The 56,514-nt window shown below is 60.9% G+C and carries 55 protein-coding genes and 1 pseudogene (1 of these 56 only partly in view); 18 read left to right on the forward strand and 38 right to left on the reverse strand.

All coding sequences use genetic code 11. From position 1 onward, the window contains the following. Positions 1-238: 238 nt before the first annotated feature. Genes ACVDHI_RS15640 through ACVDHI_RS15665 form a run of 6 tightly spaced genes read right to left on the reverse strand, consistent with a single transcriptional unit; the run spans position 239 to position 5,069 of the window. Positions 239-1,417: a hypothetical protein gene (locus ACVDHI_RS15640; RefSeq protein ID WP_201927644.1), complete on the reverse strand. Its 1,179-nt coding sequence runs from the start codon at positions 1,415-1,417 to the stop codon at positions 239-241. Between the two features lie 2 nt (positions 1,418-1,419). Next, positions 1,420-2,082, reverse strand: a complete 663-nt coding sequence (locus tag ACVDHI_RS15645) for an energy transducer TonB (RefSeq protein WP_042016113.1) — start codon at positions 2,080-2,082, stop codon at positions 1,420-1,422. After that, complete coding sequence (locus ACVDHI_RS15650) at positions 2,079-2,480, reverse strand: ExbD/TolR family protein (protein ID WP_010672232.1); 402 nt, start codon at positions 2,478-2,480, stop codon at positions 2,079-2,081. The genes ACVDHI_RS15645 and ACVDHI_RS15650 overlap by 4 nt, the downstream gene beginning before the upstream one ends. Continuing rightward, complete coding sequence (locus ACVDHI_RS15655) at positions 2,477-3,007, reverse strand: MotA/TolQ/ExbB proton channel family protein (protein ID WP_010672233.1); 531 nt, start codon at positions 3,005-3,007, stop codon at positions 2,477-2,479. Before ACVDHI_RS15655 ends, ACVDHI_RS15650 begins: the two co-directional genes overlap by 4 nt. Beyond that, positions 3,004-4,311, reverse strand: a complete 1,308-nt coding sequence (locus tag ACVDHI_RS15660) for a MotA/TolQ/ExbB proton channel family protein (protein WP_447212255.1) — start codon at positions 4,309-4,311, stop codon at positions 3,004-3,006. The genes ACVDHI_RS15655 and ACVDHI_RS15660 overlap by 4 nt, the downstream gene beginning before the upstream one ends. Further along, positions 4,308-5,069 (reverse strand): DUF3450 domain-containing protein, encoded by a 762-nt coding sequence (locus ACVDHI_RS15665; protein WP_319909549.1) that lies wholly within the window; start codon positions 5,067-5,069, stop codon positions 4,308-4,310. The genes ACVDHI_RS15660 and ACVDHI_RS15665 overlap by 4 nt, the downstream gene beginning before the upstream one ends. A 211-nt stretch (positions 5,070-5,280) precedes the next feature. Here ACVDHI_RS15665 and ACVDHI_RS15670 point away from each other — a divergent pair, with 211 nt between their 5' ends. After that, the gene (locus ACVDHI_RS15670; protein ID WP_010672236.1) at positions 5,281-6,057 is read left to right on the forward strand and encodes a LuxR family transcriptional regulator; all 777 of its coding nucleotides are present in this window, start codon (positions 5,281-5,283) and stop codon (positions 6,055-6,057) included. 60 nt (positions 6,058-6,117) lie between these two features. Here the strand turns inward: ACVDHI_RS15670 and glmS are convergent, their stop codons facing one another. Together glmS and ACVDHI_RS15680 are read right to left on the reverse strand one after the other, a co-directional pair. Then, positions 6,118-7,950, reverse strand: coding sequence for a glutamine--fructose-6-phosphate transaminase (isomerizing) (gene glmS, locus ACVDHI_RS15675; protein WP_447212256.1), 1,833 nt, complete (start codon positions 7,948-7,950; stop codon positions 6,118-6,120). Positions 7,951-8,005: 55 nt separating this feature from the next. After that, positions 8,006-8,779 (reverse strand): DeoR/GlpR family DNA-binding transcription regulator, encoded by a 774-nt coding sequence (locus ACVDHI_RS15680; RefSeq protein ID WP_010672253.1) that lies wholly within the window; start codon positions 8,777-8,779, stop codon positions 8,006-8,008. Positions 8,780-8,901: 122 nt separating this feature from the next. Between ACVDHI_RS15680 and blrA the strand changes: the two genes are divergently transcribed. The 4 genes from blrA to creD all read left to right on the forward strand — a co-directional run bounded on the left by blrA (position 8,902) and on the right by creD (position 13,439). Beyond that, a complete protein-coding gene (gene blrA, locus ACVDHI_RS15685; RefSeq protein WP_041214171.1) occupies positions 8,902-9,576 on the forward strand; it encodes a beta-lactam response regulator transcription factor BlrA in 675 nt (224 codons plus the stop codon). 34 nt (positions 9,577-9,610) lie between these two features. After that, on the forward strand, positions 9,611-11,032 hold the full coding sequence (blrB, locus tag ACVDHI_RS15690) for a beta-lactam sensor histidine kinase BlrB (RefSeq protein WP_447212257.1): 1,422 nt from the start codon (positions 9,611-9,613) through the stop codon (positions 11,030-11,032). Between the two features lie 99 nt (positions 11,033-11,131). Further along, positions 11,132-11,926, forward strand: coding sequence for a class D beta-lactamase (blaOXA, locus tag ACVDHI_RS15695; protein WP_323920948.1), 795 nt, complete (start codon positions 11,132-11,134; stop codon positions 11,924-11,926). A 121-nt stretch (positions 11,927-12,047) separates the two neighbouring features. Then, entirely contained in the window at positions 12,048-13,439 is a 1,392-nt protein-coding gene (gene creD, locus ACVDHI_RS15700; RefSeq protein WP_447212258.1) for a cell envelope integrity protein CreD, read from the forward strand. A 51-nt stretch (positions 13,440-13,490) separates the two neighbouring features. Here the strand turns inward: creD and glmU are convergent, their stop codons facing one another. The 15 genes from glmU to mioC form a co-directional block, all read right to left on the reverse strand. After that, positions 13,491-14,852, reverse strand: coding sequence for a bifunctional UDP-N-acetylglucosamine diphosphorylase/glucosamine-1-phosphate N-acetyltransferase GlmU (gene glmU / locus ACVDHI_RS15705; protein ID WP_447212259.1), 1,362 nt, complete (start codon positions 14,850-14,852; stop codon positions 13,491-13,493). A gap of 93 nt (positions 14,853-14,945) precedes the next feature. After that, a complete protein-coding gene (locus ACVDHI_RS15710; protein WP_010672259.1) occupies positions 14,946-15,374 on the reverse strand; it encodes a F0F1 ATP synthase subunit epsilon in 429 nt (142 codons plus the stop codon). Between the two features lie 18 nt (positions 15,375-15,392). Then, a complete protein-coding gene (gene atpD, locus ACVDHI_RS15715) occupies positions 15,393-16,781 on the reverse strand; it encodes a F0F1 ATP synthase subunit beta (protein WP_010672260.1) in 1,389 nt (462 codons plus the stop codon). A gap of 33 nt (positions 16,782-16,814) precedes the next feature. Continuing rightward, positions 16,815-17,681, reverse strand: a complete 867-nt coding sequence (gene atpG / locus ACVDHI_RS15720; RefSeq protein ID WP_010672261.1) for a F0F1 ATP synthase subunit gamma — start codon at positions 17,679-17,681, stop codon at positions 16,815-16,817. Between the two features lie 42 nt (positions 17,682-17,723). Beyond that, complete coding sequence (gene atpA / locus ACVDHI_RS15725) at positions 17,724-19,265, reverse strand: F0F1 ATP synthase subunit alpha (RefSeq protein ID WP_010672262.1); 1,542 nt, start codon at positions 19,263-19,265, stop codon at positions 17,724-17,726. Between the two features lie 15 nt (positions 19,266-19,280). Further along, on the reverse strand, positions 19,281-19,814 hold the full coding sequence (gene atpH, locus ACVDHI_RS15730; RefSeq protein ID WP_010672263.1) for a F0F1 ATP synthase subunit delta: 534 nt from the start codon (positions 19,812-19,814) through the stop codon (positions 19,281-19,283). Positions 19,815-19,827: 13 nt separating this feature from the next. Then, positions 19,828-20,298 carry a F0F1 ATP synthase subunit B gene (gene atpF, locus ACVDHI_RS15735; RefSeq protein ID WP_010672264.1) on the reverse strand — a complete coding sequence of 157 codons (471 nt, stop codon included), beginning with the start codon at positions 20,296-20,298 and terminating at the stop codon, positions 19,828-19,830. Positions 20,299-20,349: 51 nt separating this feature from the next. Continuing rightward, a complete protein-coding gene (gene atpE, locus ACVDHI_RS15740) occupies positions 20,350-20,589 on the reverse strand; it encodes a F0F1 ATP synthase subunit C (RefSeq protein ID WP_010672265.1) in 240 nt (79 codons plus the stop codon). Between the two features lie 58 nt (positions 20,590-20,647). Continuing rightward, positions 20,648-21,430 (reverse strand): F0F1 ATP synthase subunit A, encoded by a 783-nt coding sequence (atpB, locus tag ACVDHI_RS15745; RefSeq protein ID WP_010672266.1) that lies wholly within the window; start codon positions 21,428-21,430, stop codon positions 20,648-20,650. Between the two features lie 8 nt (positions 21,431-21,438). Next, positions 21,439-21,849 carry an ATP synthase subunit I gene (locus ACVDHI_RS15750; protein ID WP_010672267.1) on the reverse strand — a complete coding sequence of 137 codons (411 nt, stop codon included), beginning with the start codon at positions 21,847-21,849 and terminating at the stop codon, positions 21,439-21,441. A 190-nt stretch (positions 21,850-22,039) separates the two neighbouring features. Continuing rightward, positions 22,040-22,948 carry a ParB/RepB/Spo0J family partition protein gene (locus tag ACVDHI_RS15755; RefSeq protein WP_010672268.1) on the reverse strand — a complete coding sequence of 303 codons (909 nt, stop codon included), beginning with the start codon at positions 22,946-22,948 and terminating at the stop codon, positions 22,040-22,042. Further along, a complete protein-coding gene (locus ACVDHI_RS15760; RefSeq protein WP_029313362.1) occupies positions 22,945-23,748 on the reverse strand; it encodes a ParA family protein in 804 nt (267 codons plus the stop codon). The genes ACVDHI_RS15755 and ACVDHI_RS15760 overlap by 4 nt, the downstream gene beginning before the upstream one ends. Positions 23,749-23,775: 27 nt before the next feature. Then, entirely contained in the window at positions 23,776-24,402 is a 627-nt protein-coding gene (rsmG, locus tag ACVDHI_RS15765; RefSeq protein ID WP_010672270.1) for a 16S rRNA (guanine(527)-N(7))-methyltransferase RsmG, read from the reverse strand. A gap of 20 nt (positions 24,403-24,422) precedes the next feature. After that, positions 24,423-26,312, reverse strand: a complete 1,890-nt coding sequence (mnmG, locus tag ACVDHI_RS15770) for a tRNA uridine-5-carboxymethylaminomethyl(34) synthesis enzyme MnmG (RefSeq protein WP_010672271.1) — start codon at positions 26,310-26,312, stop codon at positions 24,423-24,425. Between the two features lie 508 nt (positions 26,313-26,820). Further along, positions 26,821-27,270 carry an FMN-binding protein MioC gene (mioC, locus tag ACVDHI_RS15775; RefSeq protein ID WP_447212260.1) on the reverse strand — a complete coding sequence of 150 codons (450 nt, stop codon included), beginning with the start codon at positions 27,268-27,270 and terminating at the stop codon, positions 26,821-26,823. A gap of 371 nt (positions 27,271-27,641) precedes the next feature. On the opposite strand from mioC, the gene ACVDHI_RS15780 reads away from it, so the two are divergent. From ACVDHI_RS15780 to fhuB, 5 genes are read left to right on the forward strand one after another with little or no spacing between them, the layout of a single operon-like run. Beyond that, a complete protein-coding gene (locus ACVDHI_RS15780) occupies positions 27,642-29,750 on the forward strand; it encodes a TonB-dependent siderophore receptor (RefSeq protein ID WP_151027525.1) in 2,109 nt (702 codons plus the stop codon). Positions 29,751-29,810: 60 nt separating this feature from the next. Continuing rightward, positions 29,811-31,457 carry a multidrug ABC transporter permease/ATP-binding protein gene (locus ACVDHI_RS15785; RefSeq protein ID WP_103261030.1) on the forward strand — a complete coding sequence of 549 codons (1,647 nt, stop codon included), beginning with the start codon at positions 29,811-29,813 and terminating at the stop codon, positions 31,455-31,457. 46 nt (positions 31,458-31,503) lie between these two features. Next, positions 31,504-32,268 carry an ATP-binding cassette domain-containing protein gene (locus ACVDHI_RS15790; RefSeq protein WP_447212261.1) on the forward strand — a complete coding sequence of 255 codons (765 nt, stop codon included), beginning with the start codon at positions 31,504-31,506 and terminating at the stop codon, positions 32,266-32,268. A gap of 31 nt (positions 32,269-32,299) precedes the next feature. Then, positions 32,300-33,193, forward strand: coding sequence for an ABC transporter substrate-binding protein (locus ACVDHI_RS15795; protein WP_447212277.1), 894 nt, complete (start codon positions 32,300-32,302; stop codon positions 33,191-33,193). Continuing rightward, positions 33,190-35,172: a Fe(3+)-hydroxamate ABC transporter permease FhuB gene (gene fhuB / locus ACVDHI_RS15800; protein ID WP_447212262.1), complete on the forward strand. Its 1,983-nt coding sequence runs from the start codon at positions 33,190-33,192 to the stop codon at positions 35,170-35,172. Before ACVDHI_RS15795 ends, fhuB begins: the two co-directional genes overlap by 4 nt. A gap of 70 nt (positions 35,173-35,242) precedes the next feature. On the opposite strand, the gene mnmE is transcribed toward fhuB, so the two are convergent. The 8 genes from mnmE to ACVDHI_RS15840 form a co-directional block, all read right to left on the reverse strand. Continuing rightward, a complete protein-coding gene (mnmE, locus tag ACVDHI_RS15805; RefSeq protein ID WP_010672278.1) occupies positions 35,243-36,604 on the reverse strand; it encodes a tRNA uridine-5-carboxymethylaminomethyl(34) synthesis GTPase MnmE in 1,362 nt (453 codons plus the stop codon). 109 nt (positions 36,605-36,713) lie between these two features. Then, on the reverse strand, positions 36,714-38,360 hold the full coding sequence (gene yidC, locus ACVDHI_RS15810) for a membrane protein insertase YidC (RefSeq protein WP_010672279.1): 1,647 nt from the start codon (positions 38,358-38,360) through the stop codon (positions 36,714-36,716). A gap of 5 nt (positions 38,361-38,365) precedes the next feature. After that, positions 38,366-38,614, reverse strand: a complete 249-nt coding sequence (gene yidD, locus ACVDHI_RS15815) for a membrane protein insertion efficiency factor YidD (protein WP_010672280.1) — start codon at positions 38,612-38,614, stop codon at positions 38,366-38,368. Continuing rightward, positions 38,581-38,940, reverse strand: coding sequence for a ribonuclease P protein component (rnpA, locus tag ACVDHI_RS15820; protein ID WP_010672281.1), 360 nt, complete (start codon positions 38,938-38,940; stop codon positions 38,581-38,583). Before rnpA ends, yidD begins: the two co-directional genes overlap by 34 nt. Further along, a complete protein-coding gene (gene rpmH, locus ACVDHI_RS15825) occupies positions 38,940-39,074 on the reverse strand; it encodes a 50S ribosomal protein L34 (RefSeq protein WP_005307156.1) in 135 nt (44 codons plus the stop codon). The genes rnpA and rpmH overlap by 1 nt, the downstream gene beginning before the upstream one ends. A gap of 269 nt (positions 39,075-39,343) precedes the next feature. Continuing rightward, entirely contained in the window at positions 39,344-40,078 is a 735-nt protein-coding gene (locus ACVDHI_RS15830; RefSeq protein ID WP_010672282.1) for an amino acid ABC transporter ATP-binding protein, read from the reverse strand. Between the two features lie 12 nt (positions 40,079-40,090). Next, a complete protein-coding gene (locus tag ACVDHI_RS15835; protein ID WP_010672283.1) occupies positions 40,091-40,759 on the reverse strand; it encodes an amino acid ABC transporter permease in 669 nt (222 codons plus the stop codon). Next, the gene (locus tag ACVDHI_RS15840) at positions 40,760-41,518 is read right to left on the reverse strand and encodes an amino acid ABC transporter substrate-binding protein (RefSeq protein ID WP_039040644.1); all 759 of its coding nucleotides are present in this window, start codon (positions 41,516-41,518) and stop codon (positions 40,760-40,762) included. It abuts the gene before it with no gap. Positions 41,519-41,828: 310 nt separating this feature from the next. On the opposite strand from ACVDHI_RS15840, the gene dnaA reads away from it, so the two are divergent. From dnaA to gyrB, 4 genes are all read left to right on the forward strand, one after another. Then, positions 41,829-43,199, forward strand: coding sequence for a chromosomal replication initiator protein DnaA (gene dnaA / locus ACVDHI_RS15845; RefSeq protein WP_039040645.1), 1,371 nt, complete (start codon positions 41,829-41,831; stop codon positions 43,197-43,199). 83 nt (positions 43,200-43,282) lie between these two features. Beyond that, positions 43,283-44,386 carry a DNA polymerase III subunit beta gene (gene dnaN / locus ACVDHI_RS15850; RefSeq protein WP_039040646.1) on the forward strand — a complete coding sequence of 368 codons (1,104 nt, stop codon included), beginning with the start codon at positions 43,283-43,285 and terminating at the stop codon, positions 44,384-44,386. 2 nt (positions 44,387-44,388) lie between these two features. Beyond that, complete coding sequence (gene recF / locus ACVDHI_RS15855) at positions 44,389-45,492, forward strand: DNA replication/repair protein RecF (RefSeq protein ID WP_010672287.1); 1,104 nt, start codon at positions 44,389-44,391, stop codon at positions 45,490-45,492. Further along, positions 45,489-47,900, forward strand: a complete 2,412-nt coding sequence (gyrB, locus tag ACVDHI_RS15860; protein WP_042879717.1) for a DNA topoisomerase (ATP-hydrolyzing) subunit B — start codon at positions 45,489-45,491, stop codon at positions 47,898-47,900. Before recF ends, gyrB begins: the two co-directional genes overlap by 4 nt. Positions 47,901-47,998: 98 nt before the next feature. On the opposite strand, the gene ACVDHI_RS15865 is transcribed toward gyrB, so the two are convergent. Together ACVDHI_RS15865 and ACVDHI_RS15870 are read right to left on the reverse strand one after the other, a co-directional pair. Next, positions 47,999-48,964, reverse strand: coding sequence for a GlxA family transcriptional regulator (locus ACVDHI_RS15865; protein WP_041214184.1), 966 nt, complete (start codon positions 48,962-48,964; stop codon positions 47,999-48,001). Between the two features lie 85 nt (positions 48,965-49,049). Next, on the reverse strand, positions 49,050-49,820 hold the full coding sequence (locus tag ACVDHI_RS15870; RefSeq protein WP_339581551.1) for an MBL fold metallo-hydrolase: 771 nt from the start codon (positions 49,818-49,820) through the stop codon (positions 49,050-49,052). A gap of 256 nt (positions 49,821-50,076) precedes the next feature. Here ACVDHI_RS15870 and ACVDHI_RS15875 point away from each other — a divergent pair, with 256 nt between their 5' ends. Next, a complete protein-coding gene (locus tag ACVDHI_RS15875; RefSeq protein ID WP_010672291.1) occupies positions 50,077-50,490 on the forward strand; it encodes an Hsp20 family protein in 414 nt (137 codons plus the stop codon). A 92-nt stretch (positions 50,491-50,582) separates the two neighbouring features. Next, positions 50,583-51,023: an Hsp20 family protein gene (locus ACVDHI_RS15880; RefSeq protein WP_010672292.1), complete on the forward strand. Its 441-nt coding sequence runs from the start codon at positions 50,583-50,585 to the stop codon at positions 51,021-51,023. A gap of 72 nt (positions 51,024-51,095) precedes the next feature. Here ACVDHI_RS15880 and ACVDHI_RS15885 read toward each other — a convergent pair whose 3' ends face one another. After that, positions 51,096-52,346: a valine--pyruvate transaminase gene (locus ACVDHI_RS15885; protein ID WP_039040650.1), complete on the reverse strand. Its 1,251-nt coding sequence runs from the start codon at positions 52,344-52,346 to the stop codon at positions 51,096-51,098. 283 nt (positions 52,347-52,629) lie between these two features. Between ACVDHI_RS15885 and ACVDHI_RS15890 the strand changes: the two genes are divergently transcribed. Next, positions 52,630-52,863 carry a hypothetical protein gene (locus ACVDHI_RS15890; protein ID WP_041214189.1) on the forward strand — a complete coding sequence of 78 codons (234 nt, stop codon included), beginning with the start codon at positions 52,630-52,632 and terminating at the stop codon, positions 52,861-52,863. Here ACVDHI_RS15890 and ACVDHI_RS15895 read toward each other — a convergent pair. Next, on the reverse strand, positions 52,793-53,617 hold the full coding sequence (locus ACVDHI_RS15895; RefSeq protein ID WP_039040651.1) for an AraC family transcriptional regulator: 825 nt from the start codon (positions 53,615-53,617) through the stop codon (positions 52,793-52,795). The genes ACVDHI_RS15890 and ACVDHI_RS15895 overlap by 71 nt on opposite strands. Before the next feature lie 92 nt (positions 53,618-53,709). Here ACVDHI_RS15895 and ACVDHI_RS15900 point away from each other — a divergent pair, with 92 nt between their 5' ends. Continuing rightward, positions 53,710-54,837 (forward strand): multidrug effflux MFS transporter, encoded by a 1,128-nt coding sequence (locus ACVDHI_RS15900; protein ID WP_324063054.1) that lies wholly within the window; start codon positions 53,710-53,712, stop codon positions 54,835-54,837. A gap of 4 nt (positions 54,838-54,841) precedes the next feature. Here ACVDHI_RS15900 and ACVDHI_RS15905 read toward each other — a convergent pair. The 3 genes and pseudogenes from ACVDHI_RS15905 to ACVDHI_RS15915 all read right to left on the reverse strand — a co-directional run. Next, positions 54,842-54,924, reverse strand: a pseudogene (locus ACVDHI_RS15905) (DNA-binding response regulator); the annotation flags it as partial. A gap of 9 nt (positions 54,925-54,933) precedes the next feature. Then, positions 54,934-55,617, reverse strand: a complete 684-nt coding sequence (locus tag ACVDHI_RS15910; protein ID WP_010672297.1) for a response regulator — start codon at positions 55,615-55,617, stop codon at positions 54,934-54,936. A gap of 38 nt (positions 55,618-55,655) precedes the next feature. Further along, positions 55,656-56,514: the 3' end of a sensor histidine kinase gene (locus ACVDHI_RS15915; RefSeq protein ID WP_010672298.1), read on the reverse strand. The gene runs 1,730 nt beyond the window's last position; only the last 859 of its 2,589 coding nucleotides appear in the window; its start codon lies off the right edge, out of view; the stop codon is at positions 55,656-55,658.

Consider the following 56,514-nt stretch of genomic DNA (forward strand, 5'->3'; position numbering starts at 1 on the left):
TTATCGCGTTGAGGAGGCGCATCTTACGCTCCTCACTTCGAAAGTCAAGCGGTTGTTTTCGCTTTTCTTTCGGCGCCCACTTCGCAAGAAAGCTGGCTCATCAGGTTGGCGTAGTCCGCCGTGCTGGTAGGGGCGCATTATAGGGAGCCGCGCCGCGATGACAAGAGCTTTTTGTAAAAATGCGCTCGTTTGCTGAAAAAGCAGGCTAAACCCCATGAAATGAGAGTTTACCCCAGTTTCATGCCGCTTTTTTGTTCATACCGTCAGTCTGGGCCTGAATGTAGTTGACCCAGCTGGTCGCCCTGTCTTGCCAGTTGTTCTGCTGTTGCAGCTCGCGAGCCAACACCAGCGCCTGAGCATATTGTTCTTTATTGAGGTGTGCCTGCACCAGCAGGGCCTTGGCTCTGTTGCCCTGCTCTCCCTTCACCGACTTGATGGCCACGAGCTGGGTCATGGCCGCATCCGTCTTGCCCTGTTGCAGCAGCAGTTCGGCGGCACGCATGGCGGCCTTGGGATGAGCATGTTCCCGGGCAAGCAGCTGCCAGCTGTCCACAGCCTTCGGCCACTCACGTGCCCCTTCCCACAACTGGGCCAGCAATTGGCGATTCTCGGCGTTCTGCTTCATCACCCCCTTGGCCATGGCAGACTCCAGCATACGCGCACCACGATAGGGCAGTCCCTGCCAGGCATACAGGCGGATCAGCTGGTTGCGGGCGGTGGCATCATCCATCAGTTGACGGTCGATGGCGGTTTGCAGCAGTGCAAGCGCTCGATCACCACGCTTGGCGGAGAGATTGAGCGACACAGCCTGCTGCCACCACTTGCTCTCTTTCGGCTCGCGGCGGATCAACTCTTCGGCCTGATCCGCAGCCACGCCGTAACGCTGCAATGCAGTGAGGGCGGAGAGGCGGATGATGGCCGCCTGCTTCTGCCAGCTTTTCTTCAACAGTTGTTCACTCTGGCTGGCTGCCTCGCCGTACTGCTTGTTGTGGTAATAGAGGCCAGCCAAGCGCAGACGCAAGGCATCGTCAGCCTTGATGGCCAATGCGGCCTTGTAGCTGGCGATGGCGCCGGACCAGTTGGATTGCTGGGCCTGGATATCCCCTCGCAGACGCAACAACTGAAGTCGTTGCTGCTCTGGCCACTCTTTATAGGCCAGAGCCTGCTCCACGTAGCGACTCGCCTGCGCGGTCTGCTGCAGGTTGGCGGCCAGAGAGGCCTGTAACTGCGCCAGCCAGGCGTGCTCAGCCTCGGAACCGGGTTTGAGCACAGCCGCCTTGCTCTGGGCCTGTTGCCACTGGCCGGATTGATAGAGCTTCATCACGGGCTCCAGCTGGCGGGAGAAATGAGGGCTCACCTCCATCGCCAGACAGGCTTGGCTGACCAGGGCCAGCAGACAGATCCAGATCCGCAACATGGTTATGACTCCAATTTGAATTTGAGCGTGATGACTTGCACCAGCTTGTCGGTGGCGCCCGGCCTCGGCTGATAGCGCCACTTGTTGATCGCCTGAATGGCCGCTCGCTCGAACTGGCGCTTCGGCTTGGCCTCGACCACCTCCACATCCTGTACCCGCCCATCGGCATCGACGCTGAAACGCAAGGTCACGGACCCCTCGATGCCGGCCTGCTGGGCCCGGTAGGGATAAACAGGCTCAACCCGTTGCAGTGGCATCAAGAGGTCACCGGCACCGATTCCAGCGCCCTGCTGCTGACCATGGAAATTGCCGCTCGCGACCGGAGTGGGACTGGTCGCCACGCCAGGGGCAGAGACCTGTACCGCACTCAGAGTCGAGACCAGATCCAGGCTCGGTTGTACCGAAGGCAACGGGGCCGCCGCCGGCATGGGCATCGGTGTCGAGGCCAGCGCGGCAGGCGGCTCCGGCAGGGGTTCCGGCTCCTGGGGTACCGGCCGCTCACGCACCTGTACCTCGGTCACCTCGTTCTGCATGTTGATGACGATGGATTTCTGCTCTGTGGTCGCCTTCTCCCCTCCGGGCGGCTCCACCAGGGTGGCCATGAACAGCAGGATGCCCAGACTGAGGGCGATCCCCAGTCCCAGGCTCATCAACTTGTGTTTCATTTCGGTGCCACCGCCACGGCGATGTTGGCGATGCCTGCCGCCTTGGCTTCATCCATCACCCGCACCACCTTGCCGTGGGGTACCCGTTCATCCGCCTGGATCACCAGGCTTGCCTCGGGCTGCTCCGCCAACAGTCTGGCGAGGGTGGCCTGCACCCGCTCCACATCCACCTGTTTGCGGTCGAGGAAGATCTGCCCCTGAGCGCCGATCGCCAGCATGATGCTGGACGATTTCTGCGCCTTGGCCTGGCTGGCCTGGGGTCTGTGTACCTCAAGCCCGGCTTCGCGCACGAAGGAGGTGGTCACGATGAAGAAGATCAGCATGATGAAGACGATATCCAGCATGGGGGTCATGTCGATCTGCACTTCATCGCGCTGGCGTTTGGATTGCCGTCTCATTGCATTACCTTCTCTTCTCGCAGGCCGTCCCGGGTCTTGGCCAGCGCACGCTTGGCCTGACTCTCGAGCCGGCTGAGTAACAACACGCCGGAGAGGGCCACCACCATGCCTGCCATGGTGGGGATGGTGGCGCGGGAGATCCCGCCCGCCATGCTCTCCGGGTTAAAGCGGTTGGCCGCAGCCAGCGCATCGAATACGCCTATCATGCCGGTCACTGTACCCAGCAACCCCAGCATGGGGCAGAGCACCACCAGGGTGCGGATGAAGATCAGATGACGGTTGAGCGCCAGCTCCACTTCTGCCAGCCAGCGCCCGCGAATCGCGCGAGCGTGCCAACTGTGACGCTCGCGACGCGCCTGCCAGCGGCCCAGCAGCTCACGCTGCAACGGTGCAAACCCCAGGTTGAGGTAGAGCAGCCGCTCGATCATCAGAATCCACATCAGCACCAGCAAGGCCAGAATGACCCAGAGCACCGGGCCGCCACGGCCCATGAAGCTCTGCAACTGCTGCCAGATGTCGAGCATCATGCTACCCGCTCCACCCTGTCACCATTGCTTTCGGCCCGCTCGGCCAGGATCCCGGCCACCTGCTGTTCCAGCACGTTGGAAAGCTCGGTGAAACGGGACTGCAACAGGCTGTGGGCCAGGATCAGCGGAATGGCCGCCACCAGACCCTGCACCGTGGTGACCAGGGCCATGGAGATGCCGCCCGCCATGATCTTGGGATCGCCGGTACCGAACTGGGTGATGGCCTGGAAGGTGCCGATCATACCGGTCACTGTCCCGAGCAGACCCAGCATGGGGGCGATGGCCGCGATCACCTTGACCATGCCGATGCCGCGCTCCAGGCGAGGGGTCTCCTGCAGGATCGCCTCATCCAGACGCAGTTCGAGGGTCTCCATGCTCAGTTCTGGATGCTTGTCAGCCACCGTCAGCACCCGGCCGAGGGCGTTGCCGGCATGATATTCACCGCTCTTGAGCTGGCGACGAACCCGACCCAGTTCGCGAGAGAGGCTCCACAGCCGTACTCCAGCGATCCCCAGGCCGATGGCTGCCAGCAGCACTATGATGGCGCCGACCTGGCCGCCCTGCTGGACTTGCTGCCAGAAGGTGGGCGCCTGGGCCAGCATATCGAGCAGAACACCGTGGGAGGGATCCAGCGGCAACGCTTCTCCCTCCTGACCCTGATAAGCGGCCACAGCGGAAAGCACGCTGCCTGGCAGGCCCAGCACCGGACTCAGGCCTTCGGCCTCCGGTTGCAAGAAACCCGCATCGCCCAGCAGGGCGAAGCTGCCGATCCGGGTCAACGTCTGCTCGCTGGCAACGCCCTGGGCATCGAGCACCTTGCCGTTGAACTGGGCAACCCGGCCCGATTCGCGGATCTCCTGCAGCAAGGTGGCTGGCAGCAGGGCAAGGGCGGCGCGATCAGGCACCTGTTTATCCTGTGCCATGGTTTTCAGCGGGGCGAGACGATCAGGATACTGGCCCTCGACGGCGGATTCGCTCAGCAACTTGACCGCATCGCTGGCGCCCTGACGGGTGACCGCAAAGATGTCGTTCATGTCGCCGGAGGCTTGCTCCCACTGGGTATTGAGCTCCACCAGCTGCTTTTCATTGGCCGCGAACTGACTGGCCAGCTCCTTGCTCAGGCGCTGGGCCTCGGCCAGCTTGGCACGGGCACTGCTCAGCTCCCTGGAGACAGATGCCAGATCCTGCTGAGCCTTCTGCTCACGGGCCTGTTCCTGCTGCTGCCAGGCTTCCTCGGCCACGGCGGCTGTGGTGCCCAGAGAGAGCGCGAGGGCAAGGGGTAACCACTTCATGGTGACGCTCATGACTGGGCCTCCTGACCACGGCTGACGGAAAGGGGGACATTCAACAACTGGGGAACCTTCTTGTCGGCAGCCATTTCCAGCGCCTCGGCGATGGGGGAGAGCCACTGGCCGTCGAGGGCTTGCCACTGCTTGTGCTCGGCAGACCAGCGCCACGCCTGGGAGCGATCGGCGGTCATCGCCAGCAGGGAGACCCGGCCCAGTGCCAGCACGTCGACCCGGCGCGGTGCGCCATCCAGCACCAGCTCGGCGGAATAATGGTCCAGCCTGCTGCCGTATTCGGCTTCAATCTGATAGGCCTGCAATAGCTGGTGGAACTTCTCCGCCTCGCTCACATCGGCTCTGGCCAGCGTCGCTTTCAAGGCAGCAACCCGCGCCAGACGATCCTCCCTGCGCAGCGGGATGTCATCCTGTACCAGCTGTTCCAGATCGGCTTGCATCTGCAGCATCAGGGGGACAAGCCCCTGTCTGGTCTCCTGTACCGCCTCCAACTGCTGGTTCAGCTTGCCCAGCTCGTTTTGCTGATCGGCCACCAGAGACTGCATGTAGCGGTTGTAGGCTTCCAGATCCCGCAGTTGTAGTTGGGCATTTTGCAGCTCAATCCTGGCGGCGACGGCGCCATCGGCGGCTTTCTCCACACGCAGCTGGGAGGCTTTCCCGGCGGCGATGCTGTTTTTCAGTGCCGGTGCAACCAGCTCGTCGGCGCCAGCAGCAAAGTGGACTAACAGTGGTAACAAGGCCAAACCCCAAAACTTGTTCATGATATAAATCTTAACAATGATAACTATTCTCATTGTCTCAAAGAGTAGGGTCACTGGCAATCAGATGATTTTCTTGGCCTCTGGCCGAAAAAACAGGATACTTTTTAGACAAGTACGGGAATAACTGGCGTTGGTAGTCGCAACACCATTTTAAATAACTAAAAAATGTCTTTTCGATCAGCAAGATAAGTGATCGAAAAAGGAGACTTACATGTTTAACGATGCGATCTGGGAACACATAGATCGGTTCACCAAGGCGAAAAAGACCAGCGAGATCCAGCAACAACTGGAGCGCTTCAGTCATCAGATGGGGTTTGATTACTTCCGTTTGCTGATTATTTTCCCCATCAGCATGCAGAAATCCCATGTGGCCTTGTTCAACAACTGCCCCACCAGCTGGTTTGATGCCTATTCGGAACGGCACTACCTGACCCAGGATCCGGTCGTCTTCCTGGGACTGAAGCAGACCCAGCCCATCTTCTGGAACAAGCTCGATTGCGATGCCCCCTGGTTGCCCAGCGCCAGCAGGGAGGTGATGAACCTGGCCGCCGACTTCGGGGTGAGGAACGGCGTCTCCTTCCCGCTGCACACGCCGCAGGGGGAACACGGCATCCTCTCTTTCATCAGCAAGGAGAAGTCCAATTCCGATCTGATGTTTGAAAACGTTCCCCTGCTGTCATTCTGCGCCAGCTACATCTTCAACTCGGCCCTGACCCTCATCAAGGCCAGACCAGACCTGATGAAATACCTGGCCGAGCTGTCGGATCGGGAGAAGGAGTGCCTTTTCTGGGCCAGCGAGGGCAAGACCTCCTGGGAGATCGCCACCATCCTCGGCATCAGCGAGCGAACCGTGAACTTCCACCTCAATCAGGTCACCAACAAGACGGACTCGCGCAACCGCAACCAGGCGATCGCCAAGAGCATCTCCAGCGGCATCATTGTGCCTTCCCTGGACGACGTCACCATCACCAACCTGCGGCTGTCGTAGTCTGTTTTGCCAAAATAAAAAGAGCCGCAATGCGGCTCTTTTTTCATTTCCGGCGACGGCTTATTCCACAGTCACGGATTTGGCCAGGTTGCGCGGCTGATCCACGTCGGTGCCCTTGATGAGGGCCACGTGGTAGGAGAGCAACTGCAACGGCACGGTATAGACGATGGGCGCGATCATCTCTTCCACGTGGTTCAGGCTCATCACCCGCATGGTCTCGTCGCTCTTGAAACCGGCGTCCGCATCGGCGAACACATAGAGGATACCGCCACGGGCACGCACCTCTTCCACGTTGGACTTGAGCTTCTCCAGCAGATCGTTGTTCGGCGCCACGACGATGATGGGCATCTCGGCATCGATCAGCGCCAGCGGGCCATGCTTCAACTCACCGGCGGCATAGGCCTCGGCGTGGATGTAGGAGATCTCCTTGAGTTTGAGCGCCCCTTCCATGGCGATGGGGTACTGGCTGCCACGACCGAGGAACAGGCTGTGGTGCTTGTCGGCAAACTCTTCGGCCAGAGTCTCGATCTGCTTGGCCAGGGCCAGGCTCTCCTTGATACGCACAGGCAGGGCTTGCAGCGCCTTGACCAGTTCGGCCTCGGCGGCGGCGCTCAGGTTGCCACGGCAGTGACCGACGGAGGCCACCAGCATCAGCAGACCGGCCAGCTGGGTGGTGAACGCCTTGGTGGACGCCACCCCGATCTCTGCCCCAGCCCGGGTCATGAAGGCCAGGTCGGATTCACGCACCAGGGAGGAGCCCGGTACGTTGCAGATGGCCAGGGAGCTCATGTAACCGGACTCCTTGGCCAACCGCAGGGCGGCCAGGGTATCGGCGGTTTCTCCGCTCTGGGAAAGAGTCACCAGCAGGCTGTTGGGGCGTACCACCGACTTGCGGTAGCGGAACTCGGAGGCGATCTCCACGTCGCAGGAGACACCGGCGATCTCTTCAAACCAGTAGCGGGCCACCATGCCGGAGTTGTAGGAGGTGCCGCAGGCGACGATCTGGACGTGCTCGACCTTGTCGAAGATGGCGCGGGCGCCGTTGCCGAAGGACTCGACCACCACGTGATCGCTGCCCAGGCGGCCTTCCAGGGTGTTGGTGATGGCCTTGGGCTGCTCGTAGATCTCCTTGAGCATGTAGTGTCGGTATTCGCCCTTGTCACCGGCATCGTGGGACAGCTCGGACTCCAGCTCCTCGCGTACCACGGCATGGCCGTTGGTATCGAAGATGTGCACGTCGCGGCGGGTCACTTCGGCCACATCGCCCTCTTCCAGGAAGATGAAGCGGCGGGTCACCGGCAGCAGGGCCATCTGGTCGGAGGCGATGAAGTTCTCGCCGATGCCGCGGCCGATCACCAGGGGGGAGCCGGAGCGGGCCACCACCACGCGGCTGTCGTCACGGCTGTCCATCACCACGGTGCCGTAGGCGCCGCGCAGCTGCTTGACCGCGACCTGCATGGCCGCCAGCAGGCTGGGGGCGGATTTCAGCTCGTGGTGCATCAGGTGGGCAATCACTTCGGTGTCGGTGTCGGAGCTGAACACATAGCCCAGCGCCTTCAACTCTTCCCGCAGCTCTTCGTGGTTCTCGATGATGCCGTTGTGCACCACCACGATATGCTCGGAGACATGGGGGTGAGCATTGCGCTCGGACGGCTCGCCATGGGTAGCCCAGCGGGTGTGGGCAATGCCGGTACCACCGTGGACGGACTGCTCTTCCAGTGCCTTGGCCAGTTCGGCCACCTTGCCGAGGCGACGCACCCGCTGCAGCGGCTGGTTGGCGCTGAACACGGCGACACCGGCCGAATCGTAGCCACGGTATTCCAGACGGCGCAGGCCCTCTACCAGGATTTCAGCCACATCACGTTGGGCGACGGCCCCGACGATGCCACACATAGACTTCTCCTTGAAACGTAAGACGTTAATTCGGTTGGATAATGGTTTGTTCAAATCACACGGCCACGGGGGCGCAAATCAGCGTGATCCCCCTGGCCTGAATCTGTTCTCTGGCCGCATTGCTCAGCCCCTCGTCGGTCACCAGGGTATGGATGCCGGACCAGGGCAGCTCGAGATTGGGGATTTTTCGGCCGATCTTTTCCGACTCAACCATGACGATGACCTCCCGCGACACCTCGGCCATGACCCGGGAGAGGCCCACCAGCTCGTTGAAGGTGGTGGTGCCCCGCTCCGGGTCGATGCCGTCGGCTCCGATGAAGAGCTGGTCGAAGTCATAGGAGCGCAGCACCTGCTCCGCCACCTGCCCCTGGAAGGATTCGGAATGGGGATCCCAGGTCCCGCCTGTCATCAGCAGGGTGGGTTCGTTTTCCAGCTCACGCAGGGCACCGGCCACATTGAGGGAGTTGGTCATGACGATGAGGCCGCGCTTGTTGCCCAGCATGGGGATCATGGCGCTGGTGGTGCTGCCGCTGTCGATGATGACGCGGTTGTGATCGCGGATCCGCTCGGCGGCGGCGCGGGCAATGGCCAGCTTTCGATTCGAAACTTGTTCCGGGTTGCTGTCCACCACCATCTCGCTGGGGAGGGGAACGGCACCGCCGTAGCGACGCAGCAACAGGCCACCGGTCTCCAGCACCGCCAGATCTTTGCGGATGGTCACCTCGGAAGTGGCGAAGTGTTTGGCCAGGGCATCGACGCTGACTTCCCCCTGCTCCTGCACCAGACTCACTATGGTGTGACGGCGCTGCTGTGTGTTGCGTTTGGTCATTTGTAAGTTTCGATTCGAAAGAATGGCGAAATATTAATGCCTTTTCGGGAAAAATCAAACGGCAAATAGGATCCGATTTGGTTCGATGCCAGAATGAGGAACCGATTTGCGACGAGGACGCCATGCAAAAACGACTCATCTGGCTGGTGGAAGATGAAGCCAGCATTGCCGATACCCTGATCTATGCCCTGCAGACCGATGGTTTCGAGGTGGAGTGGTTCCCCCTCGGTCAGCCGTTGCTGGCGCGACTGGAACAGACGCGACCGGATTTTTTGATCCTGGATGTGGGGCTGCCGGACATCAGCGGTTTCGAACTGTGCAAGCGGGTGCGGGCACTGACCGATATTCCCCTGATGTTTCTCACCGCTCGCAGCGAGGAGATAGACAGGCTGATCGGGCTGGAGATAGGGGCAGACGACTACGTGGCCAAACCCTTCTCGCCCCGTGAGGTGTGCGCCCGGGTGCGGGTCATCCTGCGCCGCAGTCAGCCCGCCCCCTACCAGCCGATACAGCCACTCGCCCTGGACGAGGAGCGGGCACGAATCTGCTTCCTGGGCCAGCCCCTGACGCTCACCCGCTATGAGTACCTGCTGCTCAAGACCCTGATGCAGGCGCCGGGTCGGGTCTACTCCCGCCAGCAGCTGATGGATCTGGTGTGGCAGGATGCGGAAGAGAGTCTGGATCGCACCGTCGACACCCACATCAAGACCCTGAGAGCCAAGCTGCGAGAGCGGGACCCTGACGCCAACCTGATCCTGACACACCGCGGGCTGGGCTACAGTCTGGAGCTGGCATGAACTCAGGGTGGCCGGGCATCGGCAGGGGGATGAGATGAGAATCGGATTGCAACTGCTGTGCGGCCTGGTGCTGATCTTCGCCCTGGCCGCCTGGTTCGTGCTGGAGATCTTCGTCGAGGAGATCAAGCCCGGGGTACGCAGCGCCACCGAAGATACCCTGGTGGACATGGCCCAGATGCTGGCCCCCCTGGCCCTGGACGACATGCAGGAAGGAAAGATGGCGAATGGTCGGCTGGCCAGCGCCTTCGCCCGCCTGAACCAGAGTCCCATCAATGCCCTCATCGATGGCCACCTCAAGCAGCAGGCGGAGTACCGCATCTATGTGACCGACGCAAAAGGCAGGGTGGTCTACGACTCGGACGGGGTGGATCTGGGCAAGGACTATTCCCGCTGGAACGACGTCTACCTGACCCTGCGTGGCGAATATGGCGCCCGCAGCACCCGCAGCGACCCCGACGATCCCGCCAGCTCGGTGATGCACGTGGCCGCCCCGCTGCGGGAAGGGGATGGCATCCTCGGCTCCCTCACCGTCGCCAAGCCCAACAGCACCCTGCAGCCCATGATAGAGCGCAGCGAACACCAGTTGCTGAAAGGGGCGGCCCTGCTGCTGTTCATCTCGCTGCTCATCGGCGCCTTGCTGGTGTGGTGGCTCAACCGCGCCATCGGCAAGCTGGTGCACTATGCGGATGCAATCAGCCAGGGTCAGCCCGCCAGCCTGCCGCGCCTCTACAGCCCCGAACTGGACAGGCTAGGCCACTCCCTGGAGACCATGCGCCGCCAACTGTACGGCAAGGCCTATATCGAGGCCTATGTCCACAGCCTGACCCACGAGCTCAAAAGCCCGCTGGCGGCAATTCGCGGGGCGGGGGAGATCCTGGCCGAGGCGCCGCCGCCGGACATCGCAAAGCGCTTTATCGGCAACATCAATCTGGAGACGGCTCGCATGCAGCAGCTGATCGAACGCATGCTGCAACTCGCCCGCCTCGAATCAGGGCAGGGGCTGGACAGACAATCCGTTGAGCCGGCCCGGCTGGGCAGACGGGTGCTCGACGCCCGCCAGATCCAGGCCCAGCGCCGCCAGATCGCCCTGCACGCCGAGCTGGGGGAAAGTCAGAAGCAGAAGTGGGATCCCCTGCTGGTGGAGCAGGCCCTTGGCAACCTGCTGGACAACGCCCTCGATTTCGCCCCCGCCGGCAGCACCCTGGTGCTGAGCGGCGCCATGGAGGAGGGGGGTTACTGCTACCGGGTGCGGGATCAGGGTCCAGGCATTCCCGACTTTGCGCTGCCCAGGATTTTCGAGCGTTTCTACTCCCTGCCAAGGCCGGACAAGGGAAAAAGCAGCGGCCTCGGGCTCAGTTTTGCCATGGAGGTGGCACGCCAGCATGGCGGCCATCTTGCTCTTGCCAATCAGCCGGGCGGGGGGGTGCTGGCCACACTGTGGCTGCCCGGCAACTGAGGACACTTCACACCAAGCACACAGAGCCGGGCTAAGCTGCACCTCCTCGATGACGACCGTCCCCGTCGATGCGCATTCATATTAATCAAGGAGATAGATATGCCCCGTATGCTGTTGTCCGGTCTGCTTGCCGCCGGCCTCTTCTGTGCACTGCCTGCCAGCGCCGCTTCTGGCTGCATGCTGTTTGCCGACAGCACCGGCAAACCCGTCAGCACCCAGGGGGACTGTGCCGCCCAGTTGACCCCGGCCTCCACCTTCAAGATCCCGCTGGCACTGATGGGCTATGACAGCGGCTTTCTGGTGGATGAACAGCTGCCGGCCCTGCCGTTCAAGGCCGGTGATCCTGATTTCCTGCCGGAGTGGAAACAGACAACCACCCCGAGCAGCTGGATGCAATTCTCGGTCATCTGGTACTCGCAGCGCCTCACCGAGTGGCTGGGAGAGGCTCGCTTCCAGCACTACGTGGACAGCTTCGACTACGGCAACCGGGATCTCGAAGGCAACCCGGGCAAGCACGACGGTCTGACCCAGGCCTGGCTCAGCGCCAGCCTCGCCATCAGCCCCCAGGAGCAAGCCCGCTTCCTTGGCAAGATGGTGAGCGGCAAGCTGCCGGTCTCCGCCCAGACCCTGCGCCATACCGCCAACCTGATGCGTCAGCCCGACATCGACGGTTGGCAGATCCACGGCAAGACCGGCATGGGTTACCCCAAGCTGCTGGATGGCAGCCTGGACAGGGAGCAGCAGATCGGCTGGTTCGTCGGCTGGGCCAGCAAACAGGACAAGACGCTCATCTTCGTCCACACCGTTATCCAGAAGCCGGGCAAGCAGTTCGCTTCCCTCAGGGCCAGGGAGGAGGTGTTCGCCGCCCTGCCGGCCCGGTTGAAGACACTCTGATGCCAGCAACACCGGCGCCTGGCGCCGGTTTTTTTATCCCCCTTCACCACCGCTTCACACTGCCCCATCCTCCCTTCACGCGACCCCGGCACACTCCCGTTCAACAACAAGGAGACGTGTCATGGTCAAACAGATTTTCACCCACAAGATCGCCCTGCTGCTGTTGCTCTGCCTGCTGATGATGATCCCGGTTCACGCCATCATGGAGCTGAATCGGGAGCGCCAGGCCTATCGCAATCAGGCCATTCACAGCATCATGGCCAGCCACAGCGGGCCACAGCGCCTGATGGGGCCCGTACTGGTGCAGCCCTATACCCGAGCCGTCACCGTCGAGCAGGATGGCAAACATTTCGTGCGCAAGGAGCAGGTCTATCGCTACCTGCTGCCCAAGAGGCTGGATGTGCGGGCCAGCATGGAGGTGACCCCGCGCAAGCTCGGTATCTATCAGGCCCAGATTTATCACAGTCGCCTCTCCCTCTCCGGCCTGATGCCCACCAGCCTGGCTGACAAGGGGCTGGTGGCCGGTAACCCGAACCTGAGCTTCGACCCGGCGGATCCCGCCCTGGTGCCGGGCAAACCCTATCTCAGCCTGATCCTCTCCGATGCCCGGGGCATCAGCCGCGTACCCGAACTGCAATGGGGGGAGCAACGCATCCCGTTTGCCCCTGGCGCCCAGCTGGGGGACGGGCGAGTGGGGATCCATGCCCCGCTCGACGCCTTGCCAGACGAAGATGGCCGCTTTCACATCGAGCTGGATCTGCAAGGCATGAATGCGCTGGAAGTGGTGCCGCTCGGACAGGACAGCCGGTTTCACCTGAACGGAAACTGGCCCCATCCCAATTTTCTCGGCGACTTTCTGCCCGGTGAACGCACCCTTGCGGATCAAGGGTTCGAGGCAAGCTGGCAGACCAGCTGGTTCGCCACCGACATGGAGAGCCGCTTCAACCGCATGATGAAGGGAGCCGGTACCAAACTGCCGTCATTCAGCGTCAGCCTGGTGCAACCGGTGGATCACTATCAGCTGAACGAGCGGGCCGCCAAATATGCCCTGCTGTTCATCGGCCTCACCTTCATCAGCTTCTTCATGTTCGAGCTGCTCAAGGGGCTGCGGGTACACCCCATCCAGTACGCGCTGGTGGGCATGGGGCTGGCCATCTTCTATCTGGTGCTGCTGGCGCTGACCGAGCATCTCGGCTTTGCCTGGGCCTATCTCATTGCCGCCCTGGCCAGTGTGGCCCTCAACGGCTTCTACCTGAGCCATGTGCTGGGCGGCCCAAAACAGGGCATGGGATTCGCCGCCCTGCTGGGGCTGGTCTACGCCATCCTGTTCGGGCTGCTGCAGGCCGAGGAGACAGCCCTGTTGCTCGGCGCCCTGCTGCTGTTCGCCACCCTGGCGCTGGTCATGGGGCTGACTCGCAAGCTCGACTGGTATCAGGTGATGGAGAACAGTCCCTCCGCCACCGCATGGGCGGCCCCCCAGCCATCGACCAGTGACACCAGCCATCAGCCATAAGCAAAAAAACCGGCGCCCTCGGGCGCCGGTTTGCATTTCATTGATCGGGCATCACTTCTTCTTGACCGGGCGAGCCCAGTTCGGAATGTGGCGCTGGGGCACCCGGGTGATCACCAGCTCGTTTTCCGCCACATCCTTGGTGATGGTGGAACCCGCCCCCAGGGTCGCCCCCTTGCCGATCCGCACCGGCGCCACCAGCTGGGTATCGGAGCCGACGAAGACATCGTCCTCGATGATGGTCTGGAACTTGTTCACCCCATCGTAATTGCAGGTGATGGTGCCGGCACCGATATTCACCCCGGCTCCGATCTCGGCATCACCCAGATAGGTCAGATGACCGCACTTCGAGCCCACCCCCAGCCGAGCCTTCTTCATCTCGACGAAGTTGCCGACATGGGCATCCTGCTCCAGCACGGCACCCGGGCGCAGGCGGGTAAAGGGCCCGACCGAGCACTGGTCGGCAATTTGCGCACCTTCGATGACGGAGTAGGGTTTCACCTCGGTGTGGTCGCCGATCACGCAATCCTTCAATACGCTGCCGGCACCGATGCGCACGTGATTGCCCAGCACCACCTTGCCTTCGATGATGACGTTGACGTCGATCACCACCTCCTCCCCGATTTCCAGGGTGCCGCGCAGATCGAAACGGGCCGGATCGAGCAGGGTGGCGCCAGCGATCATCAGCTTCTCGGCCTGCATCTGCTGGTAGCTGCGCTCAAGCTGGGCTAACTGCACCCGGTTGTTGGCCCCTTCCACTTCCATGGTGCTGTCAGGGTGGACGGCGGCGATGGCACAACCATCCCCATGGGCCATGGCGATGACGTCAGTCAGATAGAACTCGCCCTGGGCATTCTTGTTGTCCAGGCGGGAGAGCCAGCTGCGCAGCTGACCACCGTTGGCCACCAGCACGCCGGTGTTCACTTCGCGGATGGCAAGTTGCTCGACGTTGGCATCCTTCTGCTCGACAATGCCGACCACCTGACCGTGTTCCCGCACGATGCGGCCATAGCCGGTCGGGTTGTCCAGTACCACGGTCAGCAGCGCCATGCCATCGTCGGTCTTGGCGGCCAGCAACCGTTGCAGGGTCTCGGGCTGGATCAGCGGGGTATCGCCGTAGAGCACCAGCACGTCGTCTTCGTCATGCCAGAACGGAATGGCCTGGGCGACGGCATGGCCGGTCCCCAGTTGCTGAGCCTGCAGCACCCAGTTCAGGTCGGATGCCTGGATCCGCTCCTTCAGCAGTTCGGCGCCGTGGCCATAGACCAGGTGCAGCTGTTCGGCACCGATCTGGCGGGCGGTCTCGATCACATGGGAGACCATGGGCTTGCTGGCAACGGGGTGCAGCACCTTGGGCAGGGAGGAACGCATGCGGGTGCCTTTGCCCGCAGCCAGGATCACGACGTTGAGAGACATAGCTAGCCTTTGAAACAGGTGGAAATGCTGGGCGGAGTCTATCCAACGGGCAAAAAAAAAGCGACCCGAAGGTCGCTTTTTGCATCACCGTGATTAGCGGTAATTCTTTTTGACGATATCGATAACCCGCAGCTGGGCCATCGCTTTGGCCAGCTCGGCAGACGCCTGAGCATAGTCGATATCACCATGGGAGCTGTTGATCCGCTCTTCGGCACGACGCTTGGCTTCCTGGGCTTTCGCCTCATCCAGATCGTCTGCGCGAATGGCGGTATCGGCCAGCACGGTCACGGCTTCGGGTTGTACTTCCAGCATGCCGCCGGAGATGTACAGCACCTCTTCGCTACCATTTTGCTTGATCAAGCGGACCAGGCCCGGCTTGATGGCAGTCAGCAACGGAGCATGACCGTGGCGGAGACCCAGCTCACCTTCGGAGCCTGATACCTGGGCGGATTGCACGCGACCGGAAAACAGTTTTCCTTCGGCGCTCACCACATCCAGGTGAAAGGAGATCATCTCAGCCATGGGCCCTCCTATCGAGGCTTACAGTTTCTTGGACTTCTCGACGACTTCGTCGATGCCGCCAACCATGTAGAACGCCTGCTCCGGCAGATCGTCATACTCGCCCTTCAGGATGCCCTGGAAGCCACGGATGGTTTCCTTCAGCGGCACGTATTTGCCCGGAGAACCGGTAAATACTTCGGCCACGAAGAACGGCTGGGACAGGAAACGCTCGATCTTACGGGCACGGGCTACGGTCAGTTTGTCTTCTTCTGACAGTTCATCCATACCCAGGATGGCGATGATGTCCTTCAGCTCCTTGTAGCGCTGCAGTACGGTCTGAACGCCACGAGCGGTCTCGTAGTGCTCCTTGCCAACCACCAGCGGATCCAGCTGACGGGAGGTGGAGTCCAGCGGGTCAACGGCCGGGTAGATACCCAGTGCCGCGATCTGACGGGACAGTACGACGGTCGCATCCAGGTGGGCGAAGGTGGTCGCCGGAGACGGGTCGGTCAAGTCATCCGCAGGCACGTAAACGGCCTGTACGGAGGTGATGGAACCAGTCTTGGTGGAGGTGATGCGCTCTTGCAGAACACCCATCTCCTCGGCCAGGGTCGGCTGGTAACCTACTGCGGAGGGCATACGGCCCAGCAGTGCGGATACTTCGGTACCGGCCAGGGTGTAACGGTAGATGTTGTCCACGAAGAACAGCACGTCACGACCTTCGTCACGGAACTTCTCGGCCATGGTCAGGCCGGTCAGCGCCACGCGCAGACGGTTTCCGGGCGGCTCGTTCATCTGACCGTAAACCAGAGATACTTTGTCCAGTACGTTGGACTCCATCATCTCGTGGTAGAAGTCGTTACCCTCACGGGTACGCTCACCTACACCGGCGAACACGGAGTAACCGCTGTGCTCGATCGCGATGTTACGGATCAGCTCCATCATGTTGACGGTCTTGCCTACGCCGGCGCCGCCGAACAGACCAACCTTACCACCCTTGGCGAACGGACATACCAGGTCGATAACCTTGATGCCGGTCTCCAGCAGCTCGGTGCTGTTGGACTGATCTTCGTAGCTGGGGGCTTCGCGGTGGATGGACCAACGCTCTTCTTCGCCGATCGGACCCTTCTCGTCGATGGGGTCGCCCAGTACGTTCATGATACGGCCCAGGGTCGAGGTACCGACCGGTACCTGGATGGCCTTGCCGCTGTTAACTACTTCCAACCCACGACGCAGACCGTCGGAGGAACCCATGGTGATGCAACGCACGACGCCGCCGCCGATCTGTTGCTGAACTTCCAGTACCAGACCCTGGCCTTGGCCTTCGCTGACAACCTTCAGTGCATCGTACACCTGGGGCACGGCATTCTGCGGGAACTCGATGTCCACCACAGCGCCGATGATTTGGACGATGAAACCGTTACTCATGTCAAATCCTCTAAACCTTTGATAACCCTTGCCTTACACCGCAGCAGCACCGGAAACGATCTCTGTGAGCTCCTGGGTAATACTGGCCTGACGGGCCTTGTTGTATACCAGTTGCAAATCGTTAATCAGGTTGCCGGCGTTGTCAGTCGCGGCTTGCATGGCAACCATTCGGGCTGCCTGTTCACTTGCCAAGTTTTCTACCACACCCTGGTAGACCTGGGATTCGACGTAGCGAATCAGCAGGGTATCCAGCAGTTGCTTGGGATCCGGCTCATAGAGGTAGTCCCAGTGGTGCTTCTTGGCGAGCTTGCTGTCTTCTGTTACGGGCAAAGGCAGCAGTTGATCGACTTTTGGTTGCTGAACCATGGTGTTGACGAACTTGTTGTACACCAGATACAGCCTGTCAATCTCACCGTTGTCGTAAGCCTTCAGCATGACCTTCACTGAACCGATCAGGTCATTGACGCTCGGGTTGTCACCCAGTCCGGAGACGTGGGCTTTCACCTTGGCGCCGTGCCGTTCAAAGAAGTTGGAGGCCTTGTTACCGATCAATGCCAGGTCAACCTTGGCACCTTTCGCGCTCCATTGCTTCATATCATTGAGGGCAGCCTTGAACAGGTTGATGTTCAGACCACCACACAGGCCACGGTCGGTGGAGACGACGATGTAACCCACTCGCTTCACCTCACGTTCGATGAGGTAGGGGTGCTTGTATTCCAAGTTCCCCTGAGCGATATGGCCGATCACCTTGCGCATGGTTTCAGCGTACGGACGGCTGGCAGACATGCGTTCCTGCGCACGGCGCATCTTGCTCGCTGCCACCATTTCCATAGCGCTGGTGATCTTCTGAGTGTTCTTCACACTCCCGATCTTGTTACGTATCTCTTTTGCGCCGGCCATCTCTTCTCTCCATCAGGTGGCAGCTTGCGCTGCCACACACGCTTACCAGGTCTGGGTTGCCTTGAAGTCATCCAGCAACGCAGTCAGCTTGCCAACGATCGCGTCGTTGTAGTCGGCCTTGGCATTGATTTCAGCCATCAGCTCGGCATGCTGGGTATTGGCGTAAGAGAGCAGAGCGGCTTCGAAGTCGACGATCTTGCTCAGTTCGACATCGGCGAGATAACCCTTCTCGGCGGCGAACAGCACCAGGGATTGCTGGGCCACGCTCATCGGAGAGTACTGCTTCTGCTTCATCAGCTCGGTGACTTTCTGACCGTGATCCAGCTGCTTGCGAGTGGCATCGTCCAGGTCGGAAGAGAACTGGGCAAATGCCGCCAGTTCGCGGTACTGGGCCAGCGCGGTACGGATACCACCGGACAGCTTCTTGACGATCTTGGTCTGAGCAGCACCGCCCACACGGGATACGGAGATACCCGGGTCAACCGCCGGACGAATACCGGAGTTGAACAGCTGGGAGGTCAGGAAGATCTGGCCATCGGTGATGGAGATCACGTTGGTCGGAACGAACGCGGAGACGTCACCGGCCTGGGTTTCGATGATCGGCAGGGCGGTCAGGGAACCGGTCTGGCCTTTCACGGCACCGTTGGTGAACTTCTCTACGTACTCGGCGTTGACGCGAGCAGCACGCTCCAGCAGACGGGAGTGCAGATAGAAGACGTCACCCGGGTAAGCTTCACGTCCAGGCGGACGGCGCAGCAGCAGGGAGATCTGGCGATAGGCAACGGCCTGCTTGGACAGGTCATCATAGATGATCAGTGCGTCTTCGCCGCGGTCACGGAAGTACTCGCCCATGGAGCAACCGGCGTAGGGAGCCAGGTACTGCAGAGCAGCCGCTTCGGAGGCAGAAGCCACGACCACGATGGTGTTGGCCAGGGCGCCGTGCTCTTCCAGCTTGCGCACCACGTTGGCGATGGTGGAGGCCTTCTGGCCGATCGCAACGTAGACGCACTTAATGCCGGAATCTTTCTGGTTGATGATGGTGTCGATGGCGATGGCGGTCTTACCAACCTGGCGGTCACCGATGATCAGCTCACGCTGGCCACGACCGATAGGGATCATGGCATCGATGGCTTTCAGACCGGTCTGGACTGGCTGGTCAACAGACTTACGCTCGATAACGCCCGGGGCGATCACTTCGATCGGCGAGAAGCCGTCGTTGTCTACCGGACCCTTACCGTCGATCGGCTGACCCAGGGTGTTGACCACCCGGCCCAACAGACCACGACCGACCGGCACTTCCAGAATGCGGCCGGTACCCTTTACCTTCATCCCTTCGGCCAGATCGGCATAGGGACCCATTACTACGGCACCAACGGAGTCACGCTCCAGGTTCAATGCCAGAGCGAAGCGGTTGCCCGGCAGCTCGATCATCTCACCCTGCATGGCATCGGCCAGACCGTGGATACGAATGATACCGTCGCTTACAGAAACGATGGTACCTTCGTTACGCGCTTCGCTTTTGACATCAAACTGCGCAATGCGCTGCTTGATCAGCTCGGCGATTTCAGTGGAATTCAGTTGCATGCTCTAATACCCCAATCAAGATTGCAGCGCATCGGCCATGCGATCCAGCTTACCGCGGACCGTGCCGTCGATAACGAGATCACCGGCCTTGATGAGCACACCGGCCATCAAGGACGCATCTGTGCTGCAATTCAGCTTCACTTTGCGCGCGAGACGTTGTTCCAGAGAAGCCTGAATATTGGCTTTCTGCTGGTCGGTCAGTTCGATCGCCGAAATCACGTCAGCCTGAACTTCTTTGTCCAGTTCAGCCTTGAGCGCGACGAATTCGGCAACGACCGCCGGCAGCACACCCAAGCGACCATTCTCGGCCATCACCCGGATCAGGTTCTGACCGTGCTCGTTGAGCTGCTCACCGCAGACACCGACAAACAGCTTTGCCAGTTCTTCGGCAGCAACGGAGCCGTTTACCAGGCTGTGCATGGTCTCGTTTTCTGCCACCTGAGCGGCGAAATCGAGCATCTCCAGCCATTGGTCAACCGCCTTGTGCTCAACGGCAAACTCGAAAGCAGCCTTGGCGTAGGGGCGAGCGATTGTAGTCAGTTCAGACATAGCCCCGTTCCCGTTACAGTTCTGCTACCAGTTTGTCGACGATGTCGCTGTTGGCAGCCTGGTCGATTTGGCGTGCCAGGATCTTCTCTGCACCCGCGATGGCAAGAGCAGCAACCTGCTTGCGCAGTTCTTCTTTGGCACGATGACGTTCAGCTTCGATCTCTGCACGGCCCTGAGCCAGGATTTTCTCCCGCTCAGCTTGGGCTCCGACAGCGGCCTCATCAATGATCTGGGCCTTGCGTTTGTTGGCCTGATCGATGATTTCAGCAGCCTGAAGCTTGGCTTCTTTCAGCTGATCGGTGGCGTTGGCCTTGGCCAGCTCCAGATCTTTCTTGGCACGCTCTGCAGAAGAGAGGCCGTCAGCGATTTCTTTCTGACGGGCTTCGATGGCAGCCATCAGCGGCGGCCATACGTACTTCATGCAAAACACTACGAAGATGAAAAAAGCAACTGCTTGGCCGAGGAGGGTGGCGTTGATATTCACAGCCGATGTCCTCTTTAGTTAGTTAATGGGTTCTGCGTGAGTCGTAATGACTTAGGCAACCGCAAACATCACATACAGACCCAGACCAACGGCGATCATCGGGATCGCATCCACCAGACCCATCACGATGAAGAACTGGGTACGCAGAACAGGGATCAGGTCAGGTTGACGAGCTGCACCTTCCAGGAACTTGCCACCCAGGATACCGATACCGATGGAGGCGCCGATAGCCGCCAGACCCATCATCATTGCAGCAGCGATGTACAGCAGGTCCATGTTCAAGTTTTCCATGAGGATCTCCATTTATTTAGATGTAATTGATTGTATAAAAAGGATTATTTGAGTTGCATCAACCATGGTCTTCCTGCGCCATCGACAGATAGACGATGGTCAGAACCATGAAGATAAACGCCTGCAAAGTGATGATCAGGATGTGGAAGATTGCCCAAGGCACGGACAGGATCCACTGTGACCACCAGGGTAACAAACCCGCAATCAGGATGAAGATCAGTTCGCCAGCATACATGTTGCCGAACAGTCGCAGACCCAATGAAACAGGCTTGGAAATCAACGTGACGGTTTCAAGGATGAAGTTAACCGGGATGGCAGCAGGGTGGTTGAAAGGCTGAAGCGTCAGCTCCTTCACGAACCCGCTGATACCCTTGACCTTGATGCTGTAGTACAGGATCAAGAAGAACACGCCCAAAGCCATGGACATGGTGATGTTAACGTCAGCAGAGGGAACCACACGCAGATAGGGAACACCCATCAACTGTGCAGCGTGAGGGATAAAGTCAACGGGGATCAGGTCCATGAAGTTCATCAGGAAGATCCACACGAACACCGTCAGGGCCAAAGGTGCGATGACCTTGTTGCGACCATGAAAGATGTCCTTGACGTTACCATTCACAAACTCGACCAGCATCTCCACAAAGCACTGCAGCTTACCGGGCACACCGCTGGTGGCCTTGACGGCAACCTTGCGGAACAACCAGATAAACAGGGCGCCTAGCACGACGGAAAATATCATGGAATCGATATTCACCGTCCAGAACCCGGACCCTACTTGCAGGTGGGTCAGGTGGTGGGAGATATATCCCTGAGGAGTCAGGACTTCTCCGGTTGCAGACATGAGTTTTCCTAATAGTGGTTGTTAAGCGTGAATGAAACTATCCACTGTACAACGAGGGCGAGGATATAAGTGGCGAAGAACGAGGCGGTGTCGACCTCAATCCCGGCGCCAAACAGCAGGGCGAAAAGTCCTGTTGTAGTAATGAGCTTAATCCCTGCCCCACCATAAAAGTCCCGCAAAACCAGGCCTACGCTCTCTTTCGTCACCTTGCGGCGCAGAACCCAGAGCGTGAACAGGGCTTGAGGAACCCAGTACATCCCCCCTCCGTAGAGAGAGGATTGTCCGGCGAACTCTCCCGCCTGATAAAACCAGACGGTGGCGATCGCCAGGATCAGGACCAGCTGACAAACGAGCATAGCCAAGGCCAGCGTCAAACCTTCCAAGGCTATTTTCTGCTTCACCAACCTACCCCTGAACATTACAGAACTGTAAAAAATCGGGATCCGAAGACCCCAGGTTCACAGCTCGAAAAGCCGGTCAAATTATACCCGTGAAGACGGCTATTGCAACATGGCAAAAATCCTTAATTTTTGCGGCTTTCCGCGCGAAATTAAGGTTATGTTCATATCGAAAGTAATGGATGTTTTATTACTACAAAAAGCGTAAAAATCACGATTCTGACAGGCCAAAATAGCCCAATACCCGGTCCAAATCTGCCAAGTTATCGTAACTTATTACTAACTTGCCGCTATCTTTCTTGCCCGGCTGAAGTTGCACCTGATTGCCAATTTTTTCAGAAATCTGGCGCTCGAGATAACCAAACTGCGGATCGCGGACGGGTTCAACCCTGGTTTTTGCCGGTTCCAGTGCTTTTTGCACCAGCTTCTCGGTATCTCGCACTGTCAGCCCCTTCTGGGCCACCAGTTTGGCCAGCTCTGACTGGGCCTGGCCGCTCAGGGCCAGCAGGGCACGGGCATGCCCCATGTCGAGGTCGCCGTGTTCCACGAAGCGCTTCACGTCCTCGTTGAGCTGGTTGAGACGCAACAGGTTGGTGACCGTGGTGCGGGACTTGCCCACCGCCTCGGCAACCTGCTGGTGGGTCAGTTCGAACTCCGTCAGCAGGCGCTGGAGGGCGACGGCCTCCTCGATGGCGTTGAGATCTTCACGCTGGATGTTCTCTATGAGTGCGATGGCGACGGCCGCCTCGTCGGCGACATCCTTGACCAGGCAGGGCACCACTTCGAGACGGGCCAGCTGGGAGGCGCGCCAGCGGCGTTCACCAGCAATGATTTCGAAACGGTTTTCACCGATGGAGCGAACCACGATGGGCTGGATCACCCCTTGTGCACGGATGGAGTTGGCCAGCTCCTCCAGCGCATCCTGGGACATGTCCTTGCGCGGCTGGTATTTGCCGGACTGCAGCCACTCCACCGGCAGCTTGCGCAATTCCCCCTGATTGGTCGGGGCCATGGCCTGTTCGGTGCGCTGGTCGCTCATCACCTGTTTCTGGCGGGCGGCCGTGCTGGTGCTGAGCAGGGCGTCCAGCCCCTTGCCCAGCCCACGTTTCTTCGGCGTCATATGCTCTCTCGATCTGCGGTGAGCGGCTGGGACTCCTGTTCCTGGCGGCGCAGGATCTCGCCAGCCAGGGCCAGATAGGCCTTGGCCCCCACCGATGATTTGTCATAGTGCATGGCTGGCGCGCCAAAGCTCGGCGCCTCCGCCAGTCTTACGTTGCGGGGAATGATGGTGCGATAGACCTTGTCCCCGAAATGCTGTTTCAGCTGATCGGACACATCATTGGCCAGCCGGTTGCGATGATCGAACATGGTGCGCAGCACCCCTTCGATCTTGAGCTCCGGATTGACCACGGCTGCCAGCTTGCTGATGGTGTCCACCAGGGCGGTCAGCCCTTCCAGCGCATAGTATTCGCACTGCATGGGCACCAGCACGGAGTCGGCGGCGGCCATGGCGTTCACCGTCAGCATGTTGAGAGAAGGCGGGCAGTCGATGAAGACGTAGTCGTACTTGTCCCTGACCGAGGCCAGGGCGTTGCGCAGGCGGATCTCGCGGGCAAAAAACTCCATCAGGCGGATTTCTGCCGCGGTCACGTCGGCATTGGCGGCAATCAGGTGATAGCCTCCCGAGGTTTCGGGGATGATCACCTCGCCGATGGGGGCATCTTCGATCAGCAGTTCATAGGCGGTGCGCTCGACATCGTACTTGTCGACGCCACTGCCCATGGTGGCATTGCCCTGCGGATCCAGATCGATCACCAGCACCTTGCGCCGGGTAGCGGCCATGGAGGCGGCCAGATTCACACAGGTGGTGGTTTTACCCACTCCACCCTTCTGGTTGGCTATGGCAATGACTTTTCCCACACTGTCCCCTAAATGAATGCGGCGGCCCTATTCGGGCTGGATGGCTTTAAACTCCAGCAGATGGCGTTCGCCTTCCAGTTCCGGCACCACCAGCTTGTGGGTGGCAACCAGACGAATGCTGTCAGGCAACTGTGCCAGCTCCTGCTCGGGGTATTGTCCCTTGAGCGCCAGGAAGCTGCCCTCGGGTGACGGCAGATGATGACACCAGCTCAGCATGTCCTCCAGGGAGGCGAAAGCCCGGCTCAGTACACCATCAAATCCGGTCTCGGGTTGATACTCCTCCACCCGGGATTTGACGGGGGTCACATTGGTCAACCCCAGCTCCAGGATCACCTGGCGGATGAAGTTGATCCGCTTGCCCAGGCTGTCGAGCAGCACGAACTGTTTGTCCGGATTGATGATGGCCAGCGGCAGTCCGGGCAGACCCGGACCCGTTCCCACATCGATGAAGCGTTCACCGTGCAGGTGAGGACTCACCACCAGGCTGTCGAGGATATGCTTGACCAGCATGGCGTCCGGATCTCGCACCGAGGTGAGATTGTAAGCCTTGTTCCACTTGTGCAGCAACTCGACCAACTGCACCAACTGGGTCTTCTGGGTTTCGGTGATAACAATTCCGGCCTGCATGAGCAGGCCGTTCAATCTTTGCAGCATGTTGTCCAACGGGGAATTCCTCAGGCGGTTTTACGTAGCAGGCCGTGTTTCTTCAGGTGCACCAGCAAGATGGAGATGGCGGCAGGGGTGATGCCGGAGATGCGGGACGCCTGACCAATGGTCTCTGGCTTGGCATCGTTGAGCTTGGCGATCACCTCGTTGGAAAGACCGTTCACGTCGCGGTAGTTCATATCCAGCGGCAGCAGGGTGTTTTCGTTGCGCAGCTGTTTCTCCACCTCGTCGTGCTGACGCTCGATGTAACCGGCGTACTTGATCTGGATCTCCACCTGATCCGCGGCAGCCGCATCGGTCAATGCAGGCCCCACCCCCTCGATGGCCATCAGGGCATCGTAGGTCACCTCGGGGCGACGCAGCAGCTCTTCCAGGCTCTGCTCCCGGGTCAGGGGAGTGTTGACCAGGGCGTTGACGGCCTCCAGAGACGGATGCTGCGGGTGGATCCAGGTCGAGCGCATGCGCTGACGTTCCTGCTCCACCTGTTCCACCTTGGCATTGAACAGGCTCCAGCGATGATCGTCCACCAGACCCAGCTCGCGGCCGATGGCGGTCAGGCGCAGATCCGCGTTGTCTTCCCGCAGCAGCAGGCGATATTCGGCACGACTGGTGAACATGCGATAGGGCTCGCGGGTTCCCAGGGTGGAGAGATCGTCCATCATCACGCCCATGTAGGCCTGATCCCGGCGTGGGTGCCAGGCTTCCTTGCCCTGGGCGCGCAAGCCCGCGTTCAGACCGGCCATCAGGCCCTGGGCAGCGGCCTCTTCATAGCCGGTGGTGCCGTTGATCTGGCCGGCGAAGAAGAGGTTCTCGATGCACTTGCTCTCCATGTTGGCCTTGAGATCCCGCGGATCGAAGAAATCGTACTCGATGGCGTAGCCAGGGCGGGTGATATGGGCATTCTCGAAGCCACGGATCGACCGGACGATCTGCACCTGCACGTCGAACGGCAGGCTGGTGGAGATCCCGTTCGGGTAGAGCTCGTGGGTGGTCAGGCCTTCCGGTTCCACAAAGATCTGGTGCGCCGTCTTGTCGGCAAAGCGGGTGATCTTGTCTTCGATCGACGGGCAGTAGCGCGGGCCTATCCCCTCGATCACCCCGGCGTACATGGGGCTGCGATCCAGGTTGTTGCGGATCACCTCGTGGGTCTGCTCATTGGTATGGGTCACGTAGCAAGGCATCTGGCGCGGATGTTGGCTGGCGTTGCCAATGAAGGAGAAGACCGGGCGAGGATCGTCACCATGTTGCTGCTGCATCACGGAAAAATCGACGGTGCGTGCATCGATGCGTGGTGGCGTGCCCGTTTTGAGGCGATCGATGCGCAGCGGCATTTCACGCAGGCGCTGGGCGAGGGCAATTGAGGGAGGATCCCCGGCGCGGCCCCCTTTGTAGTTCTCCATGCCGATGTGGATCAGACCATTGAGGAAGGTGCCAACGGTCAGTACGACCGTCTTGCCGCTGATGCGGATCCCGCTCTGGGTAACGACCCCGGCGACGCGATCCCCGTCCATGACCAGATCGTCGCAGGCCTGCTGGAAGATCTTCAGGTTCGGGTAGTTCTCCAGGGTCTGACGCACCACAGCCTTGTACAGCAGGCGATCCGCCTGGGCACGAGTAGCCCGCACCGCAGGGCCCTTGGAAGAGTTGAGCGTGCGGAACTGGATCCCGCCGAGATCGATGGCCTGCGCCATGATCCCGCCAAGGGCGTCGACTTCCTTGACCAGGTGTCCCTTGCCGATCCCGCCGATCGCCGGATTGCAGGACATATGCCCCAGCGTATCTATGTTGTGGGTGAGCAACAGGGTATTGAGACCCATGCGGGCTGCCGCTGTTGCTGCTTCGGTTCCTGCATGACCGCCACCGACGACGATCACATCAAATTGTTCATGGTATTGCATTGGGGATCACCTTGATCTGCACGCCTGAAGATCTTTGTTTGCCTGGTCTGAAGGGCGGATCATTCTATCTGTTTAGCATCCGGAGGGGAACGTCTACTTCAGGATCAGTATGGATCAGGGAGCGGTTAAATAGATCTTAAGGATCTTTAGATCGATCTTTTATTGGATCTTTTATTAGGATCCGCGACTTCTGTTGATAAGGCATTTTTGATCATAAAGATCATTCGGTTAAGGTCGATCGCTGCTTGTGGAAAAGCTTGGATCCAGAGGGGGCGAACGGGGGGATAACATGGATTTTTATACACAAATACATGGTCGGCAAGATCTAATACATGAATAACTATAGGTTTTGCAGAGCTTAGCACCTAAGTTATGCACAATTATCCGAGCTCATGTGGGGAGCTCTCGGGAAAAACTTATCCGGATCCACCTGTTAATAACCTGGTGGATAGGGATCTGGGGATAACCAGGGAGATCGGAGGTCGTGACCGGATCTCCCTGGCCCTGATCAGCCGATCAAGGTCATCCAGTTGTGGATCCAGGTTTCTGCGGCATCTTCGGGGATCTCGTGCTGGGTCACGTCTATTTCCAGGAGATCCCCCAGTCGGCTGGCACCGCACCCGGCCAGCAGCCGATCCAGCGTCTTGCCGCCCTGGCAGAAGGTGTCATAGCTGCGATCCCCCAGGGCGATCACTCCGTACTTGAAGGCGGCGAGATCCGGCTGCTGTTCGGCAAGATCCCGGGCAAAGGGCTGCAGATTGTCGGGTACATCCCCCGCACCATGGGTGGAAGTGACCACCAGCACGATGGCTCCTGGCTCGGTCAGGATCCTGGCCAGGCTGGCGGGGTTGTGGATCTCCGCCTGGTGGCCCGCCTGTTCAAGCAGGCCGACCACATGATCTGCGACATATTCGGAGGCCCCCAGCATGGAGCCGACGACGAGGTTGAGTTTGGCCATGGAATGGATCCTGATGTCATCGAAAAAGTGAAGAGGGGGGATCTTACCGCCAAAGCATGTGGATAAATATGGATAAAGCTTGGGGATAAGGATCCTGCCCACTTTTTTGCAGCCAAAACCGGTCTCGTGGCCGTCATGCTGCCTTCTTTCCGCCTGTTGTGACCTCATCGCACCTTTCGTTGTCAAACGACACTTCAAAACATCAATTAACAATGCAGATGCAAATGATTAGCAATTATTGAATCGATTCGATCACGGCACCTGTAGTAGCATGGCGCTGCTTTATTCGCCTGAGGCGCCGGGCTGACCGGTCCAATTGGGCACCCATAATAAGAAATCAAACATAACTTATTGATATTTGAGACACTTATATGATTGCGCAAAAAAATACCCCGAATGCCGTGATGCGAAAGAGAGGCGCACAGCTGCTGCCGCTCTCCTGTCTGCTGGCGTCCCTGCCCGTGTTGGCGGCGGAACAGGCGGATAAAGAGTTGCCCAAGGCGGGCGAAACCATGGTCGTGACCGGGACCGCCATGAAGGTCGAGGTCCCCATGGCAGAGACCCCCCGTGCCGTTTCCGTGGTCAATCGCGAAGAGCTGGACCAGCACGCCGTACTCAAGCTCGACGAGTCCCTACGCTATCGCTCCGGCGTCCTGTCCCAGTCCTATGGTTCGGACACGGATGCTGACTGGTTCAAGGTGCGCGGCTTCGATGCGGCTTCTTACCTGGATGGCAACCGCCTGTTCAGCACCGGTTACTATGTCTGGACCCCGGAACCCTTCGGCCTTGAGAGCGTGGAAGTGCTCAAAGGCCCGGCCTCCATTCTGTATGGCGAAGCCCCTCCCGGAGGCGTCATCAACGCCATCAGCAAGCGTCCGACCGCGACCCCGCAGGGACTGGTGAACCTGCAACTGGGCAACCGGGATCTGCGCCAGGTCGGGGTGGATGTCTCCGACACCCTTACCGACAACAGCCGTTATCGTCTGGTGGCCCTCTACAACGAGCGGGACGGCGTGCTGGATGGCACCTACAACGAGCGCGCCTATCTGGCGCCGAGCGTGACCCTGGATATTTCGGATCGCACCACGCTGACGCTGCTTTCCAGCTTCAAGCACGATGAAGGGGTGCCGACCAACGGCTTCTTCCCGGTTTACGGCACCCTGAATACCTCCGGCGGCCAGATCGATCCCTCCACCAACCTGAGCCAGCCGGATTACGATCGCAATCGCAATACCCAGATCTCCGCCGGGTACGAGCTGGCCCACCAGCTCAACCAGACCTGGGAGTTCAAGCAGAACGTTCGCTTCAACTACAACGATCTGCTGCTGCGCCAGACCTACATCTTCCCGACCTATGAAGGCACCACCGCCTACCGCGGCCTGGTCTACCGGGATGGGGATACCAAGAGCGCCACCATGGACAATCAGATGGTGGGCTACTGGAACACCGACAGCACGGAGCAGACCCTGCTGCTGGGGGTGGATCTGCAGCGCCATGTGAATGAAGGCCAGGAAGCCGACAACTATGGCATGGGCGCCATCAACACCATGAACCCGGATTACAGCGGTTTCCCCGGTTTTGATGAATCCACCGCGACCCACCAGAAGAGCACCAAGGGCCAGAGCGGCCTCTATGCCCAGCACCAGATCCGCTGGGATGATCGCTGGCTGCTGACCGCGGGCGGTCGTTTCGATTACGTGGAAACCCACAACATCAGCGAAGCCAAGAGCAAGAACGAGAAACAGTACGACGACAACCTCTCTCTCTCCGGCAGCCTGATGTACCTGGCCGACAACGGTCTCTCCCCTTACTTCGCCTATGCGGAATCCTTCGAAGTGCTGCCGGGGATAGACCCCAACACCGGCAACTCCTACAAGCCGCTGGAAGGCAAGCTCTACGAGACCGGCGTCAAGTACGCACCCAGCTTCCTCGATGGCTACATCAACCTGGCGCTGTTCGATCTGGAGCAGACCAACTCCCTGGTCTCTACCGGCTCCGGCCAGCAGACCCAGGCCGGTGAAGTGACCTCCCAGGGGGTCGAGCTGGAGGGGAGTGTGCAGGCCACCGAGGCCTTGCGCCTGACCGCTGCCTATACCTATACCGATGCCAAGACCAACGACACCGGCAACGGCGATCGTCGTGCGAGCCTGATCCCGCGCCACCAGGCCTCCTTCTGGGGCAACTACAAGGTGCAGCAGGGCCCGATATCCGGTCTTGAGCTGGGTTCCGGCGTGCGCTACGTGGGTTCCAGCGTCGGCATCGGCGCGGTGAATGCGGACTACACCCCCATCTATGGTTCCGCCCAGGTACCTGCACACACCGTATGGGATGCGATGATCGGGTATGACTTTGCCAAGAACTGGCGTGCCCAGATCAACGTCAACAACCTGCTGAACGACACCTATGTGGCGAGCTGCGACTACTACTGCTACTACGGCGAGCCGCGCAGCATAGTCGGCACCGTCAACTACCGCTGGTAAGCGACAGGCCGGGCGGGGGCGAAGGCTCCCGCCCTCCTTCCATTCATCTACAGGCCTGTCATGGAACTCTTGTCACTGGTTTATCGCCAATACCGTTGGCCCTTCATCGCCATTACCCTGCTCAGCCTGCTGAGTGCTGTCAGCGGGATAGGCGTCATTGCCTTCATCAATCAATCACTTATCGAATCAGTCGGGGATCCGCTGCCGATCCTGGGTCAGCTTGTCGGCCTTGTCTTGCTGCTGCTGGTGATCACGCTCGGATCCCAACTGGCCCTGACCACCCTGGGTCACCATTTCGTCTACCGGTTGCGTGGCCGCCTGCTCAAGCAACTGCTGGATACCGACGTCGCCCGTCTGCGTCAAATAGGGCAGGGGCCGCTCCTGGCCTCCCTTTCCAGCGACATCGGTCAGATCACCATCGCCTTCGTGCGCCTGCCGGAGCTGGTACAGGGCCTGGTGCTCACCCTGGGCTCCATCATCTACCTTGGCCTGCTCTCTCCCGCCTTGCTCGGTGTTACCGCCCTCTGGGTCACCGTGACCATGGTGGTGGGCTGGCTGCTGGTGAACCGGGTCTATCGCCACCTGGCGCATATGCGCCAGGCCGAAGACAGGCTCTACCAGAACTACCAGTCCATCATCGCCGGGAGCAAGGAGCTGGCGCTCAACCGCGAGCGTGCCCACTTCGTCTACCACCAGCTCTATGAGCAGAATGCCCGGGACTACCGGGAGCAGATCATCCGCGCCGATACCTACCACCTGAGCGCGGTGAACTGGTCGAACATCATGATGCTGGGTGCCATCGGCCTGGTCTTCTTCCTGGCCAACGGGCTGGGCTGGGCCAACACCAATGTGGCCGCCACCTTCGCCCTAACCCTGCTGTTCCTGCGCACTCCCTTGCTGCAAGGTATCGGAGCCCTGCCGACCCTGATCGCCGCCCAGGTGGCGTTCGACAAGATAGCTGCCCTCAATCTGGCGGAGCCGGACGAGGCGTTCCCGTTGCCGCCTGCGCCTCGCCCCTGGCAGCGCATCGAGCTGGAGCAGGTGAGCTTTCACTACCAGGGGGAGGGCGGTTTCTCCGTGGGCCCCATCAATCTGGTGATCGAGCGGGGGGAGCAGATATTCCTCATCGGTGGCAACGGCTCCGGCAAGTCGACCCTGGCCATGCTGCTGACCGGGCTCTATCAACCGGTCTCTGGCCGGATCCTGCTGGATGGGGAGCCGGTCACCGATCGCAACGGCTATCTGGGGCTCTTCTCCGCCATCTTCACCGACTACCACCTGTTCCAGCATTTGCTGGGGCCCGAGCCGAAAGAGGCGCTGGTCGCCGAGTGGCTTGAGCGGTTGCAGATGGGCAGCAAGCTTGCCATCGAGGATGGCTTCATCGCCGATATCGACCTCTCCCAGGGCCAGCGCAAGCGGGTCGCCCTGCTGCTGGCCCTGGCAGAGCAGCGGGAGGTGATGCTGTTCGACGAGTGGGCCGCGGATCAGGATCCCCAGTTCCGCCGCATCTTCTATCAGGTGCTGTTGCCGCGTCTCAAGGAGATGGGCAAGACGGTGATCGCCATCAGCCACGACGATCACTACTTCTCACTGGCCGATCGCCTGCTGGAGATGCGCCAGGGCCGCCTCACCGAACTGACCGGCGAGCAGCGCGAGCAGGTGAGCCGGGATGCGGTCGCCCATCTGGATGGCAAGGTGCCGGCCTGATGCTGGCACCGATGAGACTGGCAGCAAGCCAGCACAGGAATTGCTTATGTTCGAGATGAAATCCGCCAGCTTCGCGGTCAATGACCGCACGCTGCTGCACCCCACCAGCCTTCGCTTCGAGCAAGGTCGGGTCTATGGCCTCATCGGCCACAACGGGTCGGGCAAATCGACCCTGATCAAGCTGCTGGCGCGCCAGCAACCCCACAGCGGCGGGGAGATCCTGTTCGATGACCAGCCGTTGTCTGCCTGGGGCAACCGGGAGTTTGCCCGTCAGGTGGCCTATCTGCCCCAGCACCTGCCGAGTGCCGAAAACCTGCTCGGCCGCGAACTGGTGGAGATGGGGCGCTACCCCTGGCGCGGCCTGCTGGGCCGGATGGGAGCGGAAGATCACCGTCAGGTGGAGCGGGCCATCGCCCTGACCCACACCGAACGCTTTGCCGATCGGCTGGTGGATACCCTCTCCGGCGGTGAGCGGGGACGAGTCTGGCTCGCCATGCTGCTGGCTCAGGAGAGCCGTTTCATCCTGTTGGACGAGCCACTGGCCGCCCTGGACGTGGCCCATCAGGTGGAGGTGCTCACGCTCGTCAAGCAGCTCAGCCGCCAGCTCAACCTCGGGGTCATCATCGTCATTCACGACATCAACATGGCCTCCCGCTTCTCCGATCGGCTGGTGGCGCTGCACTCCGGCCGTCTGCTGACCCACGGCGAGCCCGAACAGATCATGACAGGGGAGACCCTGAACGCTATCTATGGCATCCCCATGGAGGTCATTCGCCATCCGGCCCATGACCACGCCATCGCCATCGTCTGACCGGGGGCCGCTCTTGAACCGTTTATTGAAGATGGCGCCCTGTCTGCTCAGTCTGCTGCTGCCCCTGGCAGGGGAGGCCGGGCAACTTGTCACCGCCACCAGCGCCACGCCCCGCATCGCCACAGTGGACTGGACCATAGCCGAGACCCTACTGGCTCTGGGGGTCACCCCGATGGCGGTGGGGGATGTGCCCCCCTATCGCGCCTGGGTCGGTGAACCCCAGCTTCCTGCCGAGGTGATCGATATCGGGCTGCGTGCCCAACCCAACCGGGAACTGCTGGCGGAGCTCAAACCGGATCTTATTCTGATCTCGCCGCTGGCGGCCCCCCTGGCGCCGACCCTCTCCCGCATCGCGCCGGTGCACTCCATCGCCCTGTATGAACCGGGTACCGATCTGTGGCAGCGACTGCGGGAAGCGACCCTGACCATAGCCGCCCTGGTCAACAAAGAGACTGAGGCCGAACGCCAGCTCGCCGCGCTGGAGCTGGATTTGGCACAGATGCAGGCGGCGCAGCCCGCCGATCTGCCCCCCTTGCTGGTGGTGCAATTCATCGATGAGCGCCATGTGCGGGTGTTTGGCCATGGCAGCCTGTTCGAGGCAGTGATGCAGCGCCTCGGCCTTCGCAACGCCTGGCAGGGAGAGACCAATGCCTGGGGATTCTCGGTCGCGAGCCTGGAGCAGTTTCTCGGGATGCCGGAGGCCAGGCTGGTGGTGGTGGACCCCGTGCCCGTAGGAGTTGGTGAAAAACTTCAGGAGCCTGGATTGTGGCAGCATCTCCCGCTGGTACAGAACAATCCGGTGATCCATCTGCCTGCGACATGGAGTTTTGGTGGCATATTGGCGGCCCGCCGCTTCGCCACCCTGCTGGACGGTGCCCTGCGGGAGCAGGCTGTCCACAGTGCAACCGGGGGATCAAATCAATGAGCTCTTCTCTTTCTTCGCCCCTGCTGCGCCCGGGTCTCTGCCTGTTGGTGCTGACACTGGGGCTGGCTTGCGCCGAGCTGGCACGTCAACTGCCGGGGGCGCTCTGGTGGCAGGCCCTGTTCTCCCCCGAGCTGGACGATGCCCGCCAGGCGGTGGTTCATTTCAGCTGGCTGCCGCGCCTAGCCATCTGCCTGCTGGCCGGTGCCGCCCTCGGGCTCGCCGGTACCCTGATGCAGCAGGTGCTGCGCAATCCCCTGGCCTCGCCCACCACCCTGGGGGTGGCCTCCGGCGCCCAGCTGGCGCTGATGATGGTGACCCTGCTCGCCCCCTCCTGGCTGCTGATCGGGCGGGAGTGGATCGCCATGGCCGGGGGAAGCCTGGCCATGGGGCTGGTCTTCGCCCTGGCCTGGCGCCGCCAGCTCAATCCCGTGGTCATCGTCTTTGCTGGGCTGGTGATCAACCTCTATCTGGCCGCCATCAGCATGGGATTGCTGCTGTTCTTCCAGGAGGAGCTCAAAGGGTTGCTGGTGTGGGGGAGCGGATCTCTGGCCCAGAACAGCTGGAGCGGCGTCGGCTATCTGCTGCCACGGTTGCTGCTGGCCGCGATGCTGGCGGTGGTGCTGGTGCGCCCGCTGGCAGTGCTGGAGCTGGACGATGCCAGCGCACGCAGCCTGGGGGTCTCCCTCAAGCATCTGCGCCTGGCTGGTCTGGGTCTCGCCGTGTTCGTCACCGCCTGCGTGGTGAGCGTGGTGGGGCTGATCGGTTTTATCGGGCTGGCGGCGCCCGCCATGGTGCGGCTGCTGGGGGTCAGAAAACTGGCCCAGCGGCTGCTGTGGGCACCCATCCTCGGCGCCCTGTTGCTGGCGGCCACCGATCTGCTGCTGCAGACCCTGAGCCGGTTCTGGCCTGTGCTGATCCCGACCGGCGCCATGACGGCCCTGTTGGGGGCGCCGCTGCTGCTCTGGCTGATCCCGCGTCTTGGCATCAAGCAGAGTGCGCCTAAGGCGAACTCCTCCCTGTTGTTGGCCCGCCATCCGGCGCCGACTCGCCTTGTCGGTCTGATGGTGTTGGGGCTGGCTGCGGTGGTGATCGCCTCCCTGTTGTTTGGGCAGGGGATGGGCGGATGGGGCTGGCCGAGCTGGCTGCGGTGGCAGGCCCAGCTGGAGTGGCGCTTGCCGCGCACGCTGGCAGCGGGTGCCGCAGGCGTGTTGCTGGCGCTGGCAGGCACCCTGTTACAGCGAGTCAGCAACAACCCCATGGCGAGCCCCGAACTGCTGGGGGTGAGCGGTGGCACCTTCATGGGGGTGATTGCAGCGGCCCTGTTGCTGCCCGCCTTGCCGCTGCCCATGATGCTGCTGGGGGGGCTGGTGGGCGCCTTCGCCTGCCTGTTGCTGCTGGTGCTGATCAACCGGCGCAACGGCTTCCAGCCGGAGCGGATACTGCTGTCTGGCATCGCCATCACGGCGCTGTTCGAGCCGTTGCAGGCCATCGCCCTGGCCAACGGCGACCTGCGGGTGCAGCAACTGCTCTCCTGGATGTCCGGCTCCACCTATTACGTCACCCAGCCGGTGGCCCTTGCCCTGGTGGTGCTGGCGCTGCTGATGCTGGCTGCCTGCCTGCTGGTGAGCCGCTGGCTCGATATCATGCCCATGGGGCCGGCGGTAGCGACGGCTCTGGGGATCCATCTCGGCCGTGCCCAGCTCACCATCCTGCTGCTGGTGGCCGTGCTCACCGCCAGTGCCACCATGGTGATAGGCCCGCTCTCCTTTGCCGGTCTGCTGGCGCCGCACCTGGCCAGATTGATGGGGCTGGTGAGGGCGCGCTGGCACCTGCTCGGCGCCGCAGGCTGTGGTGCTTTGCTGATGGTGTCGGCGGACTGGATCGGCCAGCAAATCCTCTTTCCCCAGGAGGTGCCCGTCGGTCTGGTCTCCACCCTGTTAGGGGGTGCTTACTTCATGTGGTGCCTGCGCCGCCTCTAGGTTGGTGGATGAAAAGCGCACAAAAAAAGCCCGGGATGAACCCGGGCTTTTCATTGCCTGCTCAGCGGGCTTACTTGCCGATGCAGAAGCTGGAGAAGATGCGGCCCAGCAGATCGTCGGAGCTGAACTCGCCGGTGATCTCGGACAGGGACTCCTGGGCCAGGCGCAGCTCCTCGGCCACCAGTTCGCCAGCCACATAGACCTCAAGCTGCTCCCTGGCTACCAGCAGCCGTTCGGCGGCACGCTCCAGTGCGTCCAGGTGGCGGCGGCGGGCCATGAAGCCCCCCTCGGTATTGCCCTGGAAGCCCATGCAGGCCTTGAGGTGCTCGCGCAGTGCGGGCAGCCCCAGCTCGGTCTTGGCGGAGATGCGATAGACGGCGTGGCCCTGCTCCTGGCTCGGTGCCAGATCCTCGCCGGTCAGGTCCGCCTTGTTGCGCACCACGGTGAGGCCGATGTTTTTTGGCAACCGATCAACGAATTCCGGCCAGATGTCGTGGGGATCGACGGCATCCGTGGTGGTGCCGTCCACCATGAACAGCACCCGGTCGGCCTGTTCGATCTCGGCCCAGGCACGCTCGATGCCGATCTGTTCCACCTTGTCCTGGGTATCGCGCAGGCCCGCGGTGTCGATGATGTGCAGCGGCATGCCATCCAGATGGATGTGCTCGCGCAGCACGTCGCGGGTGGTACCGGCGATCTCGGTGACGATGGCGGACTCGCGGCCTGCGAGGGCGTTGAGCAGGCTCGATTTGCCGGCGTTGGGGCGACCGGCGATCACCACCTTCATCCCCTCTCGCAGCAGGGCACCCTGCTTGGCCTCGCCGCGCACGTCGTCCAGCTCGGACATGATGGCGTAGAGGTCACCCGCCACCTTGCCGTCGGAGAGAAAGTCGATCTCTTCATCCGGGAAGTCGATGGCCGCTTCCACATAGATGCGCAGCCGGGTGAGGCTCTCCACCAACTGCTGAACCTTGCCGGAGAACTGCCCCTGCAGGGAGTGCATGGCGCTGCGGGCGGCCTGCTCGCTGGAGGCTTCGATGAGATCGGCGATGGCCTCGGCCTGGGCCAGATCCAGCTTGTCGTTGAGGAAGGCGCGCTCGCTGAACTCGCCCGGGCGGGCGGGGCGGATGCCGTCGATCTGCAGGATGCGGCGGATCAGCATGTCGAGAATGACGGGGCCACCATGGCCCTGCAGCTCCAGCACGTCTTCGCCGGTGAAGCTGTTGGGGGCCTTGAACAGCAGGGCGATGCCCTGATCCAGCGCCTGGCCCTGCTCGTCCCTGAACGGCAGATATTCGGCATAACGCACCCTGGGGAGCTTGCCGAGCACTATCTCGGCGACCCGCTCGGCGGCAGGGCCGGAGACGCGGACTATGCCGACGCCGCCACGGCCGGGGGCGGTGGCCTGGGCCACGATGGTATCTGTTGTCATCTTGCTTGACTCGCTGGTTGGCTGAATGAGTAAGAGGGTGGGGGACATTGTAATAAAAAAGGCGGCCCGAAGGCCGCCTCTTTTGTCATCAGGAAAGATGGGCTGCGCATCAGTTGCGTGAGTGCAGGCCTTTCTTCTCCAGCTGACGATAGATGATGGTCTGCTGGATGATGGAGATGACGTTGCTCACCAGCCAGTACAGAGTCAGACCTGCCGGGAACCAGAGGAACATGAAGGTGAAGATGATCGGCATGAACTGCATCACCTTCTGCTGCATCGGGTCCGTGATGGTGGTCGGGCTCATCTTCTGCAGATACCACATGGAGGCACCCATGAGGATTGGCAGCACGAAGAAGGGGTCCTTCACCGACAGGTCGGTGATCCACAGGGCGAACGGCGCGTGGCGCAGCTCGACAGACTCCATCAGTGCCCAGTAGAGGGCGATGAAGATGGGCATCTGTACCAGGATGGGCAGGCAGCCGCCCAGCGGGTTGACCTTCTCCTTCTTGTACAGCTCCATCATGCCTTGGGACATCTTCTGACGATCGTCACCGAAGCGTTCCTTGAGCGCAGCCAGCTTGGGCTGGAGCATGCGCATCTTGGCCATGGAGGTGTACTGGGCCTTGGTCAGCGGGAACATGATGCCGCGCACCAGCAGGGTCAGCATGATGATGGCCAGACCCCAGTTCTGGACGAAACCGTGGAACACGGTCAGCAGCCAGTGCAGCGGTTGGGCGATGAACCAGAGCCAGCCATAGTCGACGGTCAGATCCAGGTGGTTTGCCACCTTGGCCATCTGATCCTGCAGCTTGGGACCGATCCACAGCTTGCCGCTCACTTCGGCCTGCTGGCCAGCAGCGACGTCAACCAGCGGCGCCTTGTAGCCGATGATGGCCTGGTCCTTGCCCGGGATCACGCGGCTGTAGAAGCTGTTGGTGTCGTTGGCATTCGGGGCCCAGGCAGAGACGAAGTAGTGCTGCAGCATGGCGACCCAACCACCCTGGGTGGTCTTGTTCAGGTCGGCATCCTTCATCTCGTCGAAGGTGTACTTCTTGTAGCGGGAGTCTTCGCTGGAGAAGGCACCACCACGGTAGGCACTGGCCACCATGGCATGACCTTCCTGATCCTTCGGCGTGGTCATGGTCTGCTTCAGCTGACCGTAGAACTGTACCTGGACCGGCTCGGCAGACTTGTTGTCGATCTTGTAGTCGACGCCCACGGCGTAATCACCGCGCTTGAGCACGAACTCCTTGGTGAAGACCACACCCTTGCTGTCGGTCCAGGTCATCGGAACGACGACTTGATCCTGACCGTCAGCCAGCTGATAGCTGGTCTGGGCGGCTTCATAGGTGGGACGACCCTGGGCCTGGCTGTCCGGACCATTGCGACCGACCAGACCGCTCTGGGCCACATAGAGGTGGGCAGGCTGGCTGGTCAGCAGGGTGAACGGCTGTTCCTTGCCTTCTTCCAGCTTGTGGGCCAGCAGCTCGGCAGAGACGATGTCACCGCCCTGGGTGTCCAGGGTCAATTTGAGCACGTCGGAGGAGACGGTGATCAGCTTGCGCGCGGCGTTACCATTTGCTTGCTCGGAAACCTGAGGAATATCACCGGTCTGACCGGCTTCAGGTACGAAATGTTCGGTTTGGGCCACGGTAGTCGGGGCCGGCTTCGGAGCCTTGTCGGACTCCCACTGTTGCCAGAGCAAGAAGCTCACGAACAGCAAACCGATCAGGAGTAAATTGCGTTGTGATTCCATAGTCTTCAGTTTCTTCGCTTTGGTTGCGGAACCGGGTCATAACCACCCTCGGATAAGGGATGGCATTTTAATAGACGTTTGCTGGCTAACCAAACGCCTTTTATGAAACCGTGAAGTCGGATTGCTTCTATCGCAAATTGGGAACAAGTCGGGGTGAAACGGCAGCGCGGCCCGAGCAGGGGACTAATGATTAGCTGATACAGGCGTATCAGTTTGATTGCTACCCATTGCAACGGCGTGACAGAGTGCGCCATAGCTTTTCCAGTAACTTGAACAGCGCTTCGTTGTCCATCTCCTTCACGCCACCCTTGGCGATCACGACGATGTCGATAGCGGGCAGATTGGCTTGATTGAGGCGAAAACTTTCCCGAACCACTCGTTTTACACGGTTGCGCCAGACGGCACGCTTGAGCGCCTTTTTGGGCACGGCGAGGCCAAGACGGGGGTGTTCGAGGGAGTTGGGGCAAGCAAGAAGCGTAATTTGCGGAGAAGCGGCCCGGACAGGCTCGGCGAAAACGCGTTTGAAGTGTTCGGGAGTTAACAGACGTAACTCCCGAGAGAAGGTGTGCTGGGTAGGCATTAGACTACCAGGCGGGCACGACCCTTGGCACGACGAGCGGCCAGAACTTTGCGGCCGTTGGCAGTAGCCATGCGAGCGCGGAAACCGTGAGAGCGCTTGCGCTTCAGGTTGGACGGTTGAAAAGTACGTTTCATGATTCGATTCCGTATTTCTGTACAGTTTTGATTGTCACACTTAGCCGACGCGCCAGCTATAGCGTGTGACGACTAGCAAAAGAGGCCGAATTCTAAACAGAGTTCAGCTTCTCGTCAATCCGCCGTTCCTTTCCATCTCGCCCCGTTCGTCGACCGAGCGGGATAATCTGGCAGGATCCGGAGGATCAAGGGCCCCGAATTATACTGGCAACCCGGGGTTAAACAAGGATCCCTCAAGAAAAAAGGCGGCCAGGCCGCCAAAGAGAGAGCTATTTAAGTACTTTGCGCAGGAACTCCCGGGTACGGGGATCCTGCGGATCGACCAATATCTGATCCGGCGGGCCCTGCTCCACGATCCGCCCTCCTTCCATGAAGATAACCCGATCGGCGACATCACGGGCAAACTCGATCTCGTGGGTCACCACCACCATGGTCTGGTGCTGGCGGGCGAGCTGCTTCATCAGGCCCAGCACCTCGTCGACCCACTCGGGATCGAGGGCGGAGGTGGGCTCGTCAAACAGGATCACCTTGGAGTGGGCCGCCATGGCCCGGCCGATGCCGACGCGCTGTTGCTGGCCGCCGGAGAGGGAGGCCGGGTAGGCATCCTGTTTCTCGGCGAGGCCGATGTCCTTGAGGATGCCCAGGGCAGTGGCACGAGCCTCCGCCTTCGGCTGCTTCCAGACGGTGATCAGCCCCTCGGCGATGTTGTCCAGCGCCGTCTTGTTGGCGAACAGAGCGTAGTTCTGGAACACGAAAGAGGCGCGTTTGCGCAGTTCGATGGCCTGCTGGTCACTGGCCTTGGCCAGATCCACGGCAAGGTCATCGATGACGAGCCGCCCTGCATCCGGGGTTTCCAGCAGGTTGAGGCAGCGCAGCAGAGTCGACTTGCCGGTACCGGAGGGGCCGATGATGACGACAATCTCCCCCTTCTTTACCTCAAGATCGATGCCGTTGAGCACCTGATTTCCGTCATAGGCCTTGGAGAGACCCGTTAGGTTGATCATGACAGGCCTCCTTTAATAAGCACGGTTCAGCCGCACTTCCAGCAGATGCTGCAAGCGGGTGAAGAAGATGACCACCACCCAGTAGATCAGCGCCACCGCCATGAAGCTCTCGAAGAACTTGAAGGAGGAGGCCGCTTCCATCTGGGCCTTGCCCATGATCTCCGCCACTCCCAGGGTAAACGCCAGAGAGGTGCTCTTGATCATGTCGATGAAGTAGTTCATCAGCGATGGTGTCGCGATGCGGGCCGCCTGGGGCAGGATGATCCGCTGCATCGCCTGCAGCCGGCTCATGCCGATGCTGAGGGCGGCTTCCATCTGGCTCTTGTGGATGCCGAGAATGGCTGCCCGGATCGACTCGGCCATGTAGGCGGCGAAGTGCAGGGTCAGGCCGATGATGGCGGCGGTAAAGGCATCCATCCCCACGAAGATGGGGAAGAGCTGCGGCAGCCCGTAATAGAGCAGGAACAGCTGGACGAGCAGCGGTGTACCCCGGAAGAACGAGATATACAGCATCGCCAGCCAGTGAAGTGCGGGAACGCGAAACACCCGTACTATCGCCAGGATCAGCGACAGTACGAGTGCCAATACGAATCCCCACAGGGCCATTTCCATCGTGGTGCCCAGGTATTTGAGCAGGATGGGAAACAGCCCTAGCGTGTACTCGAGGTCAAATTCCATCATTTATTTGCTGGTGATGTCCGCTGCGAACCATTTTTCGGAGATTTTGGTCAGGGTGCCGTCTTTGCGCATGGCGGTGAGGGCATCGTCAACCTTCTTCAGCACGGCCTGCTTTTCCGGGGTCTTCAGGAAGGGCAGGGCGTTCTCGATGGTTTCGAACGGTGCACCGGCCTGTTGCAGCGGCAGCTTGGATTCCTTGATCAGCTGGGCGGTGGAGACGCGGTCCATCACGAAGGCGTCGATGCGGCCCAGGGCGACATCCTGCTCGAAGGCGGAGTCATAGGTACGGATATCGATCTTCTTGTTGGGGTCGTTCTTGCGCAGCAGCTCTTCGAAGTTGGAGCCCAGGTTGACGGCGACCTTCTTGCCTTCCAGGTCCTTGATGCCGTGGATGGTGTTGTTGCCCTTGCGGACCACGATCTGGGCACCGTCATAGACATAGGGCTGGGAGAAGGCGTACTTGGCCTTGCGCTCGTCGGTGATGGTGATCTGGTTGGAGATGGTGTCAACGCGGCCGGTTTCCAGCATGCCGAACAGGCCGGAGAAGCTGGCGGTCACGAACTCGACCTTGTAGCCGGTGCGCTCACCGATCTGGTTCCACATGTCCACCTCGAAGCCCTGCAGCTTGTCCTGCTTGACGAAGGTGAACGGGAAATATTTGCCGGACATGCCGACCTTGATGGTTTCCTGGGCGATGGCCTGGCCGGACAGGCTGGCCAGCAGAATGGCGGCGCCGGAAATCAGTTTGATGGTGGATTTCATGGGGATTCCTCTCTCTGTAGTGCAGTATTTTTAGTTGTAATCACGGGTTGGCGCTGATGTTATTGGAATAAAATATAAAAAATAAATGATATTTGGTTATATAAAATAACTATGGTTGCAGCGCGCCATTCTGTCCACATTGCCGATATCCGGCTGTGGGTAACTTTGGGGATGAAATGGGATCCTGGGGCGTTGGATCCTTGAAAGTCAAGGATCTTATTTGCTGGATCCGTGCGGCAGCAACTGGAGATCCGGCCACTAAAAACGTAGAATAGCCGGTCTTTACTTAATCAATTGACGGGAGTCTAGAGTGACTGCTTCGCTATGGCAGCAGTGCCTTAACCGGCTGCAAGATGAGTTGCCCTCGGCAGAATTCAGCATGTGGATCCGGCCGCTTCAAGCGGAGTTGAGTGACAATACTCTGACCCTGTATGCACCGAACCGCTTCGTTCTGGACTGGGTACGCGACAAGTACCTGCTCCGGGTCAACGGCATCATCAACGAGCTGTGCGGAGCCGACGCTCCCACCCTGCGTTTTGATATCGGCAATCGCCCTCATCCCGTCGCGGTCGCCAGGGCGCCGGCCCGTGGTGTCGATCCTGTGAATAACTCTCCCAAGAGCTGGGAAAACAAGGCCGAAAACAAGCCCGAGCCAAACCACAAGAGCAACACCAACGTGAACTATACCTTCGAGAATTTCGTCGAGGGTAAGTCCAACCAGCTGGCCCGTGCGGCCGCCCGTCAGGTGGCCGACAATCCGGGTGGTGCCTACAACCCGCTGTTCCTCTATGGCGGCACTGGCCTTGGCAAGACCCACCTGCTGCACGCCGTTGGCAATGCCATCAAGGATCGCAAGAAAGACGCCAAAGTCATCTACATGCACTCCGAACGGTTCGTGCAGGACATGGTGAAGGCGCTGCAGAATAACGCCATTGAAGAGTTCAAGCGTTATTACCGTAGCGTCGATGCCCTGCTCATCGATGACATCCAGTTCTTCGCCAACAAGGAGCGCTCCCAGGAGGAGTTCTTCCACACCTTCAACGCCCTGCTTGAAGGCAACCAGCAGATCATCCTGACCTCGGACCGTTATCCGAAAGAGATCAACGGGGTGGAAGATCGTCTCAAGTCCCGCTTCGGCTGGGGCCTGACGGTGGCGATCGAACCGCCCGAGCTGGAGACCCGGGTGGCGATCCTGATGCGCAAGGCGGACGAGAACCAGATCCACCTGCCGGACGAAGTGGCCTTCTTCATCGCCAAACGACTTCGCTCCAACGTCCGTGAACTGGAAGGTGCCCTCAACCGGGTGATCGCCAATGCCAACTTCACCGGCCGCGCCATCAACATCGACTTCGTGCGCGAGGCGCTGCGCGATCTCCTGGCCTTGCAGGAGAAGCTGGTCACCATCGACAACATCCAGAAGACGGTGGCGGAGTATTACAAGATCAAGCTGGCGGATCTGCTCTCCAAGCGTCGCTCCCGTTCCGTTGCCCGCCCGCGCCAGCTGGCGATGGCGCTGGCCAAGGAGCTGACCAACCACAGCTTGCCTGAGATAGGGGATGCCTTTGGTGGCCGTGACCACACCACGGTTCTTCATGCCTGCCGCAAGATCGAGCAGCTGAAGGAAGAGAGTCACGACATCAAGGAAGATTATTCCAACCTGATCCGTACCCTTTCTTCCTGATAACGGAACGGAGTGCACAGATGCAGATTGCATGTTCCAGCCTGATCCGAATCCTTTCCTCCCAATAACAACGGAGAGCACAGATGCAGCTCGAAATTAGCCGTGAGGCCCTGTTACGTCCCCTGCAACTGGTGTCCGGTGCCCTGGGTGGCCGGCCGACCCTGCCCATCCTCGGCAACGTCCTGCTCGATGTCAGCAATGGCCTGCTGTCGCTGACCGGGACCGATCTCGAGGTGGAGATGATCGGACAGGTCTATCTCAACAGCGACAGCCAGGATGGCCGCACCACAGTGCCGGCGCGCAAGCTGCTGGACATCTGTCGCGGTCTGCCGGAGGGGGCGGAGATCCGCCTCAGCACCGAGGGAGAGCGCCTCATCATCCGTTCCGGCCGCTCCCGCTTCAACCTGTCGACCCTGCCGGCGACCGAATACCCGAACATCGAGGATTGGGAATCCGTGCTCGAGTTCGACATCAGCCAGCTGGAGCTGAAAAAACTCATCGACGCGACCCAGTTCTCCATGGCGAGCCAGGACGTGCGCTACTACCTGAACGGCATGCTGTTCGAGAGCGAAGGTCACGGCCTGCGTACCGTGGCGACGGACGGTCACCGGCTGGCCACCTGCCGCCGCGAGGTGGTGGGGGAATCGCTGCCCGATCATCAGGTCATCCTGCCGCGCAAAGGGGTGCTGGAGCTGGTGCGCCTGCTGGAAGCGGAAGACAAGCCGGTACGGCTGCAAGTGGGCCGCAGCAACCTGCGTGCCGCTCTGGATGGCTTCATCTTCACCTCCAAGCTGGTGGATGGCCGTTTCCCGGACTGGCGCCGCGTCATCCCCCGGGGGAGTGACAAGGCCCTGATCGCCGGTCGCGAGGATCTGCGCCAGGCCTTTGCCCGTGCCGCCATCCTCTCCAACGAGAAATTCCGTGGGGTGCGTCTCAATCTGCAGGAAAACCTGCTGCGCATCACCGCCAACAACCCGGAACAGGAAGAAGCCGAAGAGCTGCTTGACGTACAATACGCCGCTGGCGAGATGGAGATCGGCTTCAACGTCTCCTATGTGCTGGACGTGTTGAATACGTTAAAATGTGACCAAATCCGGATCAGCCTGAGCGATTCCATCAGCAGCGCCATTATTGAGGATTTTGAGAACCAAGATGCCCAGTACGTGGTGATGCCGATGCGGATCTAGTCGTGTCCCTGGTCAAACTCCAGCTCAGCGACTTTCGCAACATTCAGCACGCCAGTCTCGCGCTGTCTCCCGGCCTCAATATCCTGGTCGGGAGCAACGGCAGCGGCAAGACCAGCGTGCTGGAAGCCATTCATTACCTTGGTCTCGGCCGCTCGTTTCGTACCCATTTGACCGGGCGGGTCATCCGCCAGGGCGAGCGGGCCTTTACCCTGTTTGCCCAGTGCGAGCTGGAGGGGCGTCAGGTGCCCATCGGGCTTGCCAAGGACAAGGGGGGCGAAACCCAGCTCAAGATCGCCGGTGCCCAGGCCCAGCGCCTGGCCGATCTGGCGGAGCTGTTGCCGGTACAGTTGATCCACCCCGATGGTTTCAGCCTGCTGACCGGTGGGCCCCAGGCTCGCCGGGCCTGGCTCGACTGGGGTGTTTTCCATCAGGAGCCGACCTTCTTCTCCCTCTGGGGGCGGGTGCGTCGGCTGCTGAAGCAGCGCAATGCCTTGCTGCGCCAGAGCACCCAGTATCGTCAACTGGCATTCTGGGATCAGGAGCTGGTGCGACTGGGTGGCGAGCTGGCGGGGTTTCGCGCCAGTTATTGTCAGGCCATTACGCCCCTGATCAAGGAGATGACGGCAGATTTTCTGCCGGAGTTCGATATCAGTCTTGGATTCTATCGAGGCTGGGAAAAAGACACTCCCCTCGATGCATTGCTGGAGGCGGGGTTCGAACGGGATCGTTCGCTGGGGTACACTGGGGTCGGTCCGCAGAAGGCGGACGTGCGGCTCAAGGCGAACGGCGTGCCCGCGCAGGATATTTTGTCCAGGGGTCAGCTGAAGTTGCTGGTCTGTGCCATGCGGCTGGCCCAAGGGCTCTATTTGAATCAACATAGCAGCCGCGGCTGTATTTTTTTAATTGATGATTTTGCCTCTGAACTGGATGTCGACAAACGTCGTCTGCTGGCCGCAAGGCTGAAGCAGTGCGCGTCCCAGGTGTTCATCACCGCCATCGATACCGGTCAGCTCGCAGACATGATGGATGCGAGTGACTGCAAGCTGTTCCACGTGGAACAAGGCAAGATCTCCGAAACGTTAGAGAAGGCAGAGAGTAAGCTATGAGTGAAAATACTTACGACTCCTCGAATATCAAGGTGCTCAAGGGCCTGGATGCGGTCCGCAAGCGCCCGGGGATGTATATCGGCGATACGGACGATGGATCGGGCCTGCACCACATGGTGTTCGAGGTCGTCGACAACTCCATCGACGAGGCTCTGGCTGGCTACTGCTCCGATATCCAGGTCAAGATCCATTCCGACGGCTCCGTCTCCGTGCGCGACAACGGTCGCGGCATTCCGGTGGACATCCACCCGGAAGAGGGTCGTTCGGCCGCCGAAGTCATCATGACCGTGCTGCACGCCGGCGGCAAATTCGATGACAACTCCTACAAGGTGTCCGGCGGTCTGCACGGTGTGGGCGTCTCCGTGGTGAACGCGCTTTCCGACAAGCTGCTGCTGACCATCCGCCGCAACGGTCATGTCTACGAGCAGACCTATCACCTGGGCGAGCCGCAGGCACCCCTCAAGCAGATTGGTGACAGCACCGGCACCGGGACCGAAGTCCGCTTCTGGCCGAGCCCGACCATCTTCAGCGATACTCTGTTCCACTACGAGATCCTGGCCAAGCGTCTGCGCGAGCTCTCCTTCCTCAACTCCGGCGTCTCCATCCGTCTGATGGACGAGCGTGATGGCCGCGAGGCGCACTTCTGCTACGAAGGGGGCATCAAGGCCTTCGTCGAGTACCTGAACCAGAACAAGACCCCGATCCACCCCAAGGTGTTCCACTTCACCACAGAGCAGGACGGAATCGGTGTCGAAGTCGCCATGCAGTGGAACGACGCCTATCAGGAAGGGGTCTACTGCTTCACCAACAACATTCCGCAGCGGGATGGTGGTACCCACCTGGTGGGCTTCCGTACCGCGCTGACCCGGACGCTGAACAACTACATGGACAAGGAGGACTACAGCAAGAAGGCCAAGTCCGCCGCCAGTGGTGACGACGTCCGTGAAGGTCTGATTGCCGTTATCTCCGTCAAGGTGCCTGACCCTAAGTTCTCCTCCCAGACCAAGGACAAGCTGGTCTCGTCCGAAGTGAAGACCGCCGTGGAACAGGCCATGGGTGAGAAGCTGGCCGACTTCCTGCTGGAAAACCCGGGCGACGCCAAAATCGTGGTCAACAAGATCATCGATGCGGCCCGTGCCCGTGAAGCGGCCCGCAAGGCCCGCGAACTGACCCGCCGCAAGGGCGCGCTGGATATCGCCGGTCTGCCCGGCAAGCTGGCGGACTGTCAGGAGAAAGACCCGGCGCTCTCCGAACTCTACATCGTGGAAGGGGACTCTGCTGGCGGCTCCGCCAAGCAGGGTCGCAACCGGAAGAACCAGGCCATCCTGCCCCTCAAGGGCAAGATCCTGAACGTGGAGAAGGCCCGTTTCGACAAGATGATCTCCTCCCAGGAGGTGGGTACCCTGATCACCGCCCTGGGCTGTGGCATCGGTCGCGACGAGTACAACCCGGACAAGCTGCGCTATCACAACATCATCATCATGACGGATGCGGACGTCGATGGTGCGCACATCCGTACCCTGCTGCTGACCTTCTTCTATCGTCAGATGCCGGAAATCATCGAGCGTGGCTATGTCTTTATCGCCCAGCCGCCGCTCTACAAGGTGAAGAAGGGCAAGCAGGAGCAGTACCTGAAAGACGAAGATGCATTGTTGCAGTACCAGACCGCCATGGCGCTGGACGGTGCGACCCTGCACGTCAACGAGTCTGCCCCGGCCATCGGTGGCGAGGCGCTGGAGCGTCTGGTCAACCAGCATCGCGCCGTGACTCACCTCATCACCCGCATGTCCCGCCGCGCCCCGGAAGCCGTGCTGACCCAGCTGATCTATCAGCCTGAGTTGAACGAAACCCTGCTGGCCAGCGAGAGCGATCTGCAGACCTGGTGCCAGAGCATGGAAGCCGTGCTCAACGAGAGCAACCACGGTATCCAGTACCAGATGCAGGTACGCCGCGACGAGGAGCGCAGCCTGTTCGTGCCCCACGCCGTGGTACGCCAGCACGGGGTCGACCGTGAATATCCGCTGAGCTATGACTTCCTGCAATCCTCCGAGTACCGTCAGCTGGTCTCCCTGGGCAAGGAGATCGCCAACCTGATCGAGGAAGGCGGTTACATCAAGCGTGGCGAGAAGGTGAAGCCGGTCGCCAGCTTCGTTGAAGCGGTCGAGTGGCTGATGGGTGAAGGCAAGCGTGGCATCTACATCCAGCGCTATAAAGGGCTGGGGGAGATGAACCCGGAGCAGCTGTGGGAAACCACCATGGATCCGGAAGCCCGTCGCATGCTGCGTGTCACCATCGACGACGCGGTCGGCGCAGACCAGCTCTTCTCCACCCTGATGGGTGACGCCGTAGAGCCCCGTCGCGACTTCATCGAGACCAACGCCCTGCGGGTTGCCAACCTCGACGTCTAATCAGACGGTCCGACAACCATCAAAAGCCGCTCCTCGTGAGCGGCTTTTTGTTTTCTGGGGCAGGGAAGAGGGCGCGTTCCACGTGAAACATGAGGGACCTAGACTCTGTCACCGCGAAAGGTGCGGCGCCACTCCCGCGGCGACACCCCGAAGCGGGCGCGAAAGTGCTTGCGCAATATGGTGGCGGACCCGAGCCCCACCAGTTCGGCGATGCGTTCCACGGTGTGGGAGCTGGACTCCAGCAGCGTCTGGCTGCGGCGCAGGCGCTCCGCCATCAGCCACTCCCCGAGGGAGAGACCGGTGGCGAGCTGGAAGCGGCGGCTAAAGGTGCGTCGGCTCATCATGCAATGTTCCGCCAGGCTGTCCAGGGTGTGGGGCGCGGCCAGGTGCAGGCGCAGGTGATCGAACAGCTGGTTGATCCTGGCATCCCGGGTGGTGGCGGGTACCGGCTGCTCGATGAACTGGGCCTGGCCACCCTCCCGGTGGGGAGGCACCACCAGCCGCCTGGCCAGCTTGTTGGCAATCTGGCTGCCGTGATGCTGGCGAACCAGATAGAGGCAGCAGTCCAGGCTGGCGGCGGTGCCAGCCGAGGTGATGAGCCCGTCGTCGTCGACGTAGAGGGCATTGGTATCGAGCCGCACCCGGGGGAAGCGCTGGACGAACTCCTGCTCAAATTCCCAGTGGGTGGCTGCACCGCGCCCGTCCAGCAGGCCGGCATAGGCCAGCACATAGGTGCCGAGACAGAGCCCCACGATCTGGGCTCCCCTGATCCGGGCGGCAACCAGGGCATCGAGCAGGGGTTGGGCGGGGCGCTCGGCCGGATCGCGCCAGAAGGGGATGATGATGATATCCGCCTCCAGCAGACCCTCCAGGCCATAGTCGGCCTCCATGCGAAAGCCCTGGGAGGAGGCGGGTTGCCGCGTGTCATCCCCGGCGCAGAGTCTCAGCTCGAACAACGACTGGCCCGGCATCATCTTGTCGCCAAAGATGAGGCAGGGCACCGAGCAGTGAAAGGGGCTGAAGCGATCGAAGGTGATGACGGCGACGATGAGAGGACGGGGCATGGTGGCAAACTCCTTTGCACTCGGATCCCCATCATACGGGGCAGCAACAGAAAGCCGAAGAGCCATGTGGTGCCCGGCCCCTCGCTCAGAGCACCATGATGTCGCCATCCTCGGGCACCCGTACCCGGGCGGCCATCCCCTGGCTGTCCAGGTAGTCGCGCAGCTCCCGCCGGGACAGCAGGGCATGATTGACCGCCTCCATGTGGCTGGCGATCAGGGTGGCCTGCGGGGCGGCCTGATAGACGGCGGCCACATCCTCCTTGCCCATGATGATGGCGCCCAGACCCGTCACCTGGGCATCACCGCAGTTGAGGACGACGACCTCGGGTTGGTGCCGGTGCAGCGCTTGTTCAACCTGGGCATTCCAGACGGTGTCGCCGGCCAGATAGAGGGTCTTTTCGGCGGGATGGGAGAAGACCACTCCGCTGACCTCGCCAAGGCGATCCCCCAGCAGGGCCATGATGGTATCGCTGCCGTGTCGGCCTTCCGTCTGTTGCAGGCGGATGCCGGCGAACTCGCCGACCTCGCCCAGCAGGCGCACATCCTCGAAGCCGCATCCCCTCATGGTGTCGGCATCTTTTTGATGCTGCACGAACAGGGGAAGGTGCTTGGGGATCTTCGCTTTCGCGACATCGTCCCAGTGATCCAGATGGTCATGGGTGACAATCACCGCATCCACCTCCAGCAGGGTCGCCATGGGCAGCGGCAGATCGACCAGGGGGTTGCGAAGATGGCTGTTGGCCATGCCTTCGAAGCCGGGGTAGCTCCCCTTGGGGGCCAGCATGGGGTCGATGAGGAAGCGGGTTCCTGCGTAGTGGATGAGCAGGGTGGCGTTGCGAACCTGGGTAATCTTCATGGCGTGCTCCGGTTTCTCGTTGGGGACACGGCCAGTATGGAGGGATGAGGGACGGATCATGAGTGGCCCGCAGGCCTATTATCGATCTAATCGGGCCATTCTTGATGGCCTGCATTTCTTTTGTTTTTACCCCTTGAAAGCCAAATGCTGGCCCCTATATAGATAACAAGGCCGGAACGCTCGACAGAGGTTTCGACCAGGCGCCCGTCCATCAGGAGGGCAAACAATCCGTTATCGCTCACAAGAGGGTAATACTATGCGTTCTATCGACTTTTCTCCGCTCTATCGTTCTGCCATCGGTTTCGATCGTCTGGCCACTCTCATCGAATCTGCCGCCAGCAATGGCAATGCCGGCTATCCCCCCTACAACATCGAGCAGCTGGGTGACAGCGACTACCGCATCAGCATGGCGGTGGCGGGCTTTACCCAGGAAGAGCTGGAGCTGAGCTTCCAGGAAAATCTGCTGACGGTGAAGGGCAGCAAGCAGGCCGACACCGAGCGCAACTACCTCTATCAGGGGATCGCCGAACGCGGTTTCGAGCGCCGCTTCCAGCTGGCCGACTACGTGCGGGTGAAGGGGGCCGACCTCAAGAACGGTCTGCTGCACATCGACCTGGTGCGCGAAGTGCCCGAGGCGATGAAGCCCCGCAAGATCGAGATCAACGGCTGACAGCCTGACCTCGTTGCATTGCTGATGTTTCCCGGGTGCCGATGGCGGGCCCGTGGAGAGTAAACCCTGTTGCTTTATAGAAGGATAGGATCATGCGTAACCTCGATTTTTCTCATCTCTATTCCAATGCCGTCGGCTTCGAGCGGATGGCCCGCGAGCTGGAAGGCCTGTTCGATCAGAAGACCTCGGCCTACCCCCCGTACAACATCGAAAAGCGGGATCACGACAGCTACCTCATCACGGTTGCCGTGGCCGGTTTCGATCGCAATGAGCTGGAGCTGGAGACCGAAAATGGCACCCTCAAGGTGAAGGGGCGCAAGGTCGCCACCATGGGCGAGCGCCAATTCCTCCATCAGGGGATCGCCGAGCGGGACTTCGAGCTCGCCTTCAAGCTGAGCCAGCACGTGGAAGTGCAGGGGGCCAGGCTGGAGCACGGTCTGCTGACCATAGAGCTGGCCCGGGAGCTGCCGGAAGCGCTCAAGCCCCGTGCCATCCCCATCGGCAAACCCGATCAGCTGGCACTTCCCGGTTAAACAACATCGCTGACCACCTGATAGAAAAGAGGCCTGCATCTGCAGGCCTCTTTTTTCATGCCGAAGGGGGAATCAACCGGCGTAGAGGGCGTTGATCTCGTCGGCCAGGATGGCGATGCCACGACGCACCAGATCTTCGCTCTGGGCATAGTTGAGGCGGATGCACTCCTGGCTGTGGCGCCACTCGGGGTCGTCGATGCCGGGGAAGAAGTAGTGGCCGGGCACGATCAGCAGGTTCTTCGCCTTCAGTCGCTCATACAGCTCCTGGCAGTGGATCGGCAGGTCTTCGAACCAGAGCCAGAGGAAGAGGGCTCCCTCCGGCTTGTGGATGTGGAAGCGCGGATCCGGAATGGCCTCGCGCAGCAGCTGGACCGCGAAGGTGGCTTTCTGCTGGTAGAAGGGTTTCACCACCTGTTCGCTCAGGGTGATGATGTCACCGCTCTCGATCATCGGAATGGTGATGGCCGGACCCAGGCTGCCCGGCGCCAGATTGATGATGCCGCTCAGGTTGGTGATGGCCCGGATGATCTTCTCGTCGGCGATGACGATGCCACAACGGGTGCCCGGCAGGCCGAGCTTGGAGAGGCTCATGCAGAGGATGGTGTTGGCGTTCCAGAACGGCTTGGCGTCGCTGAAGATGATGCCGGGGAAGGGCACGCCGTAGGCATTGTCGATGAGCAGCGGGATCCCCTTGTCACGGGCGATCTGATCGAGGTGCTCGATCTCCTCGTCGGTGAGCACGTTGCCGGTGGGGTTGGTGGGCCGGGAGACACAGATCACCCCGATGTCGTCGCCCACCTGCAGGCTCTCGAAATCCACGTGGTATTTGAACTGGCCGTCGGGCAGCTTCTCGATGGTGGGCTTGTAGGCGACGAAATGATCGTCCGAGAGGGCCGAGTCGGCATAGCCGATGTATTCGGGGGCCAGGGGGAACAGCACCTTCTTCTTGCGACCGTCGGCGAACTCGCCGGCCAGCAGGTTGAACAGATAGAAGAAGGCGTTCTGGCTGCCATTGGTCAGGGCGATGTTGCGGGCGGAGATCTCCCAGCCCAGCTCCTTGCTGAGCAGGGTCGCCAGCGCCTTGGTGAACCTGTCCTTGCCCTGGGGGCCATCGTAGTTGGCCATGGCCTTGATCAGTTCGCCGTTGTCGAGCAGGGTGTTGGCCTCGGCCTGAAAGCGTTCCAGCATGGCGGGGATGGGGGCCGGATTGCCGCCTCCCAGCATGATGGCGTCGGGATTCAGCAGCCCTTGATTGAGGTCGTCCATGAGTTGGGTAATACCGGCGTGGCGAGTGAACTTCTCGCCGAACAAGGAGAATTCCATTCGGTGGCAAATCCAGAGTCAGTTAAGGGGGGAGCTAGCACCATAGCTCACTTCAAAAGCGGGTGTCGATCAAAAAAACGGGGCGTTTCACGTGGAACAGGGTTGCCATGATGGAGGTGGTAAAAAAAACCATTTATAGGTTTTAAAATAACCAACATTCGATTCAGGAAGGGGAATGACAGCATCAAAAAATTATTTATATCAATAAAATCATGCTGTTATAAATCTGGCACAACTATTGGAATAGCTATCTGGTCATCTCAACCACACCGGAGCACGCCAGATGAAGATCCTGATCGCTACCCTGATTGCCAGCAGCCTGAGCCTGAATGCCATGGCCGCCGAGAACCCCAGACCCGAGCTGGACAGCGCCGCCCTGCAGCAGGAAATGCTGGCCTTGCAGCAGCAGGCCTCCCATGACGTGGTGGCAGAGGCCATCCACAACCTCAAGCCGCTGGCCCTGGAGACCCTGGTGGTGGAGGCGAGCTCGGCCGATGCGACTCATCCCGAGAGTTGAGGTAGCGCAAGGGGGTCTGCCCCGTGTGCTGCCTGAAGAAGGCGATGAAGGCGCTGTCGCTGGCGAACTCCAGGGCAGCGGCCACCCGGCTGATGGGCTCGGCTTCGGCCAGCAGTTCCATGGCCCGCAGCAGTCGCCACTGCTGGCGCCAGGCCTGGTAGCTCATGCCGGTCTCCCGCATGAAGATGCGGCCTATGGTCTTGTCACTGGCACCCACCCGCTCGGCCAGCCGGTTGAGCCGATCGGGCAGGGTGTCACCCCGCTTTATCTCCTGCAGCCAGCCGGTCAGACGCCCGTCTGACGGCAGCGGCAACTGCCAGGATTCTCGCGGCGCTTGCGCCAGCTCTTCTTTCAATAATGCCAGTGTGCAGGTTTGCTCTGCTTCCGGCTTGTCCCAGGGCCAGAGCGCCATCCGCTCGATGATCTCCCGCAGCAGCGGGTTGACCGCCAGCACCGCCATCTCGTTTGGCAACGCGGGCTCCGGCTGGAAGTAGAGGGAGCGATAGGCCACAACTCCGCGCATCAACACCCGGTGGGGCAGACCCGCTGGCAACCAGGCCGCTCGCGTCGGCGGCAGCAGGCAGACCTGATCGTCCAGCTCTATGGTCATGCAGCCTGCCTGGGCGAACAGCAGCTGGTGGCGCTGGTGCTGATGGCGGCCGGAGTCGTGCCAGCCGAGGGCGGCGGCAATACCGATGGCGCTGCCGTCGTGCTGGTCCGGATCAAAGGGGTGATCGGGAAGAATAAAGGCCATGTGTCCGATTCTTGCTGTTTATAGTCCGCCTTATTGTAATCGGACAAGTTATCCCTCTCTAGAATGGCGACCTCTTGTGAAGGAGGTGTGTCATGAACAACAGGTTGCCACCGCGCTGGCTGGTGGTCGGATTGATGATGTTTCCCCAGATAGTGGAGACCATCTACAGCCCGGTGCTGACCCATATCGCCACTGAGTTTCGGGTGAGCGAGGGGCAGGCGTCCCAGACCCTGTCGGTCTATTTTCTGGCGTTTGCGGCGGGCGTGGTCTGCTGGGGCCGACTGTGCGATCTGGTCGGGCGGCGTCCCGCCATGCTGGCGGGGCTGATGACCTATGGCGCCGGTACTCTGCTGGCTTTGCTGGCCACTCAATTTGAAACCCTGCTGCTGGCACGGGTCATCGCGGCCTTCGGCGCCGCCGTGGGCTCCGTGGTGACCCAGACCATGCTGCGTGACAGCTATCAGGGCAGTGATCTGGCGCGGGTCTTTTCGGTGATGGGCATCGCGCTCTCCCTGAGCCCGGTACTGGGGCTGGTGAGCGGTGGCCTGCTTGCTGATGGCTTGGGTTATGTCGGGGTATTCGGCGCCCTGCTGGCGCTGGCAATCGGCTTGTTGCTGATGGCTTGCTGGCAACTGCCGGAAACCCGCCCGGCCATCACCCAAAGGGTCGCACTCTGGCCGCTGGCCTGCCGGATGGTGCGTGATACCGGCTTGTGGCGCAGCGCTGCCCTGGTGGCGCTGTTCAACACCATGCTGTTCGGCTACTACAGTCTGGCTCCCTTCCTGTTTGCCGGGCTGGGGTTGAGTGCGGGCGAGTTTGGTTATTCCGGCATCTTGCTGGCGCTGGCGACCCTGGGGGGCAGCCTGCTCAACAAGCGCCTGCTGGGGCGTGGCTGGTCGCCTGCCTCGCTGATCCGGCTCGCTGCCGCGTTGGCGCTGGGGTCCGGCTGGCTGGTGTGGGCCAGTCAGACTTCGCTCTGGTTCCTGCTGCCCATGATGGGGGTGGTAGTGGCGTTCGGGCTGGCGATCCCCAATGTGCTGAGCCAGGCGCTGCTGGCCTATCGGGAGGTGGCGGGCAGTGCCGGGGCCCTGTTCGGGCTCGGTTACTACCTGCTGCTCAGCCTGGGGTTGGCGGTTGCAGCCAGCTTGCAGGATCTCGGGCTGCTGCTCGGGGGATGCGGTCTGCTGGCCCTGTGCTGCGGTTGGCGTCGTTCCACGTGAAACATCAGCTGCCGATAAAGCGGTAGCCGATGCCGGCTTCAGTTTCGATCAGGGTGGGTTGCTGGGAATGTTGCCGCCCAGCTTCTTGCTGCAACATCAGCTGCCGATAAAGCGGTAGCCGATACCGGATTCGGTCTCGATCAGCGTGGGTTGCTGGGGGTTATCTCCCAGCTTTTTGCGCAGACTGGCGATGACGATGCGCAGGTAGTGAGTGTCCTCCTTGTGGCTTGGCCCCCAGATGTCGATGAGCAGCTGGGTCTGTTGCACCAGCTTGCCGGGGTGGCACACCAGCGCCTGCAACAGGGCGAACTCCTTGCGGGAGAGGGGGATCTCCTCGCCCTGCAGGGTCACCTTGTGGCTGCTGCTGTCCAGGGTCAGGCCACAGTGGGGGAAGTGGCGGCATTCGCCGCTGGTGGCACCGACTCGCTGGCGCAGCAGCACCCGGATACGGGCCATCATCTCCCCGACGCCGAACGGCTTGCTCATGTAGTCGTTGGCCCCCGCATCCAGCAGCCGCACCTTCTCCTGTTCTGAGTCCCGCGCCGAGAGCACCAGCACGGGATTGGCGTGGTGCTCGCGGATGGCGTGCAGGATTTGGATGCCATCACCGTCCGGCAGGCCCAGATCCAGGATCACCAGGTCGGGGTTGAGGTGGCGATACTGGGCCATCCCCTCGGTGACGCCGACCGCCTCACTCACCTGATGTCCTTCGGCGATCAGGCTGATCCGCAAAAAACGGCGGATGGCCGCCTCGTCGTCGATGACCAGTATGTGAGCCATTCAGCCTCCCGTTTGCTGATTGAAAAGGGCGGCGACCATCAGGCCGCCGGTGCGTTGAGGGCCAGCGGCAGGGAGATGCGCATGCAGGTGCCGTTGCCGTTGGGGCCGGCGAATGCCCAGATGCGGCCGCCGTGGACCTCTATCATAGCGCGGGAAATGGCGAGGCCAAGCCCGGTGCCGCGGCTGCCGCAGTCGCCGACCGGCTGGGTGTAGAACAGATTGAAGATCTTGTCCCGATCAGACTCGGCGATGCCGACCCCGATATCGATGATGTCGATGATGAGGTCGGGGTCCGCCAGCATCACCTTGAACTCGATGGGGGTGCCGGCCGGCGAGTAGCGGGAGGCGTTGTCGAGGATGTTGACCAGCACCTGCTCGATCAGGGCACCGTGCACATAGAGCCGGGGGATCTGCTGATCGAAGTGCACCAGCAGCTTGTGCTGGCGCCAGGAGGAGTCGAGTCTGCGGCGGGCGCTCTCCACCAGGTCAGCCAGGTCAACCCAGTCCCGTTTCAACTGGAAGTCCGGTGAGCCGATGCGAGTCATGTCCAGCAGGTTCTGGACATAGCCGTGCAGGCGGCGCGCCTCGTCCTGCACCGAGTGCAGCAGTTCGATGCGGTCCTCCGCACTTATCCGGTCCCCGTATTCCAGCAGGGTGCTGCCGGCCCCCATGATGGTGGCGAGCGGCGTCTTCAGGTCGTGGGAGACCGAGGAGAGCAGGGCGGCGCGCATCCGGTCGGTCTCCGCCTGCAACTGGCTGTCCGCCAGCCGCTCGTTGAGATCGATTCGGGCCAGGGCGGCGCGGATATCGGTGAGCAGGGCCTGCAGCTGGTGCTCGGCGGCGGAGGTGAGCGGACTGGCCAGCCGGATGCCCAGCACCAGGTCATCGCCGAGGTGA

Source organism: Aeromonas sp. 25-248, assembly GCF_053005425.1.

Coding starts and splice junctions, on each gene's coding strand:
- ACVDHI_RS15640 (WP_201927644.1), bottom strand. CDS start 1,417: ATGTTGCGGATCTGGATCTGTCTGCTGGCCCTGGTCAGCCAAGCCTGT.
- ACVDHI_RS15645 (WP_042016113.1), bottom strand. CDS start 2,082: ATGAAACACAAGTTGATGAGCCTGGGACTGGGGATCGCCCTCAGTCTG.
- ACVDHI_RS15650 (WP_010672232.1), bottom strand. CDS start 2,480: ATGAGACGGCAATCCAAACGCCAGCGCGATGAAGTGCAGATCGACATG.
- ACVDHI_RS15655 (WP_010672233.1), bottom strand. CDS start 3,007: ATGATGCTCGACATCTGGCAGCAGTTGCAGAGCTTCATGGGCCGTGGC.
- ACVDHI_RS15660 (WP_447212255.1), bottom strand. CDS start 4,311: ATGAGCGTCACCATGAAGTGGTTACCCCTTGCCCTCGCGCTCTCTCTG.
- ACVDHI_RS15665 (WP_319909549.1), bottom strand. CDS start 5,069: ATGAACAAGTTTTGGGGTTTGGCCTTGTTACCACTGTTAGTCCACTTT.
- ACVDHI_RS15670 (WP_010672236.1), top strand. CDS start 5,281: ATGTTTAACGATGCGATCTGGGAACACATAGATCGGTTCACCAAGGCG.
- glmS (WP_447212256.1), bottom strand. CDS start 7,950: ATGTGTGGCATCGTCGGGGCCGTCGCCCAACGTGATGTGGCTGAAATC.
- ACVDHI_RS15680 (WP_010672253.1), bottom strand. CDS start 8,779: ATGACCAAACGCAACACACAGCAGCGCCGTCACACCATAGTGAGTCTG.
- blrA (WP_041214171.1), top strand. CDS start 8,902: ATGCAAAAACGACTCATCTGGCTGGTGGAAGATGAAGCCAGCATTGCC.
- blrB (WP_447212257.1), top strand. CDS start 9,611: ATGAGAATCGGATTGCAACTGCTGTGCGGCCTGGTGCTGATCTTCGCC.
- blaOXA (WP_323920948.1), top strand. CDS start 11,132: ATGCCCCGTATGCTGTTGTCCGGTCTGCTTGCCGCCGGCCTCTTCTGT.
- creD (WP_447212258.1), top strand. CDS start 12,048: ATGGTCAAACAGATTTTCACCCACAAGATCGCCCTGCTGCTGTTGCTC.
- glmU (WP_447212259.1), bottom strand. CDS start 14,852: ATGTCTCTCAACGTCGTGATCCTGGCTGCGGGCAAAGGCACCCGCATG.
- ACVDHI_RS15710 (WP_010672259.1), bottom strand. CDS start 15,374: ATGGCTGAGATGATCTCCTTTCACCTGGATGTGGTGAGCGCCGAAGGA.
- atpD (WP_010672260.1), bottom strand. CDS start 16,781: ATGAGTAACGGTTTCATCGTCCAAATCATCGGCGCTGTGGTGGACATC.
- atpG (WP_010672261.1), bottom strand. CDS start 17,681: ATGGCCGGCGCAAAAGAGATACGTAACAAGATCGGGAGTGTGAAGAAC.
- atpA (WP_010672262.1), bottom strand. CDS start 19,265: ATGCAACTGAATTCCACTGAAATCGCCGAGCTGATCAAGCAGCGCATT.
- atpH (WP_010672263.1), bottom strand. CDS start 19,814: ATGTCTGAACTGACTACAATCGCTCGCCCCTACGCCAAGGCTGCTTTC.
- atpE (WP_010672265.1), bottom strand. CDS start 20,589: ATGGAAAACTTGAACATGGACCTGCTGTACATCGCTGCTGCAATGATG.
- atpB (WP_010672266.1), bottom strand. CDS start 21,430: ATGTCTGCAACCGGAGAAGTCCTGACTCCTCAGGGATATATCTCCCAC.
- ACVDHI_RS15750 (WP_010672267.1), bottom strand. CDS start 21,849: ATGTTCAGGGGTAGGTTGGTGAAGCAGAAAATAGCCTTGGAAGGTTTG.
- ACVDHI_RS15755 (WP_010672268.1), bottom strand. CDS start 22,948: ATGACGCCGAAGAAACGTGGGCTGGGCAAGGGGCTGGACGCCCTGCTC.
- rsmG (WP_010672270.1), bottom strand. CDS start 24,402: ATGCTGCAAAGATTGAACGGCCTGCTCATGCAGGCCGGAATTGTTATC.
- mnmG (WP_010672271.1), bottom strand. CDS start 26,312: ATGCAATACCATGAACAATTTGATGTGATCGTCGTCGGTGGCGGTCAT.
- mioC (WP_447212260.1), bottom strand. CDS start 27,270: ATGGCCAAACTCAACCTCGTCGTCGGCTCCATGCTGGGGGCCTCCGAA.
- ACVDHI_RS15780 (WP_151027525.1), top strand. CDS start 27,642: ATGATTGCGCAAAAAAATACCCCGAATGCCGTGATGCGAAAGAGAGGC.
- ACVDHI_RS15785 (WP_103261030.1), top strand. CDS start 29,811: ATGGAACTCTTGTCACTGGTTTATCGCCAATACCGTTGGCCCTTCATC.
- ACVDHI_RS15790 (WP_447212261.1), top strand. CDS start 31,504: ATGTTCGAGATGAAATCCGCCAGCTTCGCGGTCAATGACCGCACGCTG.
- ACVDHI_RS15795 (WP_447212277.1), top strand. CDS start 32,300: ATGGCGCCCTGTCTGCTCAGTCTGCTGCTGCCCCTGGCAGGGGAGGCC.
- fhuB (WP_447212262.1), top strand. CDS start 33,190: ATGAGCTCTTCTCTTTCTTCGCCCCTGCTGCGCCCGGGTCTCTGCCTG.
- mnmE (WP_010672278.1), bottom strand. CDS start 36,604: ATGACAACAGATACCATCGTGGCCCAGGCCACCGCCCCCGGCCGTGGC.
- yidC (WP_010672279.1), bottom strand. CDS start 38,360: ATGGAATCACAACGCAATTTACTCCTGATCGGTTTGCTGTTCGTGAGC.
- yidD (WP_010672280.1), bottom strand. CDS start 38,614: ATGGCGCACTCTGTCACGCCGTTGCAATGGGTAGCAATCAAACTGATA.
- rnpA (WP_010672281.1), bottom strand. CDS start 38,940: ATGCCTACCCAGCACACCTTCTCTCGGGAGTTACGTCTGTTAACTCCC.
- rpmH (WP_005307156.1), bottom strand. CDS start 39,074: ATGAAACGTACTTTTCAACCGTCCAACCTGAAGCGCAAGCGCTCTCAC.
- ACVDHI_RS15830 (WP_010672282.1), bottom strand. CDS start 40,078: ATGATCAACCTAACGGGTCTCTCCAAGGCCTATGACGGAAATCAGGTG.
- ACVDHI_RS15835 (WP_010672283.1), bottom strand. CDS start 40,759: ATGATGGAATTTGACCTCGAGTACACGCTAGGGCTGTTTCCCATCCTG.
- ACVDHI_RS15840 (WP_039040644.1), bottom strand. CDS start 41,518: ATGAAATCCACCATCAAACTGATTTCCGGCGCCGCCATTCTGCTGGCC.
- dnaN (WP_039040646.1), top strand. CDS start 43,283: ATGCAGCTCGAAATTAGCCGTGAGGCCCTGTTACGTCCCCTGCAACTG.
- gyrB (WP_042879717.1), top strand. CDS start 45,489: ATGAGTGAAAATACTTACGACTCCTCGAATATCAAGGTGCTCAAGGGC.
- ACVDHI_RS15865 (WP_041214184.1), bottom strand. CDS start 48,964: ATGCCCCGTCCTCTCATCGTCGCCGTCATCACCTTCGATCGCTTCAGC.
- ACVDHI_RS15870 (WP_339581551.1), bottom strand. CDS start 49,820: ATGAAGATTACCCAGGTTCGCAACGCCACCCTGCTCATCCACTACGCA.
- ACVDHI_RS15875 (WP_010672291.1), top strand. CDS start 50,077: ATGCGTTCTATCGACTTTTCTCCGCTCTATCGTTCTGCCATCGGTTTC.
- ACVDHI_RS15880 (WP_010672292.1), top strand. CDS start 50,583: ATGCGTAACCTCGATTTTTCTCATCTCTATTCCAATGCCGTCGGCTTC.
- ACVDHI_RS15885 (WP_039040650.1), bottom strand. CDS start 52,346: ATGGAATTCTCCTTGTTCGGCGAGAAGTTCACTCGCCACGCCGGTATT.
- ACVDHI_RS15890 (WP_041214189.1), top strand. CDS start 52,630: ATGAAGATCCTGATCGCTACCCTGATTGCCAGCAGCCTGAGCCTGAAT.
- ACVDHI_RS15895 (WP_039040651.1), bottom strand. CDS start 53,617: ATGGCCTTTATTCTTCCCGATCACCCCTTTGATCCGGACCAGCACGAC.
- ACVDHI_RS15900 (WP_324063054.1), top strand. CDS start 53,710: ATGAACAACAGGTTGCCACCGCGCTGGCTGGTGGTCGGATTGATGATG.
- ACVDHI_RS15910 (WP_010672297.1), bottom strand. CDS start 55,617: ATGGCTCACATACTGGTCATCGACGACGAGGCGGCCATCCGCCGTTTT.